This window comes from Halobaculum sp. XH14 (assembly GCF_032116555.1).
In the GTDB taxonomy this organism is placed as follows: Archaea; Halobacteriota; Halobacteria; order Halobacteriales; family Haloferacaceae; genus Halorarum; species Halorarum halobium.
On record NZ_CP134949.1, the window covers coordinates 112972 to 169649 of the forward strand.

Sequence of the window (56678 nt, forward strand, 5' to 3'; positions counted from 1 at the left end):
CGTCGCTGATGCCGTGACTGGCGTTCAGCGCCTCGAAGTCCTCCTTGGTGAGCACGTCGCGCTGGGTCTGGTCCTGGAGCTGCGTCTCCCAGTTGAAGCCGATGGCACCGGGCGCGTGGCCCGTCCCGTAGGCCTCGGTGTCCACGTCGACCTCCACCAGCCGATACGCGGGGTCGTCCGACTCGAACTCGTCGAGGTGGTCCTCGACCCAGTCCGCCGACACGAGTACGTCCTTGGCGTAGTCCGTCATTGCAAACAGTGCGTACGTTCTCCCCGAGCATAATACCCGTAGCCCCGGCAGAGTCGGCCATTCGTTCCACGTACCGGATCATGTTGCCGGCGCCGTTCGCGCGATGGCCGCGCGGTCCCGGCGGGGCGGGCGAGCGGCCGCGAGGGAACGTCTCGCCGCGCCGACATCGCGCGGCAGGCGGCAGGGGGCGGGCGTCAGAAACCGGCAATGATTGCCCCCGTGTCTGACGCCCGTCGGGGTTCGCCGGTGCGGCGGCGTTTTTCCCCTCGGCCGCGAACCGGTGGACATGGACACCTTCGTCTCGGCCGACTGGCTCGCCGAGCGGCTCGAGGACGTGCGGGTCGTGGACGTGCGGGACGGGTGGGAGTACGAGGGCATCGGCCACCTTCCCGGGGCGGTTTCGATCCCCTTCGGCGAGTTCCGCAGCGGCGAGGGCGACGAGGGGATGCTCCCGGGCGCCGACCGCTGGGCCGACCTGCTCTCGGCGGCGGGCATCGGCGTCGAGGACGACGTCGTCGCCTACGACGACACCCACGGCGTGTTCGCGGCCCGCTTTCTCGTCACCGCCGAACTGTACGGCCACGACCCCGCGAGGCTCCACCTGCTGGACGGCGACTACTCCGCCTGGAGCCGCGAGCGCCCGACGACGACCGACGCGGTGGAGCCGGACCCGACCGAGTACGAACCCCGCGAGCCGGCGGACTCGCCGCTCGTCGGCTTCGACGAGGTCGCCGCCGCGCTGGAGGCCGAGGGGACGGTCGTCGTCGACACCCGCGAGGCGTGGGAGTTCGAGGAGGGCCACCTCCCCGGCGCGGTGCAGCTCGACTGGATGGAACTCGTCGACGCCGAGTCGCGCGGGCTGAAACCCCGGGACGAACTGGCGTCGATCCTCGCGGATCGGGGCGTCACGCCCGACCGTCGCGTGCTGCTCTACTGCAACACGGCGCGGCGCATCAGCCACACGTACCTCGTGCTCGGCCACCTCGGCTACGACGACCTCGCGTTCTACGAGGGGAGCCTCACCGAGTGGGAGGCGCGCGGCGGGGCGACGGAGACCGGGACGTAGTCGGGGGCAGTGAAGACCGGGACGTGAGCGGGGGCGACGAAGACGGGCGCACGGTCGAGGACGGGAGGCCGGAGCGTCGTCGGTACGGGGGGAACCGACGAGTCGACGCTCGGCCGACTCACCCGTCCGTCGGCTCGGTCCCGGCGACGCCGTCGGGCGCGTCGTCCACGTCGTCGCCGGCGACGTGGGCGTCCCCGGTCGTCCCGCCGTCACCGACCGCACCGTCGCTCGACCCACGCCCGTCGGTCACGCCCGACAGTTGCGTCTGCTCGCTCGCCGTGCCGTCCGAGAGGAGGCTCACGACCTCCGCGAGCAGCGCGACGACGAGCGGGCCGACGACGAAGCCGATGGCGCCCAGCGACAGGAGGCCGCCGACGAAGCCGACGAAGTACACCGAGACGGGCATGTCCGTCGTCTCGCTGGCCAGCCGCGACCGGATGACCGCGTCCGGGACGAAGCCGACGAAGAACAGGCCGAGCCCCGTGACCAGCAGCGCCCGGACGACGTTGCCGGCGACGACGTCGACCGCCGCGAGCGCGACCACGACGATGCTCGGCCCGAGCACGGGGACGAACTGCAGGAGGCCAGCGACGACCGCGAGCGCGAACGGCGACCGGTAGCCCAGCGCCACGAGGAGGACGAACGCGACGAGGAACGTCCCGAACGCGGTGGCCGCCTGGAGCACGTAGATCGCCCGAAGGGTGCTGGCCGTCCGGCGGTGGAGCGCGAACACGATGTCGTGGTACTCGCCCGGACAGAGCCGCAGGACCGCGGTCCGAGGCGAGGTCGGCGCGTAGAGGATGCCGTAGACGACCAGCACGAACAGGAGCGCCTTCAGCGCGAACACGGGCGCCGCGGTCGCCAGCGAGGTCGCCAGCGAGCGGACGGCGGCGATGGCAACCTCGAGCAGCGGGTCGGTCTCGACGACGTACGTGAGCCCGCCCACGTCGACGGTGATCGCGGCCGGGATGGCCCGGAGGAAGTCGACGAACTCCGCCCGCCGGGAGTAGAGGACGTACGCGATGGGGCCGGCGATGACCAGCAGCGCGAGGAACGCCGTCGTCGTCGCCGTCGCCGCCGCGAGGCGCGTCGAGAGCCCACGCCGACGGAGTTCCTGGCGGAGCGGGTAGAGGACGTACGCGACCGTCACGGCGAATACGACCGTGGCGAGCACGCCGAACAGCACGACCACCGTGAGCGAGAGCATCGCCGCCAGCAGCGCGGTCAGGACGGTGCGGCGACTCGGGGGCACACCCCGACCGGTGGGCCCCCGGGGCAAAACCGTTGTGCTCGGCGGTGCGGCGGCCGGTCGCGGCGGCGTCCGGTCCGACGGAGCGCTCGATTCGGGTGAACTATGGGCAATATTTTTGTGTTCTCAGATTCATTACATGCACGAACCGTGTCAAACAGACTTCATAACAGGGTGTGCCGAACGACGGGGGGAGGATGGTGGCGCTGAGCGAGGAGTCCCGCGCGTTCGACGTCGCGCCCGAAACGGCGTTCGAGGTGCTGGCCGACGACCGCCGCCGCGCCGTCCTGTCGGTGCTCCGCGACTCGGCCGAGACCTGCGTTCCCGTCGCGGAACTCGTCGACGACGTCGCGGCGATGCGATCGGAACACGGCCGGTGCGACCGGGAACGGGTCGCCGTTCGGTTCCATCACGCGACGCTGCCGAAGCTAGCGGATTCGGGCGTGATCGAACACGATTCGGGGGAGGGGACCGTCCGCTATCGGGCCCACCCGTTCGTGGACGCGTGTCTCGACCTCCTCGCGGAGCACGGGGCAGGAACGGGGACGAACTGAACCGGCGTTCGGGTCAGGGCGAACCAGTTTGCCCGGAGGGGGGCCGGACCACGAACCGTTCGTGGTCCCACGAGCGGCCCGCAGGTGCCGGAGTGAGAGAGACGTCGCCCGGCCGCCGCGCAGCCGGCCGTTCGGAGACCGCGTCCGTTAAATACCACAGAGTGAAACAACCCGGTAATGAGTCGAAGCAGACGGGAGTTCCTGACCGCGGCGGGCGCGAGCGGTGCGGCGCTGCTCGCCGGCTGTCAGGCCGAGCCGGTGGACCAGGAGACGCCCACGCCGACGGCCACGGAGGCCGACGGGGCCGGGACGACGGCGGGATCGCCGACGCCGAGCGGGGCCGACACGCTCGTCGTGGCGACGTACCCGCCGTTCGTGAACGCGCCGAGCACGAGCCCGGGCGCGTGGCTGAAGCGGCGGTTCGAGGAGCAGTTCGACGCGACGCTCGTCTACCAGACGCCGGAAAGCGAGCTGAACTACTACCTCGAGCGGGCCATCCAGGGCGTCGAGTTCGAGGCCGACGTGTACGTCGGGCTGAACACCGGTCAGCTCATCGACGCGGACGACCGCCGTGGCGAGGGGCAGTTCACCGACCCGCTGTTCGCCGAAGCCGGCGACGTCGAGGGGATGGATCGGCTCCGAGATGGGCTCCAGTTCGACCCGCGGAACCGGGCCGTACCGTTCGACACGGGCTACATCTCGCTCGTCTGGAACGCGACGATGGACGGCGGCGAGTTCGTCGCGCCCGAGACGTTCGAGGCGCTGACCGAGTCCGAGTACGAGGGCGACCTCATCGCGCAGAACCCGGCGAGCTCCTCGACCGGCGAGGCGTTCATGCTCCACACCATCAAGGAGTACGGCCCGGACGGGTTCCTCGACTACTGGGACCGGCTCCAGGCGAACGGCGTCACGGTACTGGGCAACTGGACGGACTCGTACACCGCCTACACGAACGAGGAGGCCCCGATGGTCGTCTCCTACTCCACCGACCAGGTGTTCGCCGCCGCCGAGGACCAGGACCTCCAGAAGCACCAGATCCGCTTCCTGAACGACCAGGCGTACGCAAACCCCGAGGGGATGGCCCGCTTTGCCGACACTGACGCCCCCGGACTCGCCGGCGAGTTCATGTCGTTCATGCTCCAGCCGGAGATCCAGGCCGGCATCGCCCAGCGAAACGTCGCGTTTCCGGCGATCCAGGACGCCCCGCTGCCAGAGGACTACTCCCGGTACGCCCAGGAGCCGCCCGAACCGGTCACCTTCACGTACGACGAGTTGCAAGGAAACGTCGACGAATGGACCGATCAGTGGGCGCGGCGCTTCGCCGGCGGGTGAGCCGCGCCCGGCGGACGGCGCGCCGGGTCGGTCGCGCGGTGCGCCGGCCCGGAGGCGCCGACGTCCTCGAACGGCGGGCGCTCCCCCTGCTGGCGGTCGGGACGGCCCTCCTCCTGACCGTGCTGTTCTACTACCCCGTAGCGACGGTGCTGGTGGAGTCGGTCCGCGAGGCGGGGCGGCTCACGTTCGGCCCGCTGGTCGACGTGCTGACCGACGAGTTCTACGTCGTCCGCGTGTTCGGCTTCACGGCCTGGCAGGCGTTCCTCTCGACGCTCGCCAGCGTCGCGCTCGGTCTCCCGGGCGCGTGGGTGCTCGCCCGGTTCGACTTCCGCGGCCGGGAGACGCTCAAGTCGCTGACGATGGTGCCGTTCGTGCTCCCGTCGGTGATGGTCGCGGTCGGCTTCTACGCCACGTTCGGCGCGTCCGGCACGCTCAACGATGCGCTCGGCGCGCTGGGCGTGGGCGGGGTCGACCTGCTCCCGTCGCTCGGCGCGATCATCGTCGCCCACGCCTTCTACAACGCCCCGCTCGTCACCCGCGTCGTGACCGCCTCGTGGGAGTCGGTCGACGCCGGTGCGGTGGAGACGGCCCGCTCGCTGGGCGCGTCGCCCCGCCGGGCGTTCCGCGACGTGGTGCTCCCGCAGCTGTTGCCGGCGGTGCTGATGGGGGCGACGCTGACGTTCGTGTTCACGTTCGCCTCGTTCCCCATCGTGCTCGCGCTCGGCGGGTTCCAGTACGCGACCGTCGAGGTGTTCATCTACTCCGCCGTCCAGCAGCTCGACTACGCGGAAGCCGCCGCGCTGGCGGCCGTCGAGTCGGCCGTGTCGCTCACGCTCACCGCGCTCTACCTGCGGTACGAGCGTCGCCAGACCGCCGAGCGCCGCGACGTCCGCCCGCTCCCCCGGGAGCGGCTCGTGCCCGAATCGTGGCGGAGCGCCGCCGCGTGGACCCGCGAGCGGCTGGTCTCCCGGCTCGCCGTCGCCGGCTACGCCGCGGTCGTGGTCGTCGTGTTCCTCGGGCCGATCCTCAGCATGATCTACGCCAGCCTGACCGTCGACGGCCAGTTCACGCTCTCGGCGTACCGCTTCCTGCTCCGGCGACAGGTGTCGGGCGCGGCGTTCCAGGTGAGGCCGCTGCCGGCGGTGCTGAACTCGCTCGCGTTCGGCGTCGCCACGCTCGCCGTCGCCCTGCCGATGGGCGTCTCGATGGCCGTGTTGACGACCCGGCGGTTCCGCGGCCGGGTCGCGCTCGACGCGCTGTCGATGGCTCCCCTGGCGGTGTCGGGCATCGTCGTCGGCCTCGGCCTGCTCCGCGGGCTGGTGTTCGGCGTCGAGGCGTTCGGCTACCGCTTCTCCGCGTCGGGCCCGGCGGCCATCGTCGCCGCCCACGCCGTCGCCGCCTACCCGTTCGTCGTGCGCAACGTCTCGCCGGGGCTCGACGGCCTCGACCGGACGCTCGTGGAGTCGGCGCGGTCGCTCGGCGCGTCCCGGGTCCGGGCGCTCCTCGACGTCGAACTGCCGCTCGTCTGGCCGGGCGTCGTCGCCGGCGCGGCGTTCGCGTTCGCGCTCAGCGTCGGCGAGTTCGACGCCACGGTCATCCTCGCGGAAGGGGGTAACGTCTACACGATGCCCGTCGCCGTCGAGCGCTACATCGGGCGACGGCTCGGCCCCGCGACCGCGATGGGCACCGTGCTGCTCGCGGTGACGGCCGCCTCGTTCGTCGTCATCGAGCGCGTCGGGGGTGGGTTCCGTGGCTGAGGAGGGGACGGGTCCCGACGCGGGAGCCGACGCCGGCGGACCCGCGGCGGCCGAACGGTCGTCGACCGGACGGTCCGCGGTCGACGGACGCGACGCCGCCCCGGTCCGGCTCGACGACCTGCGCGTCGAGTACGGCGGGACGACCGCGCTCGACGGCATCGACCTGGCCGTCGAGCCGGGCGAGTTCTTCACGCTCGTCGGCCCCTCGGGCTGCGGGAAGACCACCACGCTGCGCGCCGTCGCGGGGTTCGAGTCCCCCACGGACGGATCGGTCGAGATCGGCGGCGAGCCGATGGACGGCGTCCCGCCGGAGGCCCGCGGCGTCGGCGTCGTCTTCCAGAACTACGCGCTGTTCCCGCACATGACCGTCGCGGAGAACGTCGCCTACGGCCTGCGATTCTCCGATCCGCCCGGCGGGGTCGGCCGCGACGAGCGCGTCGCGGACCTGCTCGACATGGTCGATCTCTCGGGGTTCGGTGACCGCGACCCGTCGACGCTCTCGGGCGGGCAGCGCCAGCGAGTCTCGCTGGCCCGGGCGCTGGCTCCCGGTCCGCGGCTGCTGCTGCTCGACGAGCCGATGTCGGCGCTCGACGCCCGACTGCGCGAACGGCTCAGGGTGCAGGTCCGGAAGATCCAGCGGGAGCTCGGAATCACGACCGTCTACGTCACCCACGACCAGGAGGAGGCGCTGGCCGTCTCCGACCGCGTGGCGGTGATGAACGACGGGCGCGTCGAGCAGGTCGGCGCGCCGCGGGACCTCTACGGCGCGCCGCGCACCCGGTTCGTCGCGTCGTTCCTCGGCGACAACAACGTCCTCACCGGGGTGGTCCGCGAGTCGACCGACGGGGGCTGCACGGTCGACGTGGGCGGGCACGCGCTCCGCGTCCCTCCCTGCGGGGCCGCTCGCGGTGACCACCTCACCGTCTGCGTGCGGCCCGAGCGCCTGCGGGTCGATCCCGAGAACGCCGACAATCGACTCTCCGTCGCCGTCGAGAGCGCGGAGTTCCTCGGCGAGGCCACCCGCCTGCACTGTGACTGGGCGGGGACGCCCCTGACGGTTCGGACCGACGGCGACCGCTCGGGGACGATCACCGTCGGGTTCGACGCCGCCGACGTACACGTCGTCGAGGAGTGAGGATCGGCGTGCGGCCGCGTCTCAGGTCGCCGCGCGTTTCAGTATCATCGGGGTGACGAGCGCGTCGAGGACGGCGATCCCGAGGATGATCCAGCGAATCGTTCCCTCGAAATACGAGAGGGCGACGAACGCGAGGATCAGGGCGCCGCTGAGACCGATTCCGTACCGGAAGGCCGGATTCTCGAATGGGGAACTCACGTGCCTTGGCTCGACGACCGGTCTGATAAACGCCACCATCTTCGTCCGCCCGGAGCGACCGCGACCGTGCGGGGACGGTGACGCCCGTGCCGACCTCGCCGACGTGCACGTCGTCCCCGGAGCCGGGCCCGGGGTCGGTCCCGTCGCCGCGTGGCTGCCCGTCGTCGGCTTGCACGTCCCGGCACAGTCCGTTTGGGACCTCGCGTCGTACTGGCGGGACTACATGGCCCCGACCGAGGACGCCACCGGCCGGGAGCGACCGCCCGGAGCGGACACGAGGACGTCGGTGTGGACGGCGACGAGCGCCGCGTCCGACTACGACCCGCTCGCCGAAGGGAAACACGTCGACGTCGCGGTCGTCGGGGGCGGCATCGCCGGGGTGACGGCGGCCGCCGAACTCGTCGCGGCCGGGGAGTCGGTCGCCCTGCTCGAGCGCGACCGGATCGGCTCGGGCGCGACCGGGAACACGACCGCGAAGGTCACCTCACAGCACGGCGTGATCTACCGCTTCCTGTCGAGCGAGGCCAGCGCCGACGTTGCCCGCGCGTACGCCGAGGCGAACGAGGCCGCCATCGACTACGTGGAGGCGAAGGTCGGTGAACTCGGCGTCGACTGCGGGTTCCGGCGCCTCCCGGCGTTCGTCTACACCCACGACCCCGAGGAGCGTCGTCGATACCGGGCGGAGGCCGCGACCGCGCGTCACCTCGGGATTCCCGCGAGGTGGGTCGAGGACGTTCCGCTCCCGGACGACGCCGCGGCGGCCGTCCGGTTCGACGACCAGGCGGCGTTCCACCCCCGCGACTACCTGCTCGCGCTCGCCGAGTCGGTCGTCGACGGCGGCGGACGGATCTACGAGGAAACCCGGGTCGAGGACGTCGAGGACGGGTCACGCGGTCCGTGCCGGGTCGAGACCGAACGGGGGACCCTCGGGGCCGACGCCGTCGTCGTCGCCACACACTTCCCGCTGGTCGACCCGGCGTTCTACTTCGCCCGCCTGTCCCCGAAGAAGTCCTACGTCGTCGCCGTCGACGCCGCCGACCCGCCCGACGAGGGCGTGTTCTACCGCGCCGACGAGCCGTACGTTTCGGTCCGGACCTGCGAGACGGACGAGCACGGGACGCTCACGCTCGTCGGCGGGCAGAACCACAAGACCGGGCAGGGCGGCAGCGTCGCCGAGCGGTTCGACCGCGTCGAGGCCGAGGCCCGCGACCGCTTCGACGTCTCCGCCGTGCCGTATCGCTGGTCGACCCAGGACTTCGTGTCGGTCGACCGGCGGCCGTTCGTCGGCGAACTCGAGCGGCGCGAGAACGTGTACGTGGCGACCGGGTTCGGCGGGTGGGGAATGACGAACGGCACCGTCGCGGGGATGCTCCTCGCCGACCTCGTCCGCGGGCACGACAACGACTGGGCGGGGGCGTACGACCCGTCCCGGGTCCCGCGCGGGGCGGCGACGGGGACGTTCCTCCGGGAGAACCTGAACGTGGGACACCAGTACGTCGGTGACTGGACGCGTGCGCCGTTCTCGGGGGGCGAGCACGGCTCGCTCGGGGACCTCTCGCCGGGCGAGGGCACGGTCGTCCGCCGCGGCACGGACCTGCTGGCGGTGTCGCGGGCCGACGACGGCGACCTGCGGGCCGTCTCGGCGGTGTGCCCGCACATGGGCTGTCTCGTGAGCTGGAACGACGGCGAGGGGACGTGGGACTGTCCGTGTCACGGCTCCCGGTTCGAGGCGGACGGGCGCGTCATCGACGGGCCGGCGGTGGCGGACCTCGCGAAACGGGACGACGAGTGAGAGTTTCGAGCGTGACACCGCGGACCGTTGGACGCGGAGCCGGAGCGGTTCAACGGGAGACGCCGACGGTGAGCAGCGTGCCGTAGGTGCGGTACCGCTCGACCATCGCCTCGCGGCTCTCCCAGTTCTCGGTGGGGAACGCCTCGGCCGGCGGGATCTCGATCTCGCGGTCCGGCACGTTGTCCTGGGCGGCGACCGCGAGGCCCGCGTCCCGGAACGCCTCGCGGTACTCGGCGGCGTCCCACCGGGTCATCTCGACCGAGATGTTCTCCTGCCAGCCGTGGCTGTGGACGTTCTCCTCGTAGTAGTTCACCGCACAGTGGAACGTGCCGCCGGGCCGGAGGACGCGGGCGACCTCCCGGAGCGCCTCGTGGGGGTCGCTGCTGTAGTAGAACGCCTCCATCGTGACCGCGTGGTCGATCGAGTCGTCAGCGAACGGAAGGTGGCCGAAGTCGCCGACGACGAACCCGAGATCAGTGGCCGAGGCGGCCGCGGTCTCTCCGTCGAGGTCGGTGGCCGAGGCGGCACCGGTTTCTCCGCCGAGATCTGCCCCCGTGGCGGCTTCTAGCGTGTATTCACGGGCGTTACGGGCCATCTCGGGTGAGCCGTCGAGGCCGTAGCCGCGGCCGAGGTCGGTCGCCTCCGCGAGCGCGCGGACCGCGTAGCCGCTCCCGGTCCCCAGGTCGAGCACGGCGTCGCCCGGTTCGACCGGCATCCGTGCGAGCACGTGTTTCGCGGTGTGCCAGTGTCGCTCCTCCATCCCCCGGTCCCGGCCGTCGGCGGCCCAGGCGTCGAACTCGTCGCGGACGCTCATACCGGGTGGAGCGCGCCTGCGGAGGTAAGCCCCGCGATACCCCCGCGGGACTTACGTCGGTGGGTGGCGTACGGACGGCGTATGGAGATTCGGGACGGGGTCGAAGCCGACGCCGCCGCGCTCGCGGCCATCGCCGACGCCCCGACCGAGGCGATGCGGGGGGTCATCCACGACCGGACGGTGCGGGTCGCCGTCGACGAGTCGACCCCCGAACCGGGCGAGGAGGAGACCGACCCCGACGACGTCCTCGGCTTTCTCAGCTACGACGCGCGGGACGACACCGTCCACGTCACCCAGTTCGGCGGGAGCAAAGCGGTCTGTGCTCGCCTGCTGGAGGAACCGCTCCGCTTTGCCGCGAGCGAGGGGATGGCCGTGGAACTGCTCGTGCTCGACGGCGAGGACGAGATGCGCGAGGCCGCGGTGGAGGCCGACTTCGAGGAGGTCGGCCCCGGCCCGCGCTTCGACGGCGAGCGGACCACCCGCTACCGCCTCGACGCGCCCTGAGCGACCGGGTTCTCGTCGTCGGACCCTGCCGTCGCGGAGGCGTGGCCGGCGGTGCGGTCCCGGCCCATCAGAACGGCCCGACGTTCGTGTACCGAACCCGCCGGTAGAGGTAGAACGCGCCGAACGGGAGCGCCAGGACGAGGCCGCCGAGCGCGTACCAGAGCGCGAGCGGCCGCCAGCCCACGTCGGCCCGGCGGACCGCCGTCGCGTCGAGGTAGAAGCCGAGCGGGACGAGGACGTATCGGAGGAACAGGACCGCCAGCAGTACCGCGAGCAGCGGCCCCGACAGCGCCGTCCCGAGGCCCGCGGGGAGCGCCGAGAGCGCCTCCGAGGCGGCGACCAGCCCCTCGACGAGGCCGCCGAGCACGACGCCGACGACGACCAGCACCCACCAGTTCGAGGGGACGATGCGGCCCTCGTAGAACGCGAACCGATCGCCGAACGGGAGGTGGGGGACGCCGACGTAGCGCCGGCGCGCCAGCAGGTAGTAGACGCTCGTGGGGAGCGGCGCGAGGAGCACCGCGGGCCCCAGGAGCCGGCACGACGGCGACCAGTTCACGCCCTCGGCCCGCCCGAGCAACGTGGCGTCCCGGAGGAGCGAGATCGGCAAGAGGAGCGCGCGGAGCAGCGCGGCGACCGCGAGACCGAGCAGCACGCCGCCGCCGGCCGCGGACGCGAGCCGGCCCGAGAGCGAGGGAACGGGCAGTTCCGCGAGCGCGAGCGGGAGGCTCCAGAGCGCCGCCACCAGCGCCCAGGCGACCGTGCCGACCAGCAGCACGGCCCACCACGACGCACCCGTCGGGTCGGAGTCCCGAAACCGGGCCGGCGGTCGCGGCAGTTCGACGGACAGTGGGCCGCCCGACTCGCTCGTGGCGGCCGACACCCCCGACCGCTCCCGGCCGTCGGATTCGACCGAATCCCCGGCGTCGGTGGAGTCATCGGGACGCGGGGTGCCGAGCGGGCGGGACGGCTCCGCCGGGAGCCGGACCGTGACCTCCGTTTCCGAAGCGTCCGACCCCGCCGCGTCAGACGTTCCCACATCCCCCGATCGTGCCGACCCCGTCCACTCGAAACCGTGTCCTTCCGAATCGTCGTCCGTCGGGCGGTCGGACGGGTCCGTCATCGACCGTCCGGAGGGGGGTGTGACACTTAAGCAACGGGGGACGAACAGCGGACGGTTCGGCGACGGCGTGGTCGCAGTGGGGTGGCGAACAGTGCCGAAGCGGTGCCGTGCTGTGCGGTTCACGAGCGTCAGTACCGCGAGCGAGGGAGGCGCGGCGCAGCCGCGCCGACCGAGTCTGGCGGCGTTTTGGCATGAACGGGTTTTGCGGGGGTTCGACGAGCGAGGGCCGGCTGAGCCGGCCCGAGCGAGGAGGACCCCCGCAAAGGAGGTTCCTCAGGTGAACTTCCGAACCGTCATGTCCAGCGTGTCGAGTTCGAGGATTGGCGCGAACCCGGCGTCGGGGTCGATGTTGACGGACTTCTGGAAGTCGGTCTGGGCCTGCCAGCAGCCCGAGTTGACCGCGAGGACGTTGTGGTACTTCCCCCAGCCCAGCTTGTGGACGTGGCCGGTGTGGAACACGTCCGGCACCTCGTCCATCACGAGGTAGTCCTTCTCCTCCGGGGCGATGCGGGTGTGACCGCCGTACTGCGGTGCGACGTGGCGCTTCTTCAACAGCTGGTACATGGCCCTGTGGGGCTCGTCGTAGCTGGCCTTCTCTTCGGGAAGCTCGGCGATGACCTCGTCGAGCGAGACGCCGTGGTACATGAGGATCGAGACGCCCTCGACGTCGACCATCGACGGGTTGCCCGAGATCTGCGGGTCGTGGGCCGACATGATGTCGCGGAGCTCCTCGTCGAAGCCCGGTTGCGGTTCGGCGAGCCGGACCGCGTCGTGGTTGCCCGGGATCATCACGATCTCCATGTCGCCGGGCACCTCCTTGAGGTACTCCGCAAAGCGCTCGTACTGGTCGTAGATGTCCACCACGTCGAGTTCCTCGTCCTGGTTCGGGTAGACGCCGACGCCCTCGACCATGTCGCCAGCGACGAGGAGGTACTCGACGCGTTCGGCCTCCTCGGTGTGGAGCCAGTCGGCAAAGCGGTGCCAGGCGTCGGCCATGAACTCCTGGGAACCGACGTGGACGTCCGAGATGAGCGCCGCCTCGACCTCGCGGTCGGCCGTGCTCGGCCTGTACGTCCGTGGGACGTCCGGGAAGTGGATGGCGTCGACGAACAGGATGCCCGCGTCGTCCGCGAGGGTGCCCTGGACGGCGATGCACTCGTCCAGCAGCAGTTCGTCGACCAGGTCCGCGATGTCCCGGTCCTTCATGACGAGACACGGAAACGTCCCCGTCGTGTCCTCGAGTTCGATCAGCCAGTGGCCCGAAGCCGTCGAGCGGATGTCGTTGACGAGGCCGATGAGTTCGGCCTCGCTGCCGCCCGGCATCTCCTGGATCGCCTCGGCGGGGCGGTGGTTCACTCGCCCGCGCAACTGGCCCGCGAGCCGGTCGTACCGGTCGCGGAACACGCGCACGAACTCGTCGTACTCGCCCGTCCCGGTCGAGCGGCCGGTGACGTCGTTCCCGATGCCGGGCGGGTTCGGCGTCCGACTCCCCACGCGGGAAGACCCCTCCGTTTCGACTGGAGCCGTGCGGGTGGAGTCGCCCGACTGGCCGGGAGCAGTTGCAGTCGAAACGGAGGGGTCGCCGGTCGCCGGGGCGGCGGTCTCCGGGACCGTTTCGGCGGTCTCCGGGACCGTTTCGGCGGTCGCCGTGGTCGCATCGGCGGTCGCCGGGGCGGCGGTGGTCTCCGCTCCGTCGGTCGAGACTGCTTTCGGGTCGGCGGCGGGCGTTTCGGCCAGCACGGAGCGAACGTGGTCCGTCGTCAGAACGAGCGTGGATTCGGGGGTCGACTCGATGGCTGCCTCGAGCGCGAGCGCTGGCGAATCGGCGTCGGTGATGAGGGTGACGGCCTCCCGTTCGGCGTTGTAGCCGCGGGCCGTCAGCGCCTGCACGACCCGGGAGGGCGTCTCCAGTGGCACAGGGAGAGAGGTCAACGGGTGGCGGCAAAAGGGTAGCGAACCGGTGGAAGGTGGTCACCAAGGGTACGGATCCACCCCAGTCGGTAACCAAGCGCCGAAATCGGGAGAAAACGGTCACTGCCACGGTTCGAGACTCCCCGACCCAGAAGGTTCAACACCGGCCGGGCGGAACTCGGTGCAATGAGTGACGACGGAGGGTCCCCCAACGAGGACCCATTGCGGCGATTCCTCCACGCGGATTCCGGTCCCCTGCTGTTCGTTCGGGAGGTGCTCTCCTCCGCGCTGGCCGTCGCGCTGGTCGGCCTCCTCCTGTTCGCGGTCGCGGGCGTCTGGCCGCCGATGGTCGCCGTCGAGTCCGAAAGCATGGAGCCCCACATGCATCCGGGCGACCTCGTGTTCATGACCGAGCCCGACCGGTTCGCCCCGTCGTTCGCGGTCGGCGATACGGGCGTCGTGACCGCCGAAACCGGGGCGACCGAGGAGTTCCGGAGTTTCGACGGCTACGGCTCGGTCGTCATCTATCAGACGCCGGAGCGGGCGGCCAGGGGGCAGTCGCCGATCATCCACCGGGCGATGTTCCACGTCGAGGAGGGCGAGAACTGGTACGACGAGGCGAACCCGGCGTACGTCAACGGGGAGTCGTGTCAGGCGATCCGCTACTGTCCGGCGCCCCACGCCGGCTTCATCACGAAGGGTGACAACAACGCGAAGTACGATCAGGCGCTCGATTTCGCCGGGCCCGTGCGGAGCGACTGGATCCGCGGCATCGCACAGGTGCGAATCCCCTACCTCGGCTGGGTGAGGCTCGTCTTCTCGGGCACGGTGACCCCGGCCCAGGTCGGACCCGTCGGGGACGCCGGTGTCGTCACGGCTGCAACGACCGAGGGTTCCAACACGACGGCGGCCGGAGGGCAGGGCGTTAGGCCGTCGCTAGCATCCGGGAGTCCGACGCCGGTTTCGGCCCGATAACCACCAGTTCCCGTGGAGCTATTTTCGCCGAAGATCGCAATCAGTGAGTACTGTTTACATGCGAAACGTTGGGGTGTCGGTGTCGGCCGACCCGCCGATCTCCAGCGAACCCGGACGCCGGGTGGAACACCGCGCTCCCGATCGTCGGATCGAACGCTGCGGTGAAATCCAGTCCGCCAGGTAGTACCGGGGGCTCCAGGTGAAACCCTGCCGTCAGTTGTCGAACCGCGCCTGCACGAACGGCTGGGCGTCCTCGATGTCGCCGAGCCGGGAGTCCGAGAGAAGCACCGCCTCGGTCTCGTCGATGGGAACCGAGAGCGAGATCTCCTTCGTCCGGCCGTAGCGGCCCTTCGAGACGACGACCGCGTTGACGATGCCGAGCATGTCCAGTTCCGAGATGAGGTCCGTGACGCGGCGCTGGGTGAGCACGTCGGCGTCGATCTCCTCGCAGAGGCGCTTGTAGATGTTGAACGCCTCGCCCGTGTTCACGTTGTGGACGCCGTTCTTCTCCAGCAGGATGATGGAAAAGAGGACGATCTTCGACTGGGTCGGCAGGGTGCGGACGACCTCGACGACGCGGTCGAGTTCGATCTTGTCCTGGGCCTGCCGGACGTGGGACTCCTCGACGAGGTCGGCCTGCGAGCGCTCGGCGAGTTCGCCGGCCGTGCGCAGCAGGTCGAGCGCGCGCCGCGCGTCGCCGTGCTCCTGGGCGGCGAACGCCGCACACAGCGGGATGACGTCCTCGGTGAGCGCGTCAGCCTTGAACGCGATGTCCGAGCGGTGCTGGAGGATGTCCCGGAGCTGGTTCGCGTCGTAGGGCGGGAAGACGATCTCCTCCTCGCCGAGGCTGGACTTGACGCGGGGGTCGAGGAAGTCGGTGAACTTCAGATCGTTCGAGATGCCCATGATGGAGATGCGGGAGTTGTCCAGCTCGGAGTTCATCCGCGAGAGGTTGTACAGCGTGTCGTCGCCCGACTTCTCGACGAGCTTGTCGATCTCGTCGAGCATGATGACGACGACGCGCTCGTGGTAGTCCACGGCGTCGAAGAACGTCGTGTACACGCGGTCGGTCGGCCACCCGGTCATCGGGACCTCCTCCATCTCCTCGCGGTCGGCCTCCAGCTCGTCGATCCGGTCGGCGACGTCCGCGGCGGTCGCGAACTCCGTGCCGGCGAGGGCGTCGACGTCCTCGGTCGCGTCCGCGTACAGGCCCTCGAGCTCCCCGAGACGGTCGTCGATGACGGCCTCGTTCTTCTCGATGAACTTGTTCGCGAGCTGGGCGAGCACGCGGTACTGCGTGTCGGTCACCTCGCAGTTGATGTACTCGACCTCGCAGGGGACGTCGTACTTCTGGCTCGTGGATTCGAGCTCCTGTGAGACGAACTTCGCGGAGGCGGTCTTCCCGGTCCCCGTCTTCCCGTAGATGAGGATGTTCGAGGGCGTCTCCCCGCGGAGCGCCGAGACGAGGATCGTCGCCATCTTGTTGATCTGGTCGGTCCGGTGCGGGAGTTCGTGCGGCGTGTAGGAGGGCCGGAGCACCTCCTTGTTCTCGAAGATCGGTTCGCCCGAGAGCAGGTCGTCGAACAGCCCCGTGTTCTCCTCGTCCTCGTCCGCGAGCACCTCGTCGACGTCGAGGTCGACCTCGGTCTCGGTGCGGGTCCGGGAGCCGAACTCGAACGCGCCGGAGCCGTCACCGTCGGTTGACCCCGCGGCGGCGACCTCGGCCGCGGACGGCGGCTCGTCCCCGCTCGACGTCTCGCTCGGGGACGCCGAACCATCGGAAGGGGTCGTTTCGACTGCGTCCTCGCCCCCGCCGCCGCCCGCCGGGTCCGGTTCCGTGCCCTCGAGCACCCGGTCGGGGTCGTCCGCCGTCGATGCGTCCTCGCGGTCGGTCCGGTCCCCCTGCTGCCGGACCGCCGCGTCGTCGGTCGTCTCGGTTCGATCGTCTCGTGTCATGCGTTCGTGGTTCCCCTTCGTTTCGCGTGGAACGCCGGGCGGAGAGTCGATGAATCGGGGCGTATTTACACGTGAGCCACCGATTCGTGCTCCCATCGGCGGACGCCGGGCGTCCAGATGATGCAGCCGAAGCAGATGAACAGCCGGAGTAAAAACCTTACTCTTCAGACGGCCGGTTCGCGCGGGCCAGTCGATCGAGACGAGTCCGTCGGACCAGCAGATCCCCGAGCTGCTGGTCCAGCGCGGTCGGTACGTGGAGCTACCCCGGCTCGGACTCCGCCGACCCCGGGGTTTCGTGTCCGGAGCAGTGACCGGACGATGGCTCTTCCGGAGACTGACCGTCCCGGTTTCCGGTGAAACCGATCCGGGTCTCGTGAACCGTCGCCGGGAAAGCGAAAAACCGGTTCACACCGGCCGCATCGACGTTCGAATTTCCGATCGCTCCCGCCGAGAGCTCTCGGATTAATATCAACTAGTGGAGGCGAAATGGTGATTGTAGGTTCGTCCAGCGTGATCGGTGTTGGAGGTGAAACGGAGGTGGGTGTCGGCGGATTCCCGCGGAGCGGTTCGCTCGCTAGCGTTCGTGGTGGAGTTGAAGCGGTGGGGGGTCGGAAATCGAGAGTCCAGGCAGGCATCGTGTTCGTCGTGATCGGGGCGACCCCCCAACCCCTTCGTTTCTACTGGAATCCACGATGGACGGGAGAGGGTGTGACCCGTCACGGGGACGACGGGACCCGGTGGTTTTATCTCACCCCAACTCAAACAATATCCGCACGACTAGCAGTTTGAGTTAATTACTGGGTGTCGTAGGCTCTAGAGAGGTTCCACCGCTCGATCCGCCACCGGCCGCCAGCCGTTTCCACCGGAAACGAGGGGGTAGGGGGGACTGCACACGACCGTTCGGCCCCGTCACGCCCCATCTCGTCCGGCACAGGCACGTCACGTCCCTCCCGTCTGGCCCAGTCTCGTCACGTCTCACGTCGATACGATTTCACCCGGTCCGACCGATCGACCACTAACGGCCGCCTACTGATGCTCAACCGTCCGATCGGTTCCCGGTCCTCCCGTGGGGAGACATTCTCCCAGGACGACGACCGGTGACGGGGGAGTTGATCCGACGTTGCTGTGGCCATCACGCCCGATCCGGCGTGACGACGTCGACCGTACTCACCCGGAATCTCGGCCCACGACGCTCGAAACGCCCGCATGGCGGCGTCTGACGTAGTGCTTAAGTATCGGCCCCAGTTTGGTGGGGTAACGCCCTCCTACACGGGAGGGGGAGGCCAGAATGGGTCTGCTCACGAATCTCAGAGACAGCATATCGCGCGTCACGGACGGGCTCTTCTCGGAGTCCGAGCCGAAACGCATCGGTATCTACGGACCGCCAAACGCCGGCAAGACGACGCTGGCGAACCGCATCGCACGGGACTGGACCGGCGACGCCGTGGGCCCCGAGAGCCACGTCCCCCACGAGACGCGCCGCGCCCGCCGGAAGGAGAACGTCCAGATCGAACGGAACGGCAAGACGGTCACCATCGACATCGTCGACACGCCCGGCGTGACGACGAAGGTCGACTACAAGGAGTTCCTCGACCACGACATGGAGAAGGAGGACGCCGTCAAGCGGTCGCGCGAGGCGACCGAGGGCGTCGCCGAGGCGATGCACTGGCTCCGCGAGGACGTCGACGGCGTCATCTACGTGCTCGACTCCGCGACGGACCCGTTCACGCAGGTGAACACGATGCTCATCGGCATCATCGAGAGCCAGGACCTCCCCGTGCTCATCTTCGCGAACAAGACCGACCTGGACGACTCCGACGTCAAACGCATCTCCGACGCGTTCCCGCAACACGAGACGGTGCCGCTCTCGGCGCTAGAGGGGAACAACATGGACGAGGTGTACGAGAAGATCGCGGAGTACTTCGCATAATGCCCGAAGCGACAACGCCGGACGACGACGGCGTCCGAATCGACCTGATCAGCGGCGCGCGCATGGACGGGCTCACCTCGATGGAGAAGATCCGGCTCATCCTCGACACCGTCCGCGACGGCGACATCGTCGTCCTGGAGGAGGGGCTCTCGCCCGAGGAGGAGTCGAAGCTCATCGAGGTGACGATGACCGAGATCAGCCCGGACGACTTCACGGGCATCGAGATCGAGTCGTACCCGCAGTCGCGCGCGAAGAGCGGCGGCATCCTCGACCGCATCATGGGAAACGAGGAGACGAAGAAGCTCACCGTCATCGGCCCGGCCAACCAGCTCGAGACCCTCCACAAGGACGAGAACCTCATCAGCGCGCTCGTCTCGAGGAAGTAGATGCCACACCAGTGTACCAACTGCGGGCGCACGTTCGCCGACGGCTCCAAGGAGATGCTCTCGGGCTGCCCGAACTGCGGCAGCAACAAGTTCCAATTCCGCCCGGGGGGAACCGCCGACGCAGGCGACCCGGCGGACGCCAGCCACGGAACCGGCGGGGGAGCCGCCGGCGACGCGGCCGCGGGCGGTGCCGACGGAATCGACACCGGTGACGGATCCGCTGCGGACGCAACCGACGCCGGGGCGGGCGCTTCCGCCGCCGATCCGGACGCGACCACCACCGACGCCGAGCAGGTCGGACCCGGCGAGGAGGACGGCGCACAGGCGGCCGCCCGCAGCGAGATGGTGAGCAGTGCCGACCTGCCGAGCGACGGGGACGACTCCCGCCGCTGGACTCCACCCGAAACGGGGGCGTCCGGGGGGCCCGGAGCGGCGGGTTCCGGCGAGGACGGCGACGACGGGCAGCCTGCCGGGGAGAACGACCCCGACCTCGCCGCGCTGCGCGAGAAGCTGAACGACCAGTTCGAGTCCATCCGCATCCTCAACCCCGGCCAGTACGAACTCAACCTGATGGAGCTGTACGATCGGGACGAGTACATCATCTCCCTCCGCGAGGACGGCCGCTACGTCATCGAGATGCCCGAGACCTGGGGGCCCGAGGACGAGTAATCCGCGCTCGTCCCCGCCACCTCTCCCCGCTCCGCTCTCGTCCTGTCGCCACCCAGCGACCGCCGCGTCCTCATCCGACAGTTTTCACGCGGCGTCCCGTCAGCCCCACCGTTTCCACTCGAATCGGTGCCACATCGCCGGTGACGGTCCGCTCACCACCTCCTTCCGGCTCGGTGTTCCACCCGAAGCGGCGGCCGCTCCGACGGTCGAGTCGGACGACACGCTCGGGGGAACCCGATAGAGCCTTCCGGGGTCCGACCGACCGTCCGACGAATGCTCGGCTCGCTTCGCGAGCGCACCCGGAACGCCCTCCTGTCGTTCCCGGCGGCGCTCGCGAAACTGAACCTGCTCGACCGGCGAAAGGGCGAGGAGGCGTTCGACCTGGCCGTCCCGCAGATGGTCACCGGCGGGATGCGGACGCTGCTGCGCGCCGCCGACTTCCTCATGGTGAGCCTCTACGCCGGCGGGGCCGCCGTCGCCGCCCTGGAGTTCGGCTTCCAGTACTACTTCATCCCGTTCGGGCTGGCGCTCGCGCTCACCTCCGGCACCATCAGCGTCGTCTCCCGGCTGAAGGGGGCGGGCGACCACGGCGAGGCGAACTTCGTCATCAAGCAGTCGCTGTGGCTCGCGCTGCTGGTTTCCGTGCCGATCACCGTCTGCAGCTACTTCTTCGCCGAGGAACTGGTCGGCGTGCTCTCGAACGACGCCCGGACCGTCGAACTCGGCGGCGCGTACCTCCGCATCGTGATGTACTCGGTCGCGTTCCGCTTCTGGTCGATGATCGCCGCCCGCGCGCTCGCCGGGTCGGGCGACACACGGACGCCGATGTACGTCCGCCTGCTCACGCTGCCGACGAACATCGCCCTCAACGCCCTGCTCATCTTCGGGCTCGCCGGCTTTCCCGAACTCGGCATCCGCGGGGCCGCCTGGGGCACCACCGCGGCGAACGTCCTCGCGGGAGTCATCTTCGCCGGCACGCTCCTCTCGGGACGGTACTCGGTCAGGTTCCCCGTCCGGGGCAAGCAGTGGGACTGGGGCCACGCGCGGGAACTCGTCCGTGTGAGCCTCCCGCTCGCCGGAACCCGCCTCTCCAGGACGTTCGGGCGCTTCCCGTTCCTGTTCATCCTCGGCCTGCTCGGCACGAACGTCGTGGCCGCCTACGCCATCGGCCGCCGGGTGATGCTGCTCGCGTTGATGCCCGCCTGGGGCTACTCGACCGCCTCCTCCACGCTCGTGGGCCAGGCGCTCGGCGCGGGGGACGAGGCGGAAGCCGACGATTACGGCTGGCAGACCCTTCGACTCGCGCTCGTTACGCAGTTGCTCATCGCGGCGGGAATCTTCCTCGCCGCCCGGCCCCTGGCGGCCGCGTTCAACTCCGAGGACCTCCCGCTCACGGTGACGTTCATCCGCGTGTTCGGGCTCGGCGTCGCGGGCTTTTCCGTCTCGCGGACGATGCGCGGCGCGCTCCGGGGAGCCGGAGACACGCGGTGGCCGCTGTACGGCGGACTCATCAGCACCTACGTCGTCCGGCTCCCCGTCGCGGTGCTCGCGCTTCCGGTCGCCTACTCGGTCACGGTGTTCGCCGGCCCGCTCGCGACGTCGCTCGGGCTCCCCGAGACCGTCGTCCCCCTGCCGGGGCTGGGACTCGGCCTGCTTGCCGTGTATCTCGCCATCCTCGGGGACATGTACGCCCGGGCGGCCGTGAACCTCGTCCGGTACTGGAGCGGCGCGTGGAAGGACGTCGCTCGGCGGGCCGGTGTCGGGTCGACGGCCGACTGACTGGCGGGCAAACTCCGACTCGATGGCGATGCCAGCGAACCGCGACCCGCACGCCGTGGTGACCGACGTGTTCCACTCGAACCGAAGGGGGTTCACGGGACGGAGCCGCCGAACCACGCGACCCGCCGCGGGCGCGGATTGAAGCCTTTATGCCGCGGCCGCCTGGACCATGAGGACATGAGCAAGGCGACCAAGATCGTTCTCGCCACGGTCGGCGGCTCGGCGACGCTCGCGCTGGCGCTCGCGTTCGTGATCGCGTTCGCCTGACCGTGTTCTCACGACGCGAGGTCGGCGACGACCTGCCGGCGGCCCTCGGCGAGGAGGTCGCGTCCGTCCGCGAGTCGCACGCGCCGGACTGCGTCGTCCTCGATGCCGCCCGGGACTTCGAGACGGTCCCACCCGCCGCGGTGGAGGACCTCGGACTGCTAGTCGACGCGCTCGACCCGGCGAGCTCCCCGAGCGAGTGGCTCCCGGACGATGCGCCGCAGGCGCTCGTTCGGTACGCCGGCGGCGATTTTACCGTCGGGATGCCCGGCGACGGCACGGTGGTTTCGACCCGACAGACCGACCCGCCGACGGTCATCGTCAAGAAACGCGCGGAGGGAACGCCGCGCCCGTTCCTCGCGTTTCTGCTCGCCGAGGCGTTCGTCGAACGCTCGGCGGACGTGCCCGAGCAGTTCCTCCCGTTCTTCGGCGAGCAGTACCGCGAGCTGGCCGACGTCGTCCCGCTCGGCCCGCCGGAGGTGTACCAGCTCGCGGCCGCCCTGTTCGACGCCTGGGTCGGCCTCCACACCCGTCCGGTCTTCGCATCGTGGGGGAACGATGACGCCGGTGACGCCTGCCCGCGGCTCCACGAGGCGTGGGTCGACGCCGGCGAGCGGCTGACGGGTCGACTCGGGGACCTCTCGGGGGAGGTGGCTCGGGGCCGGACGTCGTTCCCGGCGGCGACCGAGTACGCCTGTTCTGCCGTCAAACACGACCTCGACCTCCCGTCGCCGTTCGACGCGCTGGACGCGACCGCCTACCGCGAACACGGCGCGGAGTACGCGGTCAGATGGGCCGAAAAGACGTTCGAGACGCTCTCCTGAACTCTCTCAGCGTTCGGGTCCCGGGCCGTTTCTCGTCCAGTCCGTTCTCGCACCGTCCGTTCTCGTCCCCGCTCCATCACGTCCCAACCCTCGCCAGTTCGATCCCGGGTCCCGATTCTGTCGGACCGGGCGCGCTACCGCAGTTCGACCGAGACGTCCCCGTCGCCCGTGAGGTCGATGACGCCGTCGAAGAGGTTGCGGAAGCGGTCGAGCGTCCCCTGGTCGTGGACCTCCTTCGAGAGGTGAAACAGCCCGACTGCGTCGTGTTCGACCAGCAGGTCCAGGATGGCCGCCGACGCCTCGTACGTCTCGTCCACGTCCGCGTAGTAGGCCATCTCGGTGAGCGAGTCGACGCTGACGCGCCGCTTGCCGGCGGTGTCCGCGAGGAACGACTCGACCTGCATCACCACGCCGTCGAGGTCGTCGGGCGAGGAGACGTAGTGGAGGTGGTCCGAGGAGCGCCGGGAGTAGCCGCGTTCGACCGAGATGGTGTCGAGGATGTCGGCGCGGGACTCGTCGACGTCGTAGTGTTCGAGCTTCTGTTCGACCTCCCGGGCGGTGGTTCGGGTGGAGACGACGAGGAATCGGTCGGTGTCGATCTTCAGAAAGTCGGTGTCGATGCGGTCCGTCTCGCCGATGCTGGGGTGGAGGAGGAGCAGTCCGGTTCCCCCCGGGATGGTGGTGTCGGTGTCTCCCGTGGCGAGCCTGTAATCCATGTACGTTGCTCCGTCCGGCCGGACTTAATTCTGCGGGGATTCGGGAACCGGTGGTCCGCATCCGTTCGGGGGTTCGATCCCCGGCCGAAAGGCGGTCGCCCCTCGGCTGTCAGGCGATCGACTCTTGGCTTTTCGGGCGCTCGATCCCGGCCGGAAACGGGCTGACTCGGGCGCGGTCGGACGTGAACCGCCGGCCGTGTAGTTCGTTACCCCACAACATACTTAGTGCGGAAGCGTTACTGTATAGACGAATGTCTGACGATAGCTTCAGGTGCGGAGGTGATGAATTGAACGGGTGTCGGAACACGGGGTCCGGGGACGATCTGGAGCAGGATGGCGGGAAGACGACGGTGGACGCGGTGTTCGAGTGTCTCCGTCACCCGCGACGTCGGTTCATCCTGAGCTATCTTCGGGAACACGAGATGGCGACGGTCGAGGAACTCGCCCGGCAGGTCGCCGCGTGGGAGGCTGGAGTTCCGCCCGACGAGGTAGCCGAGCCACACCGCGAACGCGTTACGACGGCCCTGGTTCACACCCACCTGCCGAAGCTGGCCGACGAGGTGTTCATCGAGTACGACCGCCGCAGCAACGACGTCAGGTTCACCGATCCGCCGGAGATGCTCCGGGAACTGCTGGGGATCGTCTCGACGTTCGACGACGACGCGGACGTGTGAGCGCTCGACGCGAACCGACGGGGTGGTCGCTGACCGCCTCGTGTCGCCGCGGGTCGGGTCGGAACAGGCTCGCGGCGGCGAGGTGCCGCTCGCGATCAGAACACCTCGGCGGCGACCGCCCGCCGCCTCGGGTCGGAACACGCTCGCGGCGGCCAAGTGCCGCTCGCGGTCAGAACAGGCTGTCGGCGGTGGCGGCCCCGATGACCGAGAAGACGGCACCGACGCTCATCGCCTTGAGCGTGACGTAGACCATCGTCGCCGTCGAGACCGGTCCCTCGACGTGGTTCGGGACGAGCGTCGCGGGCGCGTCGAACGACAGCGCGAGGATGAGCACCGAGAGGTACGAGACGGCGATGAGCGAGAGGAACCGCAGCGGGACGCCGCCGACCTCCGCCTCGCGGTCCGGGTCGCGCTCGTCGTCGGCCTTGTACAGCGCGCCGTAGCCGACCGCGAACACGATGACGACGGTCGTGACCGTCTGATACCACTCCATCCCGACCGCGAGCGCCCACACCTCGTCGGTGACGACGAACGGTCCCGCGAGGAGGAAGCCGCCCACCACCTGCTGGGCGGTGTCCGCGAGCTGGTACCGACGGCCTCGTCCGACCATGGGTTGGAAAACCGGGGACGGAATAAAAACGTCCCGAGGCGACCGACCCGCCCGGGACGCGATCCGTCGGCACCGCACTGATCGATCGCGGGGATTCGACGGCGACGGGCCGGTCGCCCGTCGAAATCGGGCGGCGGCAATCCTCGGGAGGGAGGACAGCGTTAAACGCGGACCCGTGTTATCCGACCCCATGCACACGGATGCAGCTTCAGCCCACCGAGCGCGGGTGGGACGGTAGATGCGGGTCGTAGCGAAGTTCGGGGGGACCTCCCTCGGCTCCGGGGACCGGGTGGCGCGGGCGGCGGACTCGATCGCCAAGGCGGTCGACTCGGGCCACGAGATCGCGGTGGTCGCCTCCGCCATGGGTTCGACGACCGACGAACTGCTCGAGGAGATCGAGTTCGAGGTCGACGACGCGGACCGGGCTGAGATCGTCTCGATGGGCGAGCGCACGTCGGTACGGATGCTCAAGGCGGCGCTCACGGCCAGGGGGGTCGACGCGACGTTCCTCGAACCGGGCAGCGAGGAGTGGCCGGTCATCACCAACGAGGTCGGCGAACTCGACGCCGAGGCGACCCGCGAGCGCGCCGCGACCCTCGCGGCCTCCCTCGACGGGACGGTCCCGGTCATCACGGGCTTTCTCGCACAGACGCTCGCGGGCGAGGTCACGACGCTCGGCCGCGGCGGATCGGACACGAGCGCGGTCATGCTCGGCAAGTACATGGACGCCGACGAGGTCGTCATCGTCACCGACGTGGAGGGCGTGATGACCGGCGACCCCCACGTCGTCGAGGGGGCGCGAAACGTCGCGCGCATCACGGTCGACGAACTCCGGAACCTCTCGTTCCGCGGCGCCGAGGTGATCGCGCCCTCCGCGCTCGTCTACAAGGACGAGGACCTGGACGTCCGGGTCGTCCACTACCAGCACGGCGACCTGCTCGCGGGCGGCACCCGCATCGAGGGCACCTTCCAGAACCTCATCGACATGCGGGAGGACTCGCTCGCCTGCGTCACCGTCGCGGGTCGGGCGATCCGGAACCGACCGGGCATCCTCGCGGACCTCTCGACGGCGCTCCGGGGCGCGGAGATCAACATCGACGCGGTCGCCTCGGGGATGGATTCGGTCACCTTCTACGTCGACACCGACATCTCCGGGGCCGCACAGGCGACCCTGCACGAGGAGGTCGTCGGCGACGAGTCGCTCTCGTCGGTCACCGTCGAGGACGACTTCGCCGTCGTCCGCGTGATGGGCGGGGAACTGCCGAACCGACCGGGCGTCATCTCGGACATCGTCGGCCCAATCGCCGCCGCCGGCATCACCGTCCACGACATCATCACCTCGGCGACCTCCGTGGCGCTGTTCGTCGACTGGGAGGACCGCGAGGAGGTGCTCCGCATCGTGCAGGACGAGTTCTGAGCGGGGGGCGACGGGCGAACCGTGCCCGGCCGCCGTTCGGTCCCCGATCACCGGCTGAGGCCGGTCCGCAGTCGGTTTTCAGGGCGCTTCGAACCCGTCGACGAGCGACCGGAACGCCGCTCCGTCGAGGAACTGCGAGGAGCCGGCCCAGGCGGCGTACCGGACGCCGCCCTCCTCCCACGTCGCTTCCCACGCGCCGTGGTCCTCGGTCAGCGCGCCGTAGTGGCCCGTCGTCCCGCGCAGGTCGAGACGCCGCCTCGCCCCGGCCGATTGATCGGACTCCTGGGGCGGGAGATCGGGCGCGAGCGAACTGTCCGCGCCGGCCGCGATCAGCCACAGGTGGTCGCTGGCGTTCTCACGCCGACGGAACACGCACTCGACCGCGTCCTCGTCCGGGAACGCGACCGCCGAGTCCAGCACGTACCCGTCCCCGGACGGCACCAGCGGCCGGACGTTGGTGTCGCCCGCCGCCGCATCGCCCGCGGGCGCATTTGTCGCCAGCTCGACAGGCGAGAGGGGACGGCTGGACCCGTACGGGTGCGTCGGCGCGTAGTCCCAGACGCCGTGCGAGACGGCGACCGGCGGGCACCGATATCGAACCCAGTAGTTCAGCCGGTGGAACGGGACCGCCCGGACCGCGGCGGCGCCGTCGGGGTCGGCGGGCGTCAATCCGTCGAGCACCGTCCGCAACTCGTCGTCCGAGAACTCGCCGGCCACGACCGAGAGTTCGACCTGGGTCCGGTCGCGCTGGACGCACGCCCCTCGACGGCCCATGTAGTCGGTGCCGAGCCACCCGACCTCGTCGCCGGCGGTGACCGGCGTGGGGTCGTCTGTCCGCCACAGCGGCGCGATGCTGGCCGCGGGCGGTGCCCAGTCGTAGAGAAACGCTTTGAGCCGGAGCCGTCGGCTCTCGCCCTCGATCATCGCCCGAACGCTGCACGGGTTTCCGTCGCTGTGTGGGGTCTGGCCGATGTCCTCGGCGGTCACGTCGCCGGGACGGCCCGGCGGCTGTTCCGGGCGCAGGGTGACCTCGCCCACCCGGCAGTCGTCCGGAAGCCGGTTCGGTTCGAGGACGACGAAGTTCGTGTCGGACTGGGCGTCGGCGAAGGTGGTTTCGCGGGGCGTCGCGGCGTCCTCGCTCGCGTCGAGGCTCGCCGCCGGGTCGGCGGTTCGCCAGACGGTCATCGGCGACCACCGCGGCTGCCGGGGTGTGGTCGTTCCGTCCCGAGCCGAACTGTCAGGAGGGTCGCCGTCGGGCCGTCTCGAACGCGGGTTCGCATGTCCGGGGCTCCCGTGGGGACGATGAAAAGGGTTCGCTGAAGCCAACTCCCGTTTTCGAAACTTCATTTCCGGCGGCAGCGGCGCGACCCGGGCCGCGGCAGTCTCGACGTGGGACGACTGTGCCTCGCTGTGCCGACCAGTCCATCGTCGCTCGGACCTGTTCGCTGGTGTTCACACCGTCTTCGGGGGTATCTAAGTCGGGGCCGCGGGGAGGGCGAGCATGCGCAACTACAAGGCCAAGATGGTCGAGCCGATCACCCTCCCCTCACGCGAGCGCCGGGAGGCCGTGCTGGCGGAGGCTGGCTACAACGCGTTCAACGTGCCGGCCGACGAGGTGTACGTCGACCTGCTCACGGACAGCGGCACCGGGACGATGAGCGACTCGCAGTGGGCCGCGCTGATGCGTGGCGACGAGTCCTACGCCGGCAGCCGGTCGTTCTCGGCGCTCGAGGAGGCGGTCTCGGACGTGATGGGGTTCCCGAACGTCGTCCCCTGCCACCAGGGCCGCGGGGCCGAGAACGTGCTCTACGGCTGTCTCGTCGAGGAGGGCGACGTCGTGCTCAACAACGCCCACTTCGACACCACCCGCGCCCACGTCGCCAACCTCGGCGCGGACCCGGTCGACTGCCCGGTCGAGGGCGCGCGCGACCCCGACGTCGCCGGCGAGTTCAAGGGGAACTTCTCGGTCGACCGCGCCCGCGAGGCGGTCGCCGAGGTCGGCCACGAGAACGTCCCGGTCGTCGTGCTCACCGTCACAAACAACTCCACCGCCGGCCAGCCGGTCAGCGTCGCCAACACCCGCGAGGTCGCCGAGTTCGCCCGCGAGATCGACGCGACGTTCGTGATCGACGCCTGCCGGTTCGCCGAGAACGCCGAGTTCGTCCGCCGCCGCGAGCCGGAGTTTTCCGGCACGACCGTCGCCGACATCGCCCGCGAACAGCTCTCGTACGCGGACGCGCTGGTCATGAGCGGGAAGAAGGAGGGGCTGGCGAACGTCGGCGGGTTCGCCGCCATCGCGGCGGAACCGGCGGGCGAGGCCGCGGATCGGCTGTTCGCCCGGGCGAAGCAGCGCGCCATCCTCTACGAGGGGTTCCCGACGTACGGCGGGATGGCCGGCCGCGACATGCAGGCGATGGCGGTCGGCCTGCGCGAGGTCGTCGAGCCGCCCTACCCGACCGCCCGCATCGACCAGGTCGCCGCCTTCGGCGACCTGCTCTCGGAGGCGGGGCTGCCCGTCTACCGCCCCGTCGGCGGCCACGCGGTGTATCTCGACGCCGGCGACCTGTTCCCGAACGTCGCCCCCGACGAGTTCCCGGGCCAGACGCTCGTCTGTGAACTGTACCGCGAGGGCGGGGTCCGGGGGGTCGAACTCGGCAGCTTCGCGTTCCCCGGGGCCGACCGGCCGGAACTCGTCCGCCTGGCGCTGCCCCGCCGGACGTACGCCCGCGAGCACCTCGAACACGTCGCCGACGCGGGCGCGGCGCTGCTGGACCGGCGCGGGGAGGTGCGGGGCCTGGAGATCGTCTCGGAGCCGCCGGTCCCGGAGCTCCGGCACTTCTCGGCCGAACTGGAACCCGTCGAATGACGTCGTAGCCGGCGTCCCCGCGGTCGCGGCCATCGTCCTCGCCGCCGTCGCCGCTCCCGGAGTCCCCGAACGCGTCAACTACCGGCCCTCGGACAGCCGCGTCCCGATCTGCTCAGGTAGCCCGGCGTCCTGCACGGCAGCCACCACCTCGTCGACGTCGTACGCGACCCGGCGCTCGTCGACCGTCAGGTCGTCGAGATCCAGGACGGCGTACGCGGCGCGGGGGTCGCGGTCGCGCGGCTGACCGACGCTCCCGGGGTTCACGACGACGCCCTCGGGGAACCGCTCGTGGCCCTGGACGTGCGTGTGGCCGAGCACGAGCACGTCGGGGTCGTCGCCGGTCGCCTGTCCGATTCGTCCGTCCGCGTTGCCCGCGGCGGCAAGCAGCCCGGCACCGAACTCCTCGGGATAGGTGTAGTGGTTCCGGCGCGTCGGGTGGTCGTGGACCGTCGCCACCCTGCCGTCGGCGATCATCGTCGCCTCCGGCAGCGAGGCGAGCCAGTCGAGCGCGGTCGCGTCGAGTTCCCGGTGGGCGTACTCGACGCCGGCTTGCCCCATCGAGTTGAACCGCGGGGCCGAGCCGGCCACGACCGCGCGGTCGTGGTTCCCCGACACCGTCGGCACGTCGCGCTCGCGGAGTTCGGCGACGCACGCGCCCGGCCAGGGGCCGTAGCCGACCACGTCGCCCGCACAGAGCAGGCCGTCCACCGGGGGCATGTCCGCGAGGACGGCCTCCAGCGCGACCCGGTTGCCGTGCACGTCCGAGATGAGGCCCAGTTTCACGGTCCGGGGTTCGGGATGGGGGAAGTTATCGCTGGCCCCGTCGCGGGCCGACCGCGTCCGCCGAGAGGCCACCCCGACGGATCGAGGTACGCCCGAGGAACCTTCCGCCGCCAGTGGTCGAGCACGGTGCTACCGCCGCCAGTGGTCGAGCACGGTGCTACCGCCGCCAGTGGTCGAGTACCGTACAGCCCTCGTCGAGTTCGAGGACGAGTGCCTCGTCCTCGAGGCCGACCGTGAGCCGGGCCGCCGGCGACTCGTCCTCACGACTGACGACGTCCCCGACCCTCGCCAGGTCGTGTGGCCCGATCTGTGCGTCCGTCGGGCCGAGCCCGTGGTCCGCGTACAGCGTTTCGACGGCGGGGTGGCCCAGCACCGTGTGCGCGACCGGAAGCGGATACGACACCCAGCAGGCCTCACACGTCGCGGTCGCGTACGGAACGTCGTCGAGCAGGTACGAGTCCGGGACGGAGTCCCGCGGGAACGAGAGACCGGCGGCACCCCAGCACCGCGAACAGGCCCCCTCGCGGAGGAGTCGGACGTCGGACGCGTGTTTTCGAAGCGCGAGGTCGATCACCTCCTCCAGCGTCCGGCCCGCCACCGCTCGCGGCGGGGCCGGATACGCGATCGCGGCACCGTGGGACTGACAGCCGACGTACACCTGGTGGTCCCGGAAGGCCGCGACGAGCGACTGCTCACAGTGTGGACACTCGTAGTCGGTCCGCCGTGTCTCGACCGCGACGTCCGCGCCGTCGTACGTTCCCGCCCGGATCGCCGACACGATCTCGAGGGCGGCCACCCGCGGCCGGTACTCCCCGTCGACCTTGCGGACGAACTCGTCCTGGAGCGCGTCGAGGTGGTAACTGAACCGGCTGGTGTCGGCCACGCCGACCCGTTCGCGCAACTGTGAAAACGACGGCCAGCCCGACGACCACGCTTCGTCGTACCGCTCCGCGAGCGTGAGGAGGATCCGAACGCGGGTCTCGTCGGTCAACGCCGCATACGTGTCGTCCATCGATCCGCCTCCCGGATTCGCCATACCGCCGATCGGGCCCTCGGCGTTGTACGAGTTCCGACTTGACATGTCATTCCCGCAACTTAACAGTCATACAGATTACACTTACTACCGTCCCCGCACACTCCACGACCGTGGCAGACTCGGCTTCGGCACTCACGGAAGGAACTGGCGGGGGCGAGGCGCCCCGAACTGGAGTCGCTCGGACGGCCGCCGTGACCGGTGGGCTGCTCGTGGCCGCGCTGGCGGGGACCGCCCTGGCGTCGCTGGCGACGGTCAATCTGGTCGGAAGCGACGCGAGCGGCACGAGCACGTTCGTCGTGGCCGCCGTCGGCACCGAACTCTGCTTCCTCCTGGTCGGTGCGGCCTACCTCCGGTCCAGGTCGTCGTTTCACCTCCCCCTTCGACCGCCCGCCCGGTCGGCGGCTCCGGTTCTGATCGGCGGCCTGCTGGCGAGTTTCCTCACGGCCTTCCTCTCGCTCGCGGTCACCGACGCCGTCGTCCCCGCGCTCGAACTCTCACCCGGGTACATGGAGTACAGCGAACTCGGCGGGCTGACCGGAGCGGGGCTCGTGATCGGCGCGGGCCTGTCGCTGCTGGTGATCGGTCCCGTCGAGGAGTTCTTCTTCCGCGGGGTGATCCAGGGCCGGCTTCGGGAAGCGCTCGGCCCCGCGGGTGCTGTCGCTACCGCTGGCGCGTCGTTCGCCCTCTTCCACGTCTACCCCGTCGCGTTGCTGTCCCCGCCGCCCGCCGCGATCGTTCACATGGCGACCTACTACACGCTCATGGGCGCGATATTCGGCTGGGTGTACCACCGGACTGACACCCTCGTCGCTCCGGCGCTCGTCCACGGGACGTTCAACGCCGCCGTGTTCTCGCTCCCGTTGCTGGGCTGAGTCGCCGGCACGAGGCCACCGCGACCGCTCAGTCGCTCCCGTTCTCGACGGCCAGCCCCACGCTCCCGTCGCCGACCCGCACGCCGGCCGCACAGACCGCGTGTTCGTACTCCAGCCCGTGGGCCGTCCGCGCGGCCGCGACGGCCGTGGTCGGCGCGAACTCGAACGGCCGCGGCTCGTCCTCCTCGTAGGTCGCCACCAGGTGTGGCTCGTCGACTTCGCGGACCAGCAGCGCGTCACGGCGGACGATGCCGACGTGGCCCGTCTCGCCGTCGATCACGCCCGCGACCCGGGGCGTGTCGTAGTCGTCCTTCTCGTAATCGAGCGCAAGCAGCGCCTCGGCGAGCGCGTCGCGGGCGGGGTAGCCCCGGTCGTACTTCTCGGCGACCGGGTCGACGTGCGAGCCGTTGCCGAGGACGGCCGCGCGGCGCGTCTCGCCGCCCGCCACGCGGACGCAGTTGTACGAGACGTAGGGGTTGTCCGTCGGCTCGGCCTCGTCGGTCGGGCCGACCGTCAGGGTTTGCTCGCCGCGGCGGACGACCTCCCGGTTCGGGAACGAGCGGGAGGAGACGCGGTATGCGCCGACCTTCGGGCCGACGACGACGAAGCGGCCGATGTACATACACGGAAGTGGGTAGTCTCGGCGGAAATAGCCAGCGGTGTGTACAGCGATGCCCACCTCGACCGTCCGGCGTGGCGTCCGGGCCACGCCGGGCCGGGGCTCCCGGAAAGCGATAGGGTTTAGTTTCCGAGCGCGTTCCTTCAGTTTGCAGTCCCGTGGGGTAGTGGCCAATCCTGTTGCCTTCTGGGGGCAACGACGAAGGTTCGAATCCTTCCGGGACTACTCCCGCTCTCAAGACCGCCCAGCCGCAGCACCGCGATCCTCCACTCGAAACGAAGGGGTGTGTCGGACGCGCGTCCGACGCCCGGTTCGGCTACTTCTCGACGTCCAGCAGCGCGACCCGCTCGTGGACGACGTCGGCGAGGCCGCCGGCCGTCGCCGCCAGTTCGCGGTCGGTCACGTCGAAGAACTCCCCGACCAGCCGCTCGTCGTAGTCGCCGAGCGTCTCACCGGCTGCCAGCAGCTCCTGCAGCCGCGCGGCCGCCGCACCCTCGTCGCCACCCGCACAGACCGCGACGACCGGCGTCTCGCCCTCGGAGACGCCCATCGTGAGCGCCCGGTTGATCTGCCGGCGGCCGGCGGCGTACAGCAGGATCTCGACGCCCCGGTCGCGGGCGACGTTCTCGCCGCGCTCGACCGCCCGGTCGGCCAGTTCGACCGCCCGTTCGAGGTGACGCCGGTCCACCACGTAGCGCGCGTCGAACGCCTGCACCGTCGCGCCCGTGTCGTCCGAAACCCCGTCCAGCGTTTCGAGGAACGCGTCGAGGTCCTCGACGACGGCGACGCCCTCGACGAGTCTCACCGGCTCCACACCTCCGCCACTGCCGACACCACCGCCACGGTCACGAGAAATCACCGAACGTCGCCTGCCCGCCGTCGTCGTCGCCCTCGACGGCGGCGGTCGCGGCCGCCGAGACGCTCGCGTCCTTGCGCACGTCGTCCATCGAGGGGTCCTTCCGGCCGACGTTCTCCAGCACCCGTTCGGCGGTCTTCCGTCGGCCGCGGAGCGCGCCGAGCACGACCGACTTGTCGGCCTCGCGGAGTTCGGTCCGGGTCTCGATGCCCGCCTCGAACAGCCTGCGGGCGCGCTTGCGGCCGAGCCCCCGGACGCCCGCCAGATCCAGCAGCTCCTCGCCGACGCCGTACTGGACGCGCTTTCTCGCCTCCCGGACCGCGACGGTGCAGTCGAGATCGAGTTCGGTCGAGAGCTGTTCTGCCGCGCCGAGCAGCCACTCGGTCGTGTCGACCTTCCCACGGATGTCGCCCGGGCCGACGTCGTAGCGCTCGGCGATCCGGTCCTCGTCGAGTTCGCTCGCCCAGTCCTCCAGCAGCCGGGCGGTCTTGAGCGCGGAGAGCCACTCCTCGAACGCGACGTCCTCGAACTCCGAGGGCGGGTCGCCGAGGAACTCCGACTCGCGCTCGTAGAACTGTTCCTCGTACGTCTCCCGGTCGCCCGACTTCAGGTAGAGCTGGTACATGTCGGGGGTGCGCGAGACGAGGTGATAGAGGCCGAGCGGCGTGACCTCGCGTGCTCGCTGTGTCACCTCCGGGCCGGGTTCTCCCTCGTCCGGGACGCCGTCCCCGTCGACTTCGGCGTCCGCGTCATCACCACCCGCCGCGAGTTCGTTGCCCGTGACGAACCCGGCGTCCTCCGCCGTCACGTCGGCTCCGACGGGCTCCGCCCCCTCCCCCTCCCCATCGGAGCCGTGGCCGCCGGGCGACCCCCGCAGGGACCCCTGCTCGGCAGCGGTCGACACGCCGGCCTCCAGCCCGTCGATGATCTCGGCGGCGCTCATCGGGTCGAGGTAGAGCCGCGAGACGGTGTGGCCGATGCCGGTGGCGGTGAGCGCGCCCCCCTCGCGGTCGAGGAACTCGTTGACCGCGAGGTACTCCAGCACGCGGTTGGTCACCTCGGCGAGCCGCGCGTCGTCGTCGGTCTGGCTGGCGTACAGCGTCCGTCCGAGGAAGTCCAGCAGCCCCTCCCGCGAGGTGGCGAAGCCGGACGCGACCGTGGCGAGCACGTGGGTCCGGAGCGCCGGTTCCGCCGCGAGCTTCGACCGGACGGCCTCGGGTTCGGCCCAGAGGTAGCGCTCGAACAGCTGGTCCATCGTGTCGCTGTCCTTCGCCAGCAGGATGGCCTCGCCGTAGGGGTCGAGCCCCGGCCGGCCGGCCCGGCCCATCATCTGGTGGACCTCGAGGACGTCGAGCGGCTTCATGCCGCCGAACTCGCCGTCGTAGCGCTTCCAGTCCCGGACGATGACGCGACGGGCGGGCGTGTTCACCCCGGCCGCGAGCGTCGGCGTCGCGCTGATGCACTTGACGAGGCGGTCGCGGAAGGCGTCCTCGACGAGCGAGCGGTGTTCCGAGGCGAGCCCCGCGTGGTGAAACGCCGCGCCCTTCTCGACGCAGCGTGCCAGATCCTCGCTCGTGTCGGTGTCCGAGACGTCCCGGATCTCCGCCGCGAGCTCCCGCAGGTCGTTCTTCTCGCCGCCGTCGAGCCGTCGGCTCGTCGTCTCGGCCAGCCGCTTGGCGGCGCCCTCGGCGTTGCGCCGAGAGTTGACGAACACGAGCGAGGAGCCGCCCTGGCCGTCGATGCGCTCGTCGAGCGCGTCCGCGACGAGCGCCTCGGTTTGCTTTTTCCCGTCGCCGACGGGCACCTCGCGCTGGCTCCCGTCGTCGAAGTTGATCGCGTTGCCGTAGTGGACGCCCGTCTTTAGGTCGATGGGTCGCCAGTCGGACTGGACGAGGGCGGCGTCGAGCCAGTCGGCCACCTCGTCGGCGTTGCCGACCGTCGCCGAGAGCGCGACGACCTGCAGGCCCGGATTCACGCGGCGGAGCTTCGCCAGCGTCACCTCCAGGGTCGGCCCGCGGTGGGCGTCGTCCACGAGGTGGACCTCGTCGGCGACGACGCAGGTGAGGTCGTCGACCCACGACGCGCCGTTGCGCACGAGCGAGTCGACCTTCTCGGAGGTGGCGACGATGACGTCGCGGGAGGCGAGCCAGTCGCCGTCGGACTCGTAGTTGCCGGTCGAGACGCCGACGTCGACGCCGAACTCCTCCCAGCGCTCGAACTCGGCTCTTTTCTCGGAGGCGAGCGCGCGCAGCGGGACGATGTAGAGCGCCTTCCCGCCGCGCTGGACCGCCGACAGCATGGCGAGTTCCGCGATGAGCGTCTTGCCCGATGCCGTGGGCACGGAGGCGACGACCGACTCGCTGTCGGCGACGCCGGCCTCCACCGCCTCGGCCTGGGGCGGGTAGAGTTCCGCGACCCCCTCGTCCTCCAGCGCCTCGGGGACGCCGGGCGGGAGGGTCGAGAGGTCCGTGGGTTTCATTGGCTGTTGGTGGGTCGTTCCGCGGTTTAAACTGTCGGACCCGGAGTGGAAGTGATCGGGATTCGCGGTTGATTCGGGCGGTTGGGAGTCTCCGATTCGGGTCGTTGGCCGGGAACGACAGTGCCGTGGTGCGGACCGCCAAAACCACCGCTGCTCTCGGTCCGTGTCGGGTCGGGCATCGTTTCCGCGACTTCGAAAGCTCCCGCGTCGCTCTCTCGAGGGTGGTTCGGTCGGCGTGGCGCACACCTCGATAGCCACGACCCCTTTCAGTCCACCCGACCGCACGGCACCGCACCTCGCCCTCCCTTTCCTCGGAGCGAGCTCCTCGGAACTCACCCTCGGTCCGCTCGCGTGAACGAAGGCCCGCCGGCACGCGCCGACGGACGTCCGACCGGCATCGAGGGGCGTCCTGATTTCGCCGTCGGTCGAGTACGGCCACAGCCACGCCGTCGCTCACGCCAGTCGGTTCACACATCCGCATCCTTTTGCCCCGGGCCACGAAGAGTTGGGTATGAGCAGTCGGCGTCGCAAGCCGGACTGGCTGAAGATGGACCCGCCCGCCGGGCAGCGGTTCACCGAGATCAAGGCCACGCTCCGGGAGCACGACCTCCACACGGTCTGTGAGGAGGCCAACTGCCCGAATCTCGGGGAGTGCTGGTCCGGGAGCGACGGCCCCGGAACCGGCCCCGGCACGGCGACGTTCATGCTGCTGGGCGACCGGTGCTCGCGCGGGTGCAACTTCTGTGACGTCGAGACCGGCGGGATGGAGCCGCTGGACCCCGAAGAGCCCGCGAACGTCGCCGAGGCCGTGACCGAGATCGGTCTCGACTACGTCGTGCTCACCTCCGTCGACCGCGACGACCTCGCGGACGGCGGCAGCGCCCACTTCGCCGAGACGATCCGCGAGATCAAGCGCCGCGACCCGGAGACGCTCGTCGAGGTACTCATCCCGGACTTCGGCGGCGACGAGGCCGCGATCCGGCGCATCATCGAGGCGGGACCGGACGTCATCGCCCACAACGTCGAGACCGTCGAGCGGCTCCAGTGGCCGGTGCGGGACCGCCGGGCGAACTACGGCCAGACGCTCGACGTGCTCGAGCAGGTGAGCGGGGAGTCGGACGTCTACACGAAGACGAGCGTCATGCTCGGCCTCGGCGAGTACGACCACGAGGTGTACCGGACGCTCCGGGACCTCCGGGAGGCCGACGTGGACATCGTCACGCTCGGCCAGTACCTCCAGCCGTCCCGGTCGCACCTCGACGTGTTCGAGTACGTCCACCCCGACGCCTTCGAGACGTGGCGGCGGGTCGCCGAGTCGGAACTCGGGTTCCTCTACTGTGCGTCCGGGCCGATGGTCCGCTCGTCGTACAAGGCGGGCGAGTTCTTCGTCGAGGCGCTGCTCCGGGAGGGCCGGAGCGTCGAGGAGGCCCGCGCTCACGCGCGTGCCGCCAGCGGGGACTGACCGGGGAACGCCCTCGGGACCGGACGGCACGGCGTCGATTACGCCGTCGTGGCCGTCCGGCACCGCGTCGATGAACCGGGGCGGACCGATTGTTTGTCAAGATTCGTGCGGGATTTCGGGGCGTCGTCCGCGGAGACGGTGCCGTCGGGCCGGAAAATTTCCGATACGGAATTTCGCCCCGCCCTGAATGGACACGTCGGTGACCGGAGGCAGTATTTCTGTCCACAGTAAACTATTTACGAAAACACTATGCCTTGGGCGAATCAGATTTCGTGTATGCGACGGAGGGAACCGTGAGCACGCTCGAGCGCGACCCGCGCGAGGGCAAGGTTCAGGTCCTCGACGAGGACGGCGGCGTCGTCGGCGACGTCCCCGACCTCGACGACGACGAACTCGTCGAGATGTATCGGAACATGAAACTCGCCCGCCACTTCGACACGCGGGCGGTCTCCCTGCAGCGGCAGGGCCGCATGGGGACCTACCCGCCGCTCTCGGGACAGGAGGGCGCGCAGGTCGGCTCCGCCATGGCGCTCGCGGAGGACGACTGGATGGTCCCCTCCTACCGCGAACACGCCGCGGCGGTCGTCCGCGGGCTCGGCCTGACGAAGACCCTGCGCTACTGGATGGGCGACGAGAGCGGCAACCAGGTGCCCGAGGACGCCAACATCTTCACCGTGGCCGTCCCCATCGCCTCCCAGATCCCCCACGCGACCGGGATGGCGTGGGCGGACAAACTGCAGAACGACGGCGAGACCGACGCCGGGTTCCTCTGTTACTTCGGCGACGGCGCGACGTCGGAGGGCGACTTCCACGAGGGGCTGAACTTCGCGGGCGTGTTCGACACGCCGAACGTCTTCTTCTGTAACAACAACCAGTGGGCCATCTCGGTCCCCCGCGAGCGCCAGACCGCCTCCGAGACGCTCGCCCAGAAGGCCGTCGCGTACGGCTTCGAGGGCGTCCGCGTCGACGGGATGGACCCGCTCGCCGTCTACAAGGTGACGTCCGAGGCGCTGGAGAAGGCGAAATCGCCCGACGAGGGCGAGCGCCGCCCCACGCTGGTCGAGGCCGTCCAGTACCGCTACGGCGCCCACACCACCGCCGACGACCCCTCGGTGTACCGCGAGGACGAGGAGGTCGAGCGCTGGAAGGCGAAAGACCCCATCCCGCGCCTGGAGAAGTTCCTGCGGAACCAGGGCGTCCTCGACGACGAGCGCGTCGGGGCCATCGAGGAGTCGGTCGAGGAGGAGGTCGCGGCCGCCATCGAGGAGGCCGAGTCGAGCGCCCGGCCGGACCCGGGGCTTATGTTCGAGAACGTGTACGAGGAGATGCCGCCCGCGCTGGTCGAGCAGGCCGAGGAGTTCGCCGCGGTCCGCGAGAAGTACGGGGACGAGGCGTTCCTGGAGGAGTGACAATGAGCACGCAAGACACCCAAGCGACGCAGAATCTCACGCTGGTACAGTCGGTCCGGGACGCGCTCGGGACCGAGATGGAACGGGACGAGGACGTCCTCGTCATGGGACAGGACGTCGGGAAGAACGGCGGCGTGTTCCGCGCCACGGAGGGCCTCTACGACGAGTTCGGCGGGGACCGCGTGGTCGACACGCCGCTCGCGGAATCCGGCATCATCGGCACCGCGGTCGGGATGGCCGCGATGGGCCTGAAGCCTGTTCCCGAGATCCAGTTCTCCGGATTCATGTACCCCGGCTTCGACCAGATCGTCTCCCACATGTCCCGCCTGCGCACCCGGTCGCGCGGCCGGTTCACGCTCCCGATGGTGCTGCGCGCGCCCTACGGCGGCGGCATCCGCGCGCCCGAACACCACTCGGAGTCGAAGGAGGCGTTCTACGCCCACGAGGCCGGCCTGAAGGTCGTCATCCCCAGCACCCCGTACGACACGAAGGGGCTGCTCATCTCGGCGATGCGCGACCCGGACCCGGTCGTCTTCCTCGAACCGAAGCTCATCTACCGCGCGTTCCGCGGCGACGTGCCCGAGGAGGACTACGAGGTGCCCATCGGCGAGGCAGCGGTCCGCCGCGAGGGCAGCGACGTCTCGGTGTTCACCTACGGCGCGATGACCCGGCCGAGCCTGGAGGCCGCCGAGGAACTCGCCGAGGACGGCGTCGACGCCGAGGTCGTCGACCTCCGCACCGTCTCGCCGATGGACCGGAAGGCCATCGTCGAGTCGTTCAAGAAGACCGGCCGCGCCTGCGTCGTCCACGAGGCGCCCAAGACGGGCGGGCTCGCGGGCGAGATCACGGCCATCCTGCAGGAGGAGGCGCTGTTGTACCAGGAGGCGCCGGTCCAGCGCGTGACGGGCTACGACGTGCCGTACCCGCTGTACGCGATGGAGGACTACTACATGCCCAACGCGGCCCGCGTGGCCGAGGGGATCACCGAGGCGGTGGAGTTCTGAGATGGCGACCGAGGAGTTCAAACTCCCCGACGTCGGCGAGGGCGTCGCCGAGGGGGAGCTGGTCAACTGGCTCGTCGCGCCCGGCGACACGGTCTCGGAGGACCAGCCGGTCGCGGAGGTCGAGACGGACAAGGCGCTCGTCGAGGTGCCGAGCCCGTACGACGGCACCGTGAAGGAGCTGCTCGCCGAGGAGGGCGAGATGGTGCCGGTCGGCGACGTGATCATCACGTTCGAGGTCGGCGACGGCGGCGCGGAAGCCGACTCCGGGACCGAGTCGGCCGAGACGACCGAGGCGGGTGCAGCCGAGTCCGAACCCGAAGCCGAGGCGGGCACGGAGGCGGAGGAGACGGCGACCGCCGAGACCGACGCGAGCGAGCCGGCGGAGGGTCGCGTGTTCGCGTCTCCCTCGGCACGCCGGCTCGCCCGCGAACTCGGCGTGAACGTCGCCGCGGTCGACGGGAGCGGGCCGAGTGGCCGCGTTTCCGACGCCGACGTGCGCGCCCACGCCGACGCCGGTGGTGCGGACGACGCGGACGCGGCGACCGAATCGTCGGGGCCGAAGGACGTCGACGTCGGCTCCGGGAAACCCGCAGCGACGCGCCGTGACGCCGACGGCGAGTCGGGCGGAGGGACGGCCGCGGCCGCGTCGGCACCCGCGGGAGACGTCGAGGCCGCGGGCCGCGAACGCACGCTCGCCGCGCCGGCGACCCGTCACGCCGCCGAGGAGGCGGGCGTCGACCTGGACGACGTACCCACCGACGAGACGCGCGAGGGCGAGGCGTTCGTCACGGCCGATCAGGTCCAGCAGTACGCCGACGCAGTGACGGCCGCGAAGCAAGCGGAGACCGGCGCCGGCGCCGCGGGCGCGGCAGCCGGGGCCGGCAACGGCGCGGCCGGGGCCGTCGAGGCCGAGGCGGGCGGCGAGGAGACCGTCCCCTACCGCGGCGTGCGACGGACCATCGGCGAGCAGATGGCCGAGTCGAAGTACACCGCGCCCCACGTCACCCACCACGACACGGTCGCGATCGAGGACCTCGTGGAGACGCGGGCCGAGTTGAAGGAGCGGGCCGCCGAGCGGGACGTGAAGCTCACGTACATGCCGTTCGTGATGAAGGCGATCGTGGCGGGGCTCAAGGAGTTCCCGTACCTCAACTCCGAGCTCCGCGAGGACGAGGGCGAGATCGCGCTCAAGGGGTACTACAACGTCGGCATCGCGGTCGCGACCGACGCGGGGCTGATGGTGCCGGTCGTGAAGAACGTGGACCGGAAGTCCATCCTGGAACTCGCCGAGGAGGTGAACGACCTGGCCAGCCGGGCGCGCGACCGGAAGCTCTCCCGCTCGGAGATGCAGGGCGGGACGTTCACCATCACGAACTTCGGGGCGGTCGGCGGCGAGTACGCGACGCCGATCATCAACTACCCCGAGACGGCGATCATGGGGCTGGGTGCGATCGAGCAGCGCCCGACCGTCGAGGACGGCGAGGTGACGGCCGCACACACCCTGCCGCTCTCGCTCTCGATCGACCACCGCGTCATCGACGGCGCGGTCGCCGGGCAGTTCACCAATCTGGTGATGGAGTACCTCGCGGACCCGAAGCTGCTGTTGCTGGAGTAGCGGTTTTTCGTCTGTTCCGGCGCGTCTCCCTTCCGTTTGTTTTCTCCCGGCGTTGCTGACACCGTAGTGACGACCGCGAACGCCCCCGCGGCCCCGTTCAGTCCCACCGGCCGGTGAGCTGATACGGCGTCGCCACTCGGGGTACCGCTCCTCCCGCCGTGGGTACCCGGCGGTCGCGATTCCCCGGGAGGCGTGGTGGTTGCGGTCCGGTGGACGGTCCGGCCGCCGTGGCTCCGTCGAACGTTCGGCCGTCGCGGGTGGACTCAGGGACCGGACGTCGCCCCCGAGTGGTGCTCGCAGGTGCCGTCGAGACAGCGGACGCCGGTCGACGTCTCGAACAGCGGCAGGCCGCAGACGCAGGTGCCGACGGTCTCGCCCGCGGGGATCGAAAACGAGGTCTCGCAGTCGGGGTGTGCGTCACAGCCGAGGAACGTCCGGCCGCGGTGTTCGACGACGCGGAGCGACTCGCCACAGTCCGGGCAGTCGTACGCCCCGTCGAGCGCCTCGCGGACGTGGTCGGCCAGCGAGTCGCACGCGTAGTCGATGCACAGTTCGAACTGCTCGCCCCGGGCGACGCGCATCGTCGGCAGGCCGCAGTCCTCGCACGTCCCGTCCGTGACCGTCGCGCCCGACGGGAGGCCGTACCGTTCCTCGCAGCCGAGACAGACCACGTCGCCGCCGGTTCGGACCATCGGGTTCCCGCAGTCGGGACACTCGCCGACCGGGCTGCCGCCCGCGCTGGCCGGGAACGTCGCGCGCTCGCCGGGGCCGTGCGAGCGGACACGGAGGGTCTGGTCGCCGTCACGGGCGGTGATTGCGAACCCCTCGTCGTCGGACTCGACGGTCAGCGAGTCGGCGCGCGTGAGCCACGCGAGCGGCTGGTAGCCGGAGGCGTCGTGGACGAGGAGCGTCCGGTCGGGTTTCGCGAGGACGACCACCCGACCGCGCTGGAGGCGCTGGCCGCGGGGGGCGTCGAACTTGGTGCTGCAGTCGCCGGCGAAGACGCGGAGGGTCTCGGGCATGGGGGGTCTGGCCCCGTTCCCCTATTTGGACCCTCGGGCCGCAAGGTCGATACCGCGGGGCGCGAACGGACGGGTGTGAGCGATAGCGACTCCCGCCCCGACTCGACGGACGGCGAGGGGGCCGACACGACGGACTCGGCGGACACGACTGAATCGGCCGACACCGCAGGGTCCTCGGGGGGAACCGACGCGCCCGGCCCGGTCGATCCGCCCGTCGTCGTCTGCTTCGACATGGACGGCGTCCTCGTCGACTCCGAGGACTACTGGCACCCCGCCGAGCGCGACCACATCCTCCCGGCCGTCCTCGACGGCAAGCATCCGGACCGAAACGGCGAGGAGGTGCCGTCTCGGCGCGTCGACCTCGACGAGATCACGGGCATGAACTACCGCGAGATCTACGCCTACCTCGTCGACCAGTACGAACCGACCGTCAGCGAAGCGGAGTTCGTCGAGATATACGACGACACGGCGACCGACATATACGGCGAGCAGGTCCGCCTGCTCCCCGGCGCCGACGAGTTCGTCGCCGACCTGCGGGACGAGGGGATCCCGGTCGCGCTCGTCTCCTCCTCGCCGCCGGGGTGGATCGACATCGTCCTGGAGCGCTTCGACCTCGCGTTCGACCTCGTCGCGTCCGCCGACGAGTTCGACGGGCCCGGGAAGCCGGACCCGGACCTCTACGAGGACGCGATCGCGGAACTCGGAAGCGTGCCCGAGCGAGCCGTCGTGATCGAGGACTCCAGAAACGGCGTGCTCGCGGGACACCGGGCCGGCGCGCGGGTGGTCGCGTTCCGTGACGGGCACAACGCCGACACGGACCTCTCCGAGGCGGACGCGGTCGCGGAATCGGCCGAGGAGCTGTTCGCGGCGGTCCGTCAGTCGATGGAGACCGTGCGTGCGTCGGTCTCGGGCAGCAGCGGGAGGTCCGGATAGACGACCTCGATCCGGTACTCGATCTCGTCCTCGCCGGGCGGGCCGAACACGCCGACCGGCACCGTCGTCTCGTCGCTCAGGTAGAGCGCCTTCTCGTGCATCTCCACGCCGTTCGCCGTCACGCGGATTCCCGCGCGGGCGCCGCCGCCGACGGTCCGCACCGTCACCTCGCGCATGTCGTTCTCGCCGACGCCGACCGAGTCGGGGAACTCGCCCCACTCCACGACCGTCCGGGGGAGCGCCTTCGCCTGGCGGAGGACGCGCTCGGCGACGCCCTCCGCGAGGCCGGCGGCCGTCAGCTCCGACACGCCGGCGTCGACGACGTTCGCGGGGGAGGTGATCCCGCCCGACGCGAGGTTCTCGGCCCTGCTGGCGCCGACCCCGTCGATGGCGGTCAGTCCCACCGCGTCGGCCGGCACGCCGTGCTCGACGCGGGCCTCGACGCGGGCGACGAGGTTCGCGGCGCGCGGGCCGGCGAACTCGCCGAGGAACTCCCCGAGCGCGGCGAGCAGTCGGAGCGCGTTCTGCCGGATGACCCAGGCGTCCGAGCGCAGGTCCGAGGGGGTGGTGCCCTCGACGGCGGCGCGCAGGATGGCGAGCACCTTGCGGTTTCCGCCCTCCAGGTCGGTGTCGACGTTCGAGAGCACGCGGTCGACGGCGTCCGTCTCCGAGGAGCGGGCCGAGACGGAATCGAACTCCCCGGCGCCCGCCACGGCGCGGAGGACGGCCGACTCGTCGATCGCTTCCCGGTCCGCGAGCGATCGGAAGCGCTCGGCCGTGTCGAGCCGGAGGTAGTACTTCGAGGTGAGCCGGCCGAGCGCGGTGCCGGCGACCGCGAGCGACTCGTCGGTGTCGACGAACCCGCGCGTCACGAGCGAGTCGAGCGTGTCGCGCACGCGGTCGCGGATGCCCTCGAAGTCGTATTCGTCGGGCTTCGAACTGGCGCGGACGTAGTAGAACGTCGTCTCCAGCCAGTCCATCACGTCCTCCAGGCCGGTGATGGTGCCGAGCGCGATCTCGGCGTTCAGGTGCGACTCGACCTCCGCGGCGAGCCGCGACTCGATGTCCTTGCCCTCGCGCAGGAGGCGGCGATATCGGTCGGCGTCCGCGCGGTCACAGACGACCCAGCCGTGGCCCACGTCGTCGTAGCCGGGTCGGCCCGCGCGACCGAGCATCTGGAGCACGTCGAGCTCCGAGATGTCGACCTCTCCCTCCAGCGGGTCGTGGAACTTCGTGTCCCGGATGACGACACAGCGGGCCGGGAGGTTCACGCCCCAGGCGAGCGTCGAGGTGGAAAAGAGCAACTGGATCTTCCCCTGCTTGAACCACTCTTCCACCCTGTCCCGGTCGTGCTTCGAGAGCCCGGCGTGGTGGAACGCGACGCCGTCGGGGACCGACTGGCGGAGCGTGTCGTTGTTGAGGTCCTTCGCCTCGGTGTGGAACTCGTAGTCGCCCCGCGCGCCCATCGGCACGTCGCGTTCGGCCACCTCGTCGCGGGCCTTCTTCGCGGCCATCACGGTGTCCTGCCGGGAGGAGACGAACACGAGCGCCTGGCCGTCCTCGCGGATGTGCGGCTCGGCCAGGTCGAGCGCGCGGTAGAGCCGCCGGTACTTGTCGGCGAAGCTGTTGTCGCCGTGGGTGTACGTCTTGACGCCCGTTTCCAGGTCGACCGGGCGGTACTCTTCGCCGAACTGGAACGTCGTCTCGGGCGGCGCGTCGAGCCACTCGGCCACGTCCCCGACGTTCCGCATCGTCGCCGAGAGCGCGACGATCCGCGGGTCACACAGCCGGCGGAGCCGGGAGATGGTGACCTCCAGCACCGCGCCGCGCTTCTCGGAGTCGAGCAGGTGGACCTCGTCGATGACACAGCAGTCCACGTCGGCCACGAAGCCGTAGCGGGCCGACTCGTGCTTTCTGGTCGCGGAGTCGGCCTTCTCCGGCGTCATGACGAGGATGTCCGCGCGCTCGGCCCGGCGTGGGTTGAGGTCGCGCTCGCCGGTGACGACGTAGACGGAGTAGCCGAGGTCCTCGAACCGGTCCCACTCGGCCTCCTTCTCGTTGGTCAGCGCACGGAGCGGGGCGATGAAGAGCGCGGTGCCGCCCTCGCGCAGCGTCTCGCAGATGGCCAGTTCCGCGAGCGCGGTCTTGCCCGAGGCGGTGGGCGCGGCGGCGACGACGTTGTCGTCGCGGTCGAGCATCGCGGGCAGCGCCTCGCGTTGCATCCGGTTGAACTCCTCGAAGCCGAAGGCGTCGGCGAACTCGGGGATGGCGTCTGCGACCTTCATTTGCTGAGTGGAATTGTCGGTAGATGGGTCGCTCCGAACGGACCGACCCGGGGGCTGTGTGGTATCGGGTCGCTTTCGCGGATAGGTGTTTCCTTCCGCGTCGCGCGTGCTCGGACCGGTCCGCGAACCCGTGCTCGTGGGCACGGTTTCCGGTCGGCGCCGGCTCCACGGAACGGGAGGAACCGGACGAACGCGACCCGTCGAATACAAGCCCTCGGAACCGAAACCACGGCTCCAGTGCCACACGCGCGAAACGGCGACACGGAACTCTACTACGAGACCGACGGCGACGGGTACGCCGAACCCCCGGACGACGACCGGTCCGGCACGACCGCGGTCACGTTCGTCGGCGAACTCGGCTTCGGCCCCTGGCAGTGGGGCTGGCAGCACGCCGCGCTCGCCGGCCCCTACGAGGCCGTCGTGCCGGCGACCCGCGGAACGGGCGACTCCGACGCGCCGCCGGGACCGTACTCGGTGGAGACGCTCGCGGCGGACCTCGAGGCCGTGCTCGCGGACGCCGGGGTCCGTTCGACGCACCTCGTCGGCGTCGGTCTCGGCGGGATGGTCGCGCTGACGGCCGCGCTCGGCTCCGACCGGATCCGGAAGCTGGCGCTCGTCGGCACCGCGGCGTACGGGGACGGGCTCAACCCGGAGCCGCTTCGGCCGGACCGGGACGGCCTCGCGGCGTTCGAATCCTCGCTCGACGCCGTCTTTTCACGCGAGTTCGTCGACGCCCAGCCCGACGCCATCTCCCGGATCGCGGAGTGGCGCGCGGCTGAGGACGCCGGCCCGGAGGCGTGGCAGGCGACCCGGGCCGCGCTGGACGCGTTCGACGTCGCCGACCGCACGTACGAGGTGACGAACGAGGCGCTCGTGCTCCACGGCACCGCGGACGCCGTCTGCCCCCCGGCGAAGGGCGAGGAACTGGCCGACGGGCTCCCCCGCGGCGAGTTCGTCCCCGTCGAGGGTGCCGGCCACCTGGCGAACGTCGAGCACTCGAAGCTCGTGAACGATCGGCTGCTTGCCTTTTTCGGGGACTGAGTCCCCCTCGATCCCGGCGGTCGGCGCGTCTTCGGAACGCCGGCGGCACCTGCCAGCGGCGCAAGGCACTTGCCGCGCGCCCGCACAGTTCCGGCAATGACTCGACTGCGGTTCGCGCTGCTGAACGCGGCCCACGCGGACGCGAACACGGCCCGGAACTTCCGCCGGGAGCTCGACGCCGACCTCGCGGAGTTCGACGTGAACGCGGGACGGCTCCCCGAGCACTTCGACTGGGACGGCGTCGTCATCACCGGCTCGCGCTCGTCGGTGTACTGGGACGAGGAGTGGATCCCGCCGCTGGTCGACTGGACCGCGGAGGCGGCCGAGCGCGACGTGCCCATCCTCGGCGTCTGTTACGGCCACCAGGTGCTCGCGGAGGCGCTCGGCGGCCGCGTCGCGGGGATGGACGGGTTCGAGATCGGCTACAACGAGATCGAACGCCGCGGGGGGGACGACCTGTTCGCGGGCATCGACGAGACGTTCTCGGCGTTCACGACCCACGGCGACGCCGTCGTCGACCTGCCGCCGGGCGCGACGCCCCTCGCGGAAAACGAGTTCGGCGTCCACGCGTTCCGGGAGGGGAACGCCTGGGGCGTCCAGTTCCACCCCGAGTACGACGAGGCGACCGCCCGCGAGGTGACGGAGGGGAAGCGCGAGCGCATCGGCGACGAGGCGGTCGAGGCGGTGCTCTCCGACATCACGCCGGGGAACTACGAGGCCGCCTGCGAGGCGAAGACGCTGTTCGAGAACTTCACGTCGTACGCGCGGTCGGTTCGGGACGCGGGCGAGGGGACCGACGGCGCGGAGGAAGCCGAACGCGACGCGGGCGTCGGGGCGTAGTCGGTCCGAGCGGCGCGACCGGCCGAGCCGCCGCCAGGCCGGGCGGATTCGGCGGGCTCGCCGTCGAACCGGCAGGTGTTGCGATTCGCTTTTCACCCAGCGTTCCCGACCCTCCCTCATGCTCGATTACGTGGGTCTGGAGGCGGACCTCTCGGCCGAGGAGAAGCTCATCCGCGACACCGCCCGGGAGTTCGTCGCCGACGAGGTCCAGCCGGAGATCGCACGACACTACGAGGACGGCACGTTCCCGACCGAGCTCATCCCCGAGATGGGCGAACTCGGCTTCTACGCGCCGAACCTGGAGGGGTACGGCTCGCCGAACGTCTCCGAGCGAGCCTACGGCATCCTCATGCAGGAACTGGAGGCGTGCGACTCGGGGCTGCGCTCGATGGCGTCCGTGCAGGGCGCGCTCGTCATGTACCCCATCCACGCGTTCGGCAGCGAGGCCCAGAAGGAGGAGTGGCTGCCCGCGCTCGGCCGGGGCGAGGCGGTCGGCTGCTTTGGCCTGACCGAGCCCGAACACGGCTCGAACCCCTCCGGAATGGAGACGCGCGCCGAGCGCGACGCCGACGGCTACGTGCTCAACGGCTCGAAGACGTGGATCACGAACTCCCCCATCGCCGACGTGGCGGTCGTCTGGGCGCGCGACACCTCGGCTGACGACGACCCGATCCGCGGCTTCCTCGTCGAGACGGACCGGGACGGCGTGACGACGAACGAGATCCACGAGAAGCTCTCGATGCGCGCGTCCGTGACCGGCGAGATCGGCCTCTCGGACGTGCGCGTCCCCGAGGAGAACGTCCTCCCGAACGTCGAGGGGATGAAGGGGCCGCTCTCGTGTCTCACGCAGGCCCGGTACGGCATCGCCTGGGGCGTCGTCGGCGCGGCTCGTGACTGCTTCGAGACGGCCCGCGAGTACCAGCTCGACCGCGACCAGTTCGGCGGCCCCATCGCCCGCTTCCAGATCCAGCAGAACAAGCTGGCCGAGATGGCGACCCAGATCACGCTGGCCCAGCTGCTCGCCTACCGGCTCGCGGACCTGAAGGAGGACGGCCGACTCCGTCCCCAGCAGGTGTCGATGGCCAAGCGGAACAACGTCCGGATGGCACGGAACCAGGCGCGGGTCGCCCGCGAGATGCTCGGCGGCAACGGCATCACGACCGACTACTCGCCGATGCGTCACATGAGCAACCTGGAGACGGTGTACACCTACGAGGGCACCCACGACATCCACTCGCTCATCCTCGGGCAGGATCTGACCGGGATTGCAGCCTTCGAGTAGCTCCGGCAACTCGTCCCGTTGGAATCACGGTCAGTTCGACCGGCATCGCCGCCTTCGAGTGACGCTCCGATCCGGACCACCGACTGTTCGTCCGACTCCCGGCCCGGTCCGTCCGACGGCCGGCGACCGGTCCACCGATCGCCGGCGCGCGCCCGATCACCTGCGAACCGGCGAAAACTGCCCCGATTTCGAAACTGGCCCGTGAGGTTCGGATTCGACGGATAGGCCCCGGCTACTCCCGCTACGAATTCGGTAGCCGGCTCGTATCGGAACGGTATAAAACGTGTAAAATCGGGGTAACAATGGGCTAAGACGGCCGGTTCTCACAAAACGACGCGAACGGTGTTCACCCCTCAAGTGCGTCCCGGCAGAGACGGCGAGTCGAGATGCCGGCTCCAGTCAGAGACGGAACGACGCTGCTCGAAGTCAGCCGGGAGGAAGCGTGGGTCGTCCACGCCGCGCTGATGGAACAGCTCAGGACCGCCGCCGCCGACCGGGACCCCGACGCCGTCGAGGTCGACGCCCTCGACCGGCTGGACGACGCCCGCGATCGGTTCACCCTCGAGCAGGTCAGGGCGATCCGGGACGCGCTCGTCGAGTACCTCGTCGACGCGCCGCTCCGCGACCGACAGCCGGGACGACGGGCGCTCCGCACCGCGGACTCGGCGCTGAACTGACCCCGCGCTGAACTGACCCCCACGCGCGGGCAACGGCCACGTCCCCACGGTCGCCCCGCGAAATTTTAACCCCGATGGCGCGCGACCTCGGAATGTGTCTCCCCCGCTCGCCGGGCCGCTCCTCCGCGCGGTCGCCGTCGCGTGCCTCCTCGCGGGCGCGGTCGGCGTCGCCGCGGCCCACCCGATCGTCCTCGTCGAGGACCGATCGCTCGAGGTCGCCTCCGGCAAGGCGGTGGAGATTCCGCTGGTGTTCCACGACGTCGGCAGAACGAGCCTGACGGTGACCGGCGCGGACGGGTTCGAACTCGCCGCGACGGTCCTCGATTCGGACCGCGACGGCTCGGTCGCGGTCCGCTTCGACACGGCGGCGGCGGGCGAGGGCGACGCGAGCGCCGCGCTCTCCGCGGAGGGCGGCGCGGTCCGGAACGCGACCATCGCCGGCTCCTCGGGCGACGGACTGGGGTTCGGCGAGTACAGGGTGACGGTCCAGCCCCCGAACGGCGGCCGTGACGCCGGAACGATCCGGGTCACCCCGGGGGAACGGACCGCGACGCCCGACGCGACCGGGTTGGCCGACTCGACGGGTGCCCCCTCGCCGACGGCGACCGAACCGCCGGGAGCGTCCGGTGACCGCGAGGGGCGCTCGCTCCCCTGGCCGCCGAGCCTGCTGCTCGCGCTGTTCGGCCCCGCCGTCCCCGTCGTCGCGCTCGTCGGGGCGTCCCGGCTGGAGGCGGGGTGACGGGGAACCGCCGAGCCCGCACGCCTTTTGTACGCGACAGCGCAACCACGGACGATGGGAATCGATCCGAATTTCGAGGAGAGCCGCGAGCGGGTCGGCGAGGAGAACGGCCTCGACGTGTGGGGCCCCGTCGACGAGCCGGAGCAACTCGGCATCCACGGCAGCCACGTCGCCGTCGACTACGACATCTGCGTCGCTGACGGCGCCTGCCTCGAGAACTGCCCGGTCGACGTGTTCGACTGGGTCGACACGCCCGGCCATCCGGCCAGCGAGACGAAGGTCGAGCCGACCCGCGAGGACCAGTGTATCGACTGCATGCTCTGTGTCGACATCTGCCCGGTCGACGCCATCGACGTGGATGCGTCGCGGGCCTGACTCGTCGGCGAGTTGGTGGTCGCGTGTCAGTCCGCGGCCGTCGGCGACGCGTCCCCCGCCGCATCGGTCGCCACCGCACCCTTCGCCGCCAGTGCCTCACAGAGCAGTTCCGCGACGTCGATCACCTCGATGTCGTCCTCGAAGTCGCCGGTCTTGCGGCCGTCCTCGTACATCGTCCCGCACATCGGGCAGGCGACGACGAACTTCTCGACGGCGGCGCCCGCGTCGGTGTCCTCGAGCGCCTCGCGGAGTCGCTCCTCGCTCGGCTTCGGGTCCTCCTCGAAGTCCATCCAGAGGCCGCCCCCGCCGCCGCCACAGCAGAACGAGTCGGCGCGGTTGCGCGGCATCTCGGAGAGTTCGACGCCCGTCGCGCGGATCAGTTCGCGGGGTGCCTCGTACACCTCGTTCATCCGGCCGAGGTGACACGGGTCGTGGTAGGTGGCGACGTAGTCGAGTTCCGTCCCGTCGAGGCCGAGCCGTCCCTGCTCGACGAGGTTCTCGACGACCTCCGTGTAGTGGAACACCGGGTCGTCGAACTCGCTCACCTCGGGGTACTCGTTCCGGAACGTGTTCATCGAGTGGGGGTCGGTCGTGACCACCTTCTCGAACGTGGACGACTCGAACGCCTCGACGTTGTCCTCGACGAGCATCTCGAACAGGCCCTCCTCGCCGACGCGGCGCACGTCGTTGCCGTCGTGCTGCTCGTCCTCGTAGAGGATGCCGTAGGAGACGCCGGCGCGCTCGAACAGCGTGGCGAGCGAGCGGGCGACCCGCCGGTTGCGCTCGTCGTAGCTCGGATACTCGCCGACGTACCAGAGGAACTCGACGTCCTCCTCGCGGGCGTCGGGCACCTCGAACTCGAGGTCGTCGGTCCAGTCCGGGCGCTTCCGGGCCGGGTCGCCGAAGGTGTTCCCGTTCTGGAACACGTTCATCATCGCGTCCTGGACCATCTCGTCCATCTGGCCCGTCTCGGTCAGCCGGCGGTTCATCTGCGTGAACTCCGGGACGTGCTCGATGTCGACCGGGCAGGCGTCCATGCAGGCCATGCAGGACATGCACGACTCCATCGTCTCCGCGGCGACGACCGAGTCGCCGCCGTCGGCGACGATCTCGACCTCGTCGGTCCGGCCCGCGTCCAGGTCCTCGCGGTAGGACTTCAGGTCGAGGATGACGTCGCGGGGGTCCAGCGGCCGGCCGGAGGCCTTCGCGGGACAGACGGACGAACAGCGGCCACACTTCGTGCAGGCGTCCTGGTCGAGAATGTGCCGCCACGAGATGTCCTCGATGGAGCCGTAGCCGATCTCCTCGGGCCCCGCGTCCTCCGGCACGCCCGGCAGGCGCACGCCGGCCTTCTCGTCGCGGGTGACGACGTTGGCGAAACTGGAGAGCATGTGGAACGGCTTGGCGGCCGGGACGTACGCGATGAACGCGAACGCGAGCAGCGCGTGGCTCCACCAGGTCCAGTGGTACAGCGTCTCCGCGAAGCCGGGACGGAGGCCGAGTTCCGCGAAGGCGCCGGCCAGGAAGAAGCCGACGAACGACACCCGCTCGAAGGCGATGAACTGGACCCCCGACGCGGTAACCTCGGCGGTGCCGACGATGCGGAACGCCTCCAGCACGTAGCCGCCCGTCCCGAGCAGGAACAGCGTCCAGACGAACGCGTCGTCCTCCAGCGACGTGTGTTTCCCCCAGAGGCGGCCCTCGCGGTGGCGGTAGCGCCGCCAGATGGCCATGCCGACGCCGACGACGAACAGCAGGCCCATCGCGTCCATGACGAACGAATACGAGAGGTAGAAGTCGCCGACGAAGAACGAACTGCCGGTGACGGGCCGCCAGACGTCGATGTCGAAGCCGATGATGGCGGTGCCGATGAGCAGCGTCAGGAACCCCCAGAGGATGAACGCGTGCATCACGCCGGCGTACGGGTCGCGGTCGAACTGCCCCCGGTTCGAGAGGACGACTCCGGCGGCGTCGAGGACGCGCCCGGGGAGGTGGTCGAGGCGGTCGAACCAGTCCTCGGTGCCCTCGGCGTAGCGGGCGAACCGACGGTAGGTGCCGTAGAGGAAGAACAGGATGGCGACCGCCGCGAGGAAGTAGAAGACGGCCTTCCCGACCGGACCGACCGTCCAGAACGTCTCGCGAGTGACCTGGTCGGTTTGCATACGAACACGCCGGCGGGCGGCGTGGTTAAATCTTCTCACACGGGAGAGAACGCGCGGCGTGGGCCCGGAGACGTCAGTCCCCGTGCTGGCCGGACGCGGCGTGACGGCTCCCCCGTGTCGCCGCCTCGCAGGGGCCCGCAGGTCACGCCCGGTCGGCTTCGACGGACGACGGCCGTGGAGGCGACAGACGTCGGAGCGCTAACCCCCGAATTTGCCGCGCTCAGGCGCGCTACCACCCCCAGTAGGCTTTTGTATCGCGGTCGCGTTCTCACCTATCCATGGACGAGAAGACGGCCGAGCTCCGGGACATCTTCATCGACGCCACCGGTTCGGACACGGTGACGGAGAACCAGGAGGAGTCGCCCGGCTCGCTGGCGGACGAGTCGGCCGACGACGGGGGCCGCGTGCGGGAGCTCGTCGCAACGATGCGCGAGCGCTACGAGTTCGCGTCCGACCTCCCGGACGAGGCCATGGAGACGGTCGTCCGGCTGTACCACGACGGGGCCGACGACGCCTCCATCGCCGACGACCTCGACGTCGGCGAGGCCAAGGTGTTCGACGCCCGGATGGACCTCCACCTCGTGCGGGAGGCCGACCGCGACGCCCCGGTCGGGATGGAACTCCTCAGGTCGATGTACGTCGAGGAGTTCCCGCTGGCGGAGATCGCGGACCGGTTCGACAGCGACGAGGGGACGATCGAACACTACCTGTCGGTCGTCGAGGCCGACCTGGAGTCGACCCGGGCGAACGATCGCTTCCGGGACGAGTTCGCCGAACTGCTCTCCGATGCGGATCTCTCGGGCGGGCTCACCGACGAGGCCCACGAGGACGGCCTTCGGGAGGCGACCGAGGACATGGAGACTGACGTTTCCTTCTGAAGCGACCTCTTTTGACGGGGGTCCTCCTCCTTCGGGCGGCTTCGCCGGTGGCGAAGCCGCCCTCACTCGTCGAACCCCCGCAAAACCCGTCGATGCCGTGGGATTCCGAAGGAATCCCACTGCTGACGGGAAATCTTCGATTTCCCGTAATGCCAAAATTCCGCGAGTAACGGTCAGCGCGGCTTCGCCGCGCCTCCCTCGCTCGCGGTACGATTGCTGGTGAAACCGCATCCGGTCGATCGACCTCGATTACTCAGCTCACCCACGGCAAGTCGCTAGCGGCGACACCTGCGGTAGTCACCAGTGACCGTACCGTGAGGGAGGGAGGCCGCAGGCCGATCGAGCGAGCGGCGTTTCGGCATGAACGGGTTTGCGGGGTTCGACGAGCGAGCGAAGTCGTTCGAGAGACGCCGGAGGCGACTCTCGTGATGACGAAACGCGCGAAGCGCCTTTCGAACCACGAGCGAGGACCCCCGCAAAAGAGGTTCAGGTGAAGGTTCAAATACCAGAGCGGGACCACACCGCCCATGCCCGCCGCCGACCTCGTCGCGTTCTCGGACCTCGCCAGGGCCGCCTACTGCCCGCGACAGCTCTACTACGTCCGGCGCGAGGACCGGGAACCGCCGAGCGAGGCGACCGAGCGCATCGACCTCGCGTTCCGATACCCCGAGTTGCGTGCGGCCGACGACGCGGCGTTGCGGACGGAGCCGGTCGATCGTCCCCCCGACGAGTACCGTGGGGCGATGGACCTGCTCGCCGGCCGCGAGGAGTGGGCCGACCTGACCGACCCGGCGGCGACGCGGACGCTGCTGGAGGGGAAGGACTGCCGCGGGATCGCCCACAAGGTGCTCGAACCGGACGACGAGTCGCCGGTCCCGACGATCGTCTCCCCCGGCGATCCGCCCGAGCAGGGGGTCTGGGAGCCGCAGGCGGTCCGCGCCGTCGCGGCCGCCAAGGCGCTCGCGTGGGAGCGTCAGCGGGAGGTCCCGAGGGCGTTCCTCGAGTATCCGACCCACGGCGTCGTCCGGGAGGTTCGGCTCACCGTTCGCAAGAAGGCGACATACCGGCGCGTGCTCCGAACGGTCACGACGATGGACGGTCCGCCGCCGCGGCTCACGGGCAGCGACAAGTGTGACTCGTGCCACTATCGGGAGCAGTGCGGGGTGAAGACGCGGAGCCTGCGCTCGTGGCTCGGCCTCTGATCAGGGCTCGCTGGCGAGCCACTCGCGCACGGCGTCCGACCGAAGCCCGGCGCGGTGGATGACCCCGCGTTCGGGGTCGACGACGGTGCTCTCTCCGCCGGGCACCTCGCCGCCGTCGAGGACGACGTCGACCCGCTCGCGGACGTCGGCGTCGAGCCGTGAGACGCGCCGCACGCTCCCCGCGCCCGAACGGTTCGCGCTCGTGGCCGTGACGGGGCCGGCCGCCCGCGCCAGCGCCCGCGCCGTCGGGTGGTCGGGTACCCGCACGCCGACACGCTGACGACCGCCGGTGATCGCGTCCGGGAGGTCCGATCCTCGGCCGACGACGACCGTGACCGGACCGGGGAGGAACGCCCGCATGAACCGCTCGGCGCGGTCGTTCGCCTCCGTTGCCGCCAGCGCCGCGTCCACGTCGGCGAACGCGACCGAGAGGGGCTCGTCCCGTGGACGCCCCTTCGCCGTGAAGACGTGGTCGACGGCGTCCGGGTCGGTGGCGTCGGCCGCCAGCCCGTACACCGTCTCGGTCGGGTAGACGACGAGACCGCCGGCGCTGATCGCCGCCGCGGCCGACTCGACGTCCGAGTCGGCGGCGGATTCGTCCTCCTGGCCGGCCGGATCGGAGTCGGGGTCGGTCATCTACAGGTCGTCGATGCGGGCCTCGACCTCGGCGTAGTCAGGGAAGTCGGGCCACTCGCTCGCGACCCACGCGTACTCGACCGTCCGCTCCTCGTCGAGCAGGAACACCGCCGGTCGGTGCTCGGTGACGCCCGCCATCCCGTCGAGGTCGTGTTCGATGCCGTACTCCGCCGCCACGCCGGCTCCGGGATCGGAGAACAGCCGGTAGTCAATCCCGCGCTCGGCCGTGAACGTCTTGTGCTCGTACGGCGAGGAGATGGAGAGGCCGACGACGGTCGGACCGTCGCTTCCGGCACCGTCGTCCGCCCCCCGACCCCACCCGCGGTCCCGGATCTCGTTCCAGACGTACGTCGCCGGGAACGCGCCGTCCATCGGGAAGGCGACGAGTGCGACCGGCCCCTCGGCGGTCAGCTCCGAGAGCGACGTGTCGGTCCAGTACTCCTCGGAGACGAGCGGTCGGGTGAAGTCCGGCGCGGTGTCGCCCACCTCGGGGTGGTCGGTCTCCGGTAGCTGCACGACCTCGAAGTCGGGCATCAGTCGGCACCTCCGGCGGCGCCGGCCGCGCCGGACGCGGCCGCCCCGTCGCCGTACGTGTTCTCGAGGTACTCGACGATGTTCGCCGACTCGGACATCGTGACGCCGGTCGTCTCGTCGACGATGGCCGGGACGGTGCGCTTGTTCGTGAGCCGAGCGACGGCGTTCCGGTCCGAGTGCATCGGTTCGACGAACCGGGAGGCGTACGCGAGGTCGAACTCGTCCAGTTTGTTGACGACCCGCTCACAGTACGGGCACGCCTGGAGCCGATACAGCGTGATGGCCGGTTCCTCCGACATGGGTGACCTGTAGGGGCGGGTGGGCCTAACGTCTTCGCCCGAGGAAACGTGGGACAGCGGACTCAGACCGGTGCATCCGGGAGGACAACGCTTAATTCAGGGGGACGACAAAGCCTCGTATCGTATGGGTTTGTCGACGGAATACGCCTCTCTAGTGGCTCACGCGCTCCTCCAGGGGAGCGGGATCATCGGGTCGTTCCCGATCAACGATACGACGATCACCATCGGCGGAGCGATCGCCATCGTCATCCTCATCGCGCTCTCCGGGTTCTTCTCCTCCTCGGAGATCGCGATGTTCTCGCTCGCCAACCACCGCGTCGACCACCTCGTCGAGAGCGGGAAGCGCGGCGCGCGGACCGTCAAGAGCCTGAAGGAGGACCCCCACCGCCTGCTCGTGACCATCCTGGTGGGCAACAACATCGTCAACATCGCGATGTCCTCGCTCGCGACCGCAATCGTCGGCATCTACTTCGACCCCGGCCCGGCCGTCCTCATCTCGACGTTCGGGATCACGTCGCTAGTGCTCCTGTTCGGCGAGTCGGCACCGAAGAGCTACGCCGTCGAGAACACCGAGTCCTGGGCGCTCCGCATCTCGCGCCCGCTGCAGTACTCCGAGTACGTCCTCCTGCCGCTTGTCGTCACCTTCGATTACCTCACGCGGCTCGTGAACAAGGTCACCGGCGGGCGCTCGGCCATCGAGACCCAGTACGTCACCCGCGACGAGATCCAGGACATGATCCAGACCGGGGAGCGGGAGGGGGTCATCGAGGAGGACGAGCGCGAGATGCTCGACCGCATCTTCCGGTTCAACCGCACCATCGCCAAGGAGGTGATGACCCCGCGGCTCGACATCAACGCGGTCCCGAAGGACGCCACCCTCGACGAGG

The 56678-nt window shown here is 70.2% G+C and carries 52 protein-coding genes and 1 tRNA gene (2 of these 53 only partly in view); 32 read left to right on the forward strand and 21 right to left on the reverse strand.

Going from position 1 to position 56678, the window contains the following annotated elements:
- Positions 1-250, reverse strand: the 5' end (the start) of a protein-coding gene (locus tag RJT50_RS00550; RefSeq protein ID WP_313693083.1) for a sulfurtransferase. The gene continues 611 nt to the left of window position 1, outside the view; 250 of the gene's 861 nt are visible here — the first part of the coding sequence; it begins with the start codon at positions 248-250; the stop codon falls past the left edge of the window.
- A 286-nt stretch (positions 251-536) separates the two neighbouring features.
- On the opposite strand from RJT50_RS00550, the gene RJT50_RS00555 reads away from it, so the two are divergent.
- Positions 537-1316 carry a sulfurtransferase gene (locus RJT50_RS00555; protein WP_313693085.1) on the forward strand — a complete coding sequence of 260 codons (780 nt, stop codon included), beginning with the start codon at positions 537-539 and terminating at the stop codon, positions 1314-1316.
- A gap of 118 nt (positions 1317-1434) precedes the next feature.
- Here RJT50_RS00555 and RJT50_RS00560 read toward each other — a convergent pair whose 3' ends face one another.
- Positions 1435-2568 carry an AI-2E family transporter gene (locus RJT50_RS00560; protein ID WP_313693088.1) on the reverse strand — a complete coding sequence of 378 codons (1134 nt, stop codon included), beginning with the start codon at positions 2566-2568 and terminating at the stop codon, positions 1435-1437.
- 194 nt (positions 2569-2762) lie between these two features.
- Between RJT50_RS00560 and RJT50_RS00565 the strand changes: the two genes are divergently transcribed.
- From RJT50_RS00565 to RJT50_RS00580, 4 genes are all read left to right on the forward strand, one after another.
- The gene (locus RJT50_RS00565) at positions 2763-3119 is read left to right on the forward strand and encodes a DUF7344 domain-containing protein (RefSeq protein WP_313693090.1); all 357 of its coding nucleotides are present in this window, start codon (positions 2763-2765) and stop codon (positions 3117-3119) included.
- Positions 3120-3296: 177 nt separating this feature from the next.
- Positions 3297-4451, forward strand: coding sequence for a thiamine ABC transporter substrate-binding protein (locus RJT50_RS00570; protein ID WP_313693092.1), 1155 nt, complete (start codon positions 3297-3299; stop codon positions 4449-4451).
- Positions 4412-6208 carry an ABC transporter permease gene (locus tag RJT50_RS00575; RefSeq protein WP_425499695.1) on the forward strand — a complete coding sequence of 599 codons (1797 nt, stop codon included), beginning with the start codon at positions 4412-4414 and terminating at the stop codon, positions 6206-6208. The genes RJT50_RS00570 and RJT50_RS00575 overlap by 40 nt, the downstream gene beginning before the upstream one ends.
- Before the next feature lie 118 nt (positions 6209-6326).
- The gene (locus RJT50_RS00580; RefSeq protein ID WP_313696065.1) at positions 6327-7343 is read left to right on the forward strand and encodes an ABC transporter ATP-binding protein; all 1017 of its coding nucleotides are present in this window, start codon (positions 6327-6329) and stop codon (positions 7341-7343) included.
- A gap of 21 nt (positions 7344-7364) precedes the next feature.
- Here RJT50_RS00580 and RJT50_RS00585 read toward each other — a convergent pair whose 3' ends face one another.
- Complete coding sequence (locus RJT50_RS00585) at positions 7365-7541, reverse strand: hypothetical protein (protein WP_313693093.1); 177 nt, start codon at positions 7539-7541, stop codon at positions 7365-7367.
- A gap of 103 nt (positions 7542-7644) precedes the next feature.
- Here RJT50_RS00585 and RJT50_RS00590 point away from each other — a divergent pair, with 103 nt between their 5' ends.
- Positions 7645-9333 (forward strand): FAD-dependent oxidoreductase, encoded by a 1689-nt coding sequence (locus tag RJT50_RS00590; protein ID WP_313693095.1) that lies wholly within the window; start codon positions 7645-7647, stop codon positions 9331-9333.
- Positions 9334-9382: 49 nt separating this feature from the next.
- Here the strand turns inward: RJT50_RS00590 and RJT50_RS00595 are convergent, their stop codons facing one another.
- On the reverse strand, positions 9383-10147 hold the full coding sequence (locus RJT50_RS00595) for a class I SAM-dependent methyltransferase (protein WP_313693097.1): 765 nt from the start codon (positions 10145-10147) through the stop codon (positions 9383-9385).
- Between the two features lie 81 nt (positions 10148-10228).
- On the opposite strand from RJT50_RS00595, the gene RJT50_RS00600 reads away from it, so the two are divergent.
- Positions 10229-10651 (forward strand): hypothetical protein, encoded by a 423-nt coding sequence (locus RJT50_RS00600; RefSeq protein ID WP_313693099.1) that lies wholly within the window; start codon positions 10229-10231, stop codon positions 10649-10651.
- Between the two features lie 67 nt (positions 10652-10718).
- Here RJT50_RS00600 and RJT50_RS00605 read toward each other — a convergent pair whose 3' ends face one another.
- Both RJT50_RS00605 and RJT50_RS00610 read right to left on the reverse strand, forming a co-directional pair.
- A complete protein-coding gene (locus RJT50_RS00605) occupies positions 10719-11690 on the reverse strand; it encodes a hypothetical protein (RefSeq protein ID WP_313693100.1) in 972 nt (323 codons plus the stop codon).
- A gap of 357 nt (positions 11691-12047) precedes the next feature.
- Positions 12048-13691, reverse strand: coding sequence for a DNA-directed DNA polymerase II small subunit (locus tag RJT50_RS00610; protein ID WP_313693101.1), 1644 nt, complete (start codon positions 13689-13691; stop codon positions 12048-12050).
- Between the two features lie 180 nt (positions 13692-13871).
- Here RJT50_RS00610 and RJT50_RS00615 point away from each other — a divergent pair, with 180 nt between their 5' ends.
- Positions 13872-14660, forward strand: a complete 789-nt coding sequence (locus RJT50_RS00615; RefSeq protein WP_313693103.1) for a S26 family signal peptidase — start codon at positions 13872-13874, stop codon at positions 14658-14660.
- Positions 14661-14873: 213 nt separating this feature from the next.
- Here RJT50_RS00615 and RJT50_RS00620 read toward each other — a convergent pair whose 3' ends face one another.
- Entirely contained in the window at positions 14874-16616 is a 1743-nt protein-coding gene (locus tag RJT50_RS00620; protein ID WP_313693104.1) for a Cdc6/Cdc18 family protein, read from the reverse strand.
- A 1288-nt stretch (positions 16617-17904) separates the two neighbouring features.
- Here RJT50_RS00620 and RJT50_RS00625 point away from each other — a divergent pair.
- The 5 genes from RJT50_RS00625 (at position 17905) to RJT50_RS00645 (ending at position 22468) form a co-directional block, all read left to right on the forward strand.
- On the forward strand, positions 17905-18546 hold the full coding sequence (locus RJT50_RS00625) for an Era-like GTP-binding protein (RefSeq protein WP_313693105.1): 642 nt from the start codon (positions 17905-17907) through the stop codon (positions 18544-18546).
- Positions 18546-18932, forward strand: a complete 387-nt coding sequence (locus RJT50_RS00630; RefSeq protein ID WP_313693106.1) for a DUF2073 domain-containing protein — start codon at positions 18546-18548, stop codon at positions 18930-18932. Before RJT50_RS00625 ends, RJT50_RS00630 begins: the two co-directional genes overlap by 1 nt.
- A complete protein-coding gene (locus RJT50_RS00635; protein WP_313693107.1) occupies positions 18933-19601 on the forward strand; it encodes a Zn-ribbon domain-containing protein in 669 nt (222 codons plus the stop codon). It abuts the gene before it with no gap.
- A 273-nt stretch (positions 19602-19874) separates the two neighbouring features.
- Positions 19875-21380, forward strand: coding sequence for an MATE family efflux transporter (locus RJT50_RS00640; RefSeq protein WP_313693109.1), 1506 nt, complete (start codon positions 19875-19877; stop codon positions 21378-21380).
- Positions 21381-21649: 269 nt separating this feature from the next.
- Positions 21650-22468, forward strand: a complete 819-nt coding sequence (locus RJT50_RS00645; protein WP_313693112.1) for a DUF7089 family protein — start codon at positions 21650-21652, stop codon at positions 22466-22468.
- 134 nt (positions 22469-22602) lie between these two features.
- Here RJT50_RS00645 and RJT50_RS00650 read toward each other — a convergent pair whose 3' ends face one another.
- Positions 22603-23184, reverse strand: a complete 582-nt coding sequence (locus RJT50_RS00650) for a DUF7090 family protein (RefSeq protein ID WP_313693114.1) — start codon at positions 23182-23184, stop codon at positions 22603-22605.
- 251 nt (positions 23185-23435) lie between these two features.
- Here RJT50_RS00650 and RJT50_RS00655 point away from each other — a divergent pair, with 251 nt between their 5' ends.
- Positions 23436-23858, forward strand: a complete 423-nt coding sequence (locus tag RJT50_RS00655) for a winged helix-turn-helix domain-containing protein (RefSeq protein WP_313693116.1) — start codon at positions 23436-23438, stop codon at positions 23856-23858.
- A gap of 169 nt (positions 23859-24027) precedes the next feature.
- Here the strand turns inward: RJT50_RS00655 and RJT50_RS00660 are convergent, their stop codons facing one another.
- Positions 24028-24468 carry a DUF2391 family protein gene (locus RJT50_RS00660; RefSeq protein ID WP_313693117.1) on the reverse strand — a complete coding sequence of 147 codons (441 nt, stop codon included), beginning with the start codon at positions 24466-24468 and terminating at the stop codon, positions 24028-24030.
- A 238-nt stretch (positions 24469-24706) separates the two neighbouring features.
- Between RJT50_RS00660 and RJT50_RS00665 the strand changes: the two genes are divergently transcribed.
- Positions 24707-25885, forward strand: a complete 1179-nt coding sequence (locus RJT50_RS00665) for an aspartate kinase (RefSeq protein WP_313693118.1) — start codon at positions 24707-24709, stop codon at positions 25883-25885.
- Between the two features lie 78 nt (positions 25886-25963).
- On the opposite strand, the gene RJT50_RS00670 is transcribed toward RJT50_RS00665, so the two are convergent.
- Positions 25964-27070 (reverse strand): hypothetical protein, encoded by a 1107-nt coding sequence (locus RJT50_RS00670; RefSeq protein ID WP_313693119.1) that lies wholly within the window; start codon positions 27068-27070, stop codon positions 25964-25966.
- A 316-nt stretch (positions 27071-27386) separates the two neighbouring features.
- Here RJT50_RS00670 and RJT50_RS00675 point away from each other — a divergent pair, with 316 nt between their 5' ends.
- On the forward strand, positions 27387-28751 hold the full coding sequence (locus RJT50_RS00675; RefSeq protein ID WP_313693122.1) for a tryptophanase: 1365 nt from the start codon (positions 27387-27389) through the stop codon (positions 28749-28751).
- Positions 28752-28829: 78 nt separating this feature from the next.
- Here the strand turns inward: RJT50_RS00675 and RJT50_RS00680 are convergent, their stop codons facing one another.
- A complete protein-coding gene (locus RJT50_RS00680; RefSeq protein WP_313693125.1) occupies positions 28830-29534 on the reverse strand; it encodes a metallophosphoesterase family protein in 705 nt (234 codons plus the stop codon).
- 157 nt (positions 29535-29691) lie between these two features.
- The gene (locus RJT50_RS00685) at positions 29692-30546 is read right to left on the reverse strand and encodes a DUF7351 domain-containing protein (RefSeq protein WP_313693128.1); all 855 of its coding nucleotides are present in this window, start codon (positions 30544-30546) and stop codon (positions 29692-29694) included.
- A gap of 134 nt (positions 30547-30680) precedes the next feature.
- Here RJT50_RS00685 and RJT50_RS00690 point away from each other — a divergent pair, with 134 nt between their 5' ends.
- A complete protein-coding gene (locus RJT50_RS00690; protein WP_313693130.1) occupies positions 30681-31442 on the forward strand; it encodes a CPBP family intramembrane glutamic endopeptidase in 762 nt (253 codons plus the stop codon).
- Between the two features lie 28 nt (positions 31443-31470).
- On the opposite strand, the gene RJT50_RS00695 is transcribed toward RJT50_RS00690, so the two are convergent.
- Positions 31471-32064 (reverse strand): IMP cyclohydrolase, encoded by a 594-nt coding sequence (locus RJT50_RS00695; RefSeq protein WP_313693132.1) that lies wholly within the window; start codon positions 32062-32064, stop codon positions 31471-31473.
- A gap of 149 nt (positions 32065-32213) precedes the next feature.
- On the opposite strand from RJT50_RS00695, the gene RJT50_RS00700 reads away from it, so the two are divergent.
- Positions 32214-32286, forward strand: a tRNA-Gln gene (locus RJT50_RS00700).
- A 91-nt stretch (positions 32287-32377) separates the two neighbouring features.
- Here the strand turns inward: RJT50_RS00700 and cgi121 are convergent.
- Positions 32378-32866, reverse strand: a complete 489-nt coding sequence (gene cgi121 / locus RJT50_RS00705; protein ID WP_313693133.1) for a KEOPS complex subunit Cgi121 — start codon at positions 32864-32866, stop codon at positions 32378-32380.
- Positions 32867-32906: 40 nt separating this feature from the next.
- Positions 32907-35396: an ATP-dependent DNA helicase gene (locus RJT50_RS00710; RefSeq protein WP_313693134.1), complete on the reverse strand. Its 2490-nt coding sequence runs from the start codon at positions 35394-35396 to the stop codon at positions 32907-32909.
- A 511-nt stretch (positions 35397-35907) separates the two neighbouring features.
- Between RJT50_RS00710 and lipA the strand changes: the two genes are divergently transcribed.
- From lipA to RJT50_RS00730, 4 genes are all read left to right on the forward strand, one after another.
- Positions 35908-36858: a lipoyl synthase gene (gene lipA, locus RJT50_RS00715; protein WP_313693135.1), complete on the forward strand. Its 951-nt coding sequence runs from the start codon at positions 35908-35910 to the stop codon at positions 36856-36858.
- Positions 36859-37151: 293 nt separating this feature from the next.
- Positions 37152-38267 (forward strand): pyruvate dehydrogenase (acetyl-transferring) E1 component subunit alpha, encoded by a 1116-nt coding sequence (gene pdhA, locus RJT50_RS00720; protein ID WP_313693137.1) that lies wholly within the window; start codon positions 37152-37154, stop codon positions 38265-38267.
- Between the two features lie 2 nt (positions 38268-38269).
- Positions 38270-39271, forward strand: a complete 1002-nt coding sequence (locus RJT50_RS00725; RefSeq protein WP_313693139.1) for an alpha-ketoacid dehydrogenase subunit beta — start codon at positions 38270-38272, stop codon at positions 39269-39271.
- Position 39272: 1 nt separating this feature from the next.
- Positions 39273-40886, forward strand: coding sequence for a dihydrolipoamide acetyltransferase family protein (locus RJT50_RS00730; protein WP_313693142.1), 1614 nt, complete (start codon positions 39273-39275; stop codon positions 40884-40886).
- A 263-nt stretch (positions 40887-41149) separates the two neighbouring features.
- Here the strand turns inward: RJT50_RS00730 and RJT50_RS00735 are convergent, their stop codons facing one another.
- Entirely contained in the window at positions 41150-41908 is a 759-nt protein-coding gene (locus RJT50_RS00735) for a topoisomerase DNA-binding C4 zinc finger domain-containing protein (RefSeq protein WP_313693143.1), read from the reverse strand.
- 75 nt (positions 41909-41983) lie between these two features.
- Here RJT50_RS00735 and RJT50_RS00740 point away from each other — a divergent pair, with 75 nt between their 5' ends.
- Positions 41984-42841: an HAD family hydrolase gene (locus RJT50_RS00740; protein ID WP_313693145.1), complete on the forward strand. Its 858-nt coding sequence runs from the start codon at positions 41984-41986 to the stop codon at positions 42839-42841.
- Here the strand turns inward: RJT50_RS00740 and RJT50_RS00745 are convergent.
- A complete protein-coding gene (locus RJT50_RS00745) occupies positions 42784-45126 on the reverse strand; it encodes a DEAD/DEAH box helicase (RefSeq protein ID WP_313693147.1) in 2343 nt (780 codons plus the stop codon). The two genes, RJT50_RS00740 and RJT50_RS00745, sit on opposite strands and share 58 nt — an antisense overlap.
- 237 nt (positions 45127-45363) lie before the next feature.
- Between RJT50_RS00745 and RJT50_RS00750 the strand changes: the two genes are divergently transcribed.
- From RJT50_RS00750 to RJT50_RS00775, 6 genes are all read left to right on the forward strand, one after another.
- Positions 45364-46167, forward strand: coding sequence for an alpha/beta fold hydrolase (locus tag RJT50_RS00750; protein WP_313693148.1), 804 nt, complete (start codon positions 45364-45366; stop codon positions 46165-46167).
- Between the two features lie 96 nt (positions 46168-46263).
- Positions 46264-47007, forward strand: coding sequence for a type 1 glutamine amidotransferase (locus RJT50_RS00755; protein WP_313693150.1), 744 nt, complete (start codon positions 46264-46266; stop codon positions 47005-47007).
- Positions 47008-47125: 118 nt separating this feature from the next.
- Positions 47126-48289 carry an acyl-CoA dehydrogenase family protein gene (locus tag RJT50_RS00760; RefSeq protein WP_313693152.1) on the forward strand — a complete coding sequence of 388 codons (1164 nt, stop codon included), beginning with the start codon at positions 47126-47128 and terminating at the stop codon, positions 48287-48289.
- Between the two features lie 386 nt (positions 48290-48675).
- Positions 48676-48966 (forward strand): DUF7853 family protein, encoded by a 291-nt coding sequence (locus RJT50_RS00765; RefSeq protein ID WP_313693154.1) that lies wholly within the window; start codon positions 48676-48678, stop codon positions 48964-48966.
- Between the two features lie 94 nt (positions 48967-49060).
- Positions 49061-49705 (forward strand): DUF7827 domain-containing protein, encoded by a 645-nt coding sequence (locus RJT50_RS00770; RefSeq protein ID WP_313693155.1) that lies wholly within the window; start codon positions 49061-49063, stop codon positions 49703-49705.
- A gap of 54 nt (positions 49706-49759) precedes the next feature.
- A complete protein-coding gene (locus tag RJT50_RS00775) occupies positions 49760-50080 on the forward strand; it encodes a 4Fe-4S dicluster domain-containing protein (RefSeq protein WP_313693156.1) in 321 nt (106 codons plus the stop codon).
- A 26-nt stretch (positions 50081-50106) separates the two neighbouring features.
- Here RJT50_RS00775 and RJT50_RS00780 read toward each other — a convergent pair whose 3' ends face one another.
- The gene (locus tag RJT50_RS00780) at positions 50107-52242 is read right to left on the reverse strand and encodes a (Fe-S)-binding protein (protein ID WP_313693157.1); all 2136 of its coding nucleotides are present in this window, start codon (positions 52240-52242) and stop codon (positions 50107-50109) included.
- 278 nt (positions 52243-52520) lie between these two features.
- Between RJT50_RS00780 and RJT50_RS00785 the strand changes: the two genes are divergently transcribed.
- Together RJT50_RS00785 and RJT50_RS00790 are read left to right on the forward strand one after the other, a co-directional pair.
- Complete coding sequence (locus RJT50_RS00785; protein ID WP_313693159.1) at positions 52521-53120, forward strand: conditioned medium-induced protein 4; 600 nt, start codon at positions 52521-52523, stop codon at positions 53118-53120.
- Between the two features lie 527 nt (positions 53121-53647).
- Complete coding sequence (locus RJT50_RS00790) at positions 53648-54322, forward strand: CRISPR-associated protein Cas4 (RefSeq protein ID WP_313693161.1); 675 nt, start codon at positions 53648-53650, stop codon at positions 54320-54322.
- Here RJT50_RS00790 and RJT50_RS00795 read toward each other — a convergent pair whose 3' ends face one another.
- The 3 genes from RJT50_RS00795 to RJT50_RS00805 are packed head-to-tail and all read right to left on the reverse strand — an operon-like array spanning position 54323 to position 55791.
- A complete protein-coding gene (locus RJT50_RS00795; protein ID WP_313693163.1) occupies positions 54323-54958 on the reverse strand; it encodes an L-threonylcarbamoyladenylate synthase in 636 nt (211 codons plus the stop codon).
- Positions 54959-55492, reverse strand: a complete 534-nt coding sequence (locus tag RJT50_RS00800) for a redoxin domain-containing protein (RefSeq protein ID WP_313693165.1) — start codon at positions 55490-55492, stop codon at positions 54959-54961. It abuts the gene before it with no gap.
- On the reverse strand, positions 55492-55791 hold the full coding sequence (locus RJT50_RS00805) for a glutaredoxin family protein (protein WP_313693167.1): 300 nt from the start codon (positions 55789-55791) through the stop codon (positions 55492-55494). Before RJT50_RS00805 ends, RJT50_RS00800 begins: the two co-directional genes overlap by 1 nt.
- Before the next feature lie 124 nt (positions 55792-55915).
- Between RJT50_RS00805 and RJT50_RS00810 the strand changes: the two genes are divergently transcribed.
- Positions 55916-56678, forward strand: the 5' portion of a protein-coding gene (locus RJT50_RS00810; protein WP_313693168.1) for a hemolysin family protein. The gene runs 644 nt beyond the window's last position; the window shows 763 of its 1407 coding nt (coding positions 1-763); its start codon is at positions 55916-55918; the stop codon falls past the right edge of the window.

Bases quoted from the DNA above. Each gene is read 5' to 3' on its own strand.
- RJT50_RS00555 (WP_313693085.1), top strand. From the start codon at position 537: ATGGACACCTTCGTCTCGGCCGACTGGCTCGCCGAGCGGCTCGAGGAC.
- RJT50_RS00565 (WP_313693090.1), top strand. From the start codon at position 2,763: ATGGTGGCGCTGAGCGAGGAGTCCCGCGCGTTCGACGTCGCGCCCGAA.
- RJT50_RS00570 (WP_313693092.1), top strand. From the start codon at position 3,297: ATGAGTCGAAGCAGACGGGAGTTCCTGACCGCGGCGGGCGCGAGCGGT.
- RJT50_RS00575 (WP_425499695.1), top strand. From the start codon at position 4,412: ATGGACCGATCAGTGGGCGCGGCGCTTCGCCGGCGGGTGAGCCGCGCC.
- RJT50_RS00595 (WP_313693097.1), bottom strand. From the start codon at position 10,147: ATGAGCGTCCGCGACGAGTTCGACGCCTGGGCCGCCGACGGCCGGGAC.
- RJT50_RS00600 (WP_313693099.1), top strand. From the start codon at position 10,229: ATGGAGATTCGGGACGGGGTCGAAGCCGACGCCGCCGCGCTCGCGGCC.
- RJT50_RS00615 (WP_313693103.1), top strand. From the start codon at position 13,872: ATGAGTGACGACGGAGGGTCCCCCAACGAGGACCCATTGCGGCGATTC.
- RJT50_RS00620 (WP_313693104.1), bottom strand. From the start codon at position 16,616: ATGACACGAGACGATCGAACCGAGACGACCGACGACGCGGCGGTCCGG.
- RJT50_RS00625 (WP_313693105.1), top strand. From the start codon at position 17,905: ATGGGTCTGCTCACGAATCTCAGAGACAGCATATCGCGCGTCACGGAC.
- RJT50_RS00630 (WP_313693106.1), top strand. From the start codon at position 18,546: ATGCCCGAAGCGACAACGCCGGACGACGACGGCGTCCGAATCGACCTG.
- RJT50_RS00635 (WP_313693107.1), top strand. From the start codon at position 18,933: ATGCCACACCAGTGTACCAACTGCGGGCGCACGTTCGCCGACGGCTCC.
- RJT50_RS00640 (WP_313693109.1), top strand. From the start codon at position 19,875: ATGCTCGGCTCGCTTCGCGAGCGCACCCGGAACGCCCTCCTGTCGTTC.
- RJT50_RS00650 (WP_313693114.1), bottom strand. From the start codon at position 23,184: ATGGATTACAGGCTCGCCACGGGAGACACCGACACCACCATCCCGGGG.
- RJT50_RS00655 (WP_313693116.1), top strand. From the start codon at position 23,436: ATGTCTGACGATAGCTTCAGGTGCGGAGGTGATGAATTGAACGGGTGT.
- RJT50_RS00660 (WP_313693117.1), bottom strand. From the start codon at position 24,468: ATGGTCGGACGAGGCCGTCGGTACCAGCTCGCGGACACCGCCCAGCAG.
- RJT50_RS00665 (WP_313693118.1), top strand. From the start codon at position 24,707: ATGCGGGTCGTAGCGAAGTTCGGGGGGACCTCCCTCGGCTCCGGGGAC.
- RJT50_RS00670 (WP_313693119.1), bottom strand. From the start codon at position 27,070: ATGACCGTCTGGCGAACCGCCGACCCGGCGGCGAGCCTCGACGCGAGC.
- RJT50_RS00675 (WP_313693122.1), top strand. From the start codon at position 27,387: ATGCGCAACTACAAGGCCAAGATGGTCGAGCCGATCACCCTCCCCTCA.
- RJT50_RS00685 (WP_313693128.1), bottom strand. From the start codon at position 30,546: ATGGACGACACGTATGCGGCGTTGACCGACGAGACCCGCGTTCGGATC.
- RJT50_RS00695 (WP_313693132.1), bottom strand. From the start codon at position 32,064: ATGTACATCGGCCGCTTCGTCGTCGTCGGCCCGAAGGTCGGCGCATAC.
- RJT50_RS00710 (WP_313693134.1), bottom strand. From the start codon at position 35,396: ATGAAACCCACGGACCTCTCGACCCTCCCGCCCGGCGTCCCCGAGGCG.
- lipA (WP_313693135.1), top strand. From the start codon at position 35,908: ATGAGCAGTCGGCGTCGCAAGCCGGACTGGCTGAAGATGGACCCGCCC.
- RJT50_RS00725 (WP_313693139.1), top strand. From the start codon at position 38,270: ATGAGCACGCAAGACACCCAAGCGACGCAGAATCTCACGCTGGTACAG.
- RJT50_RS00730 (WP_313693142.1), top strand. From the start codon at position 39,273: ATGGCGACCGAGGAGTTCAAACTCCCCGACGTCGGCGAGGGCGTCGCC.
- RJT50_RS00735 (WP_313693143.1), bottom strand. From the start codon at position 41,908: ATGCCCGAGACCCTCCGCGTCTTCGCCGGCGACTGCAGCACCAAGTTC.
- RJT50_RS00745 (WP_313693147.1), bottom strand. From the start codon at position 45,126: ATGAAGGTCGCAGACGCCATCCCCGAGTTCGCCGACGCCTTCGGCTTC.
- RJT50_RS00755 (WP_313693150.1), top strand. From the start codon at position 46,264: ATGACTCGACTGCGGTTCGCGCTGCTGAACGCGGCCCACGCGGACGCG.
- RJT50_RS00760 (WP_313693152.1), top strand. From the start codon at position 47,126: ATGCTCGATTACGTGGGTCTGGAGGCGGACCTCTCGGCCGAGGAGAAG.
- RJT50_RS00765 (WP_313693154.1), top strand. From the start codon at position 48,676: ATGCCGGCTCCAGTCAGAGACGGAACGACGCTGCTCGAAGTCAGCCGG.
- RJT50_RS00775 (WP_313693156.1), top strand. From the start codon at position 49,760: ATGGGAATCGATCCGAATTTCGAGGAGAGCCGCGAGCGGGTCGGCGAG.
- RJT50_RS00780 (WP_313693157.1), bottom strand. From the start codon at position 52,242: ATGCAAACCGACCAGGTCACTCGCGAGACGTTCTGGACGGTCGGTCCG.
- RJT50_RS00785 (WP_313693159.1), top strand. From the start codon at position 52,521: ATGGACGAGAAGACGGCCGAGCTCCGGGACATCTTCATCGACGCCACC.
- RJT50_RS00790 (WP_313693161.1), top strand. From the start codon at position 53,648: ATGCCCGCCGCCGACCTCGTCGCGTTCTCGGACCTCGCCAGGGCCGCC.
- RJT50_RS00795 (WP_313693163.1), bottom strand. From the start codon at position 54,958: ATGACCGACCCCGACTCCGATCCGGCCGGCCAGGAGGACGAATCCGCC.
- RJT50_RS00800 (WP_313693165.1), bottom strand. From the start codon at position 55,492: ATGCCCGACTTCGAGGTCGTGCAGCTACCGGAGACCGACCACCCCGAG.
- RJT50_RS00805 (WP_313693167.1), bottom strand. From the start codon at position 55,791: ATGTCGGAGGAACCGGCCATCACGCTGTATCGGCTCCAGGCGTGCCCG.